Source organism: Paraglaciecola sp. MB-3u-78 (genome assembly GCF_002835935.1).
GTDB lineage: Bacteria > Pseudomonadota > Gammaproteobacteria > Enterobacterales > Alteromonadaceae > Paraglaciecola.
Window position 1 is genome coordinate 807,400 of record NZ_PJCF01000006.1, and the last position, 57,671, is coordinate 865,070.

Sequence of the window (57,671 nt, forward strand, 5' to 3'; positions counted from 1 at the left end):
TCCACCGATCCGTTACAAGAGCAAAACAATCAACAGCCCGGTATTTTACATAAGTATCAAAATCGTCTGCTGCTGCTGGTAAGGGGCGGTTGTGCGGTAAATTGTCGTTATTGTTTTAGAAGGCATTTTCCCTACAGTGACAATTATCTAAATAAACAACAGTGGAAACAAGCGTTAGATTATATTGCAGCCAATCCACAACTCGACGAAGTCATTTATTCCGGTGGCGATCCGCTGATGGCTAAGGATGAATTTTTAGCATGGTTAACCACCCAGATTGAGGCAATTCCACATATCAAACGATTGCGTATTCACACGCGTTTGCCTGTGGTGATCCCTTCTAGAATAACAACGGAGTTAATAACATGGTTCACTCAGTCTCGGTTAAAACCTGTAATGGTGCTGCACGTCAATCATGCTAATGAAATCGACAAGGGGCTGGCAGAGTCGATGAAAAAGTTAAAACAAGCAGGGGTAACATTACTTAATCAGGCGGTGTTGCTCAAAGGTATAAACGATACTGCAGACCAACAAATTGCATTAAATGAAGGTTTGTTCGAGATAGGTGTGATGCCTTACTACCTACATGTGTTAGATAAGGTAGAAGGGGCTGAACATTTTGACTTGCCTGACAGTAAAGCAAAAGAACTGATGAGGGAATTGATAAAGCGTCAGCCAGGTTACCTGGTACCTAAACTCGTTAGAGAAATAGGTGGCCAGCCCGGCAAAACGCCACTTGATTTACAGCTTCATCCCTAGGGCGTCCCCCACTTATAATCAAACAAAAGTGTCGATATTAGACCCAATTGTTGAGTGTGCAGACGAAGTTTTAGGGGCTGCAGATGCCTCTAATAGTTCTATTGTCGCTTGACCCTCTATTTTTTGCTGTGATTTAGCAAGTTGTAGAGACTTTATTTCAAGCGTCGAACTAACCGACGAGGAACTTGCTCCTGAAATATCCATACAGTGCTCCTTATTACTTGTAGCAAGGTACAAAAACGGGCAAGATCGCCCGCATCAAAACTATATCGACAACCTTGAGTAAAACTTTAACTATGCAAACAATTATTCAAACTTTGAGTGAGAACGTTCAAGTTATTTATCGAAAATCTATCGATGCCGACCAAGTTATTAGCCGTTTACAACATGATGGTAAGGGCAAGTTCAGTGCGGTTTTTGCTGATGATGCTGGTTTCACTACCAGTAGCCGATTATTTAAACCCTACGTAGAAGAACTAGCGAATGAAGTGCTAGCTTTGGAGCAAACAAACCAAGAATCTATAAAAAAACAACTGCCCAGCATAGTAATGAAAATAGAATTGATGCTAAAAACGTTAAATAAATTTCAAAAAACGGCTCGTTAGTTGTAAAGTTTTAGCCTTTTAGCGTGACCTATGTATGGGTAATTCAGCAATTCTTTGGTTGATACTTCCCACCATTTTTATGTATTCAGGGCTGTCAACTTCAGTAAATATGCGAGTAAAATTATTTTTGCTTAAGCCTTCAGGTAATCCCTCTATGTCAGGAAAAAAGGCGTTTTCGTCGGTATTACCAGCGAGTATGTTCTGAACTGAACCGGCGCTGGATGGATTGGTGGCAGCAATAGCAAACTCCACGCCAGCAAAATCGGCGGCCAAATCAACAAAACTATAGCCACTGCCGTCGTCACTTCTATCCATCAACTCTTTGAATTCGCCAATGGCTATACTCAGACCCTGCTCCGATAATATTTTGATAGCTGCTGAGAAAATAAAATGCTGATTAAGGTCGGCTCTAGATTTTAAGGTAGGCCTGACCCTCGGTAATGCTGCCTTGCCCTTTTTGGGTTGCACGTCACCCACCAAATTAGCAAACCTATGATGTCCTGCATATATCGCGAGGGCCAAAATTGCTGCTTCGTTTTCTTTAGGGGCCGTATCACAATTGGAGCGATTTTTTGCCCAACTAAAAACAGGCCCAATATACTTAGCCAAGGATTGTGGGGTTGGCTTTTTGCCTACATCTAATAAAGACAGTTGTTTCAAATAATACGCTGTTCTAAGCCGCATCTCCTCATCACTGCTTCCACCTAAACCTTGTTTGACATCGTTCAATTCTCTGAGAAATTTATCCAGTGGTAGTAAAGACAATTGCATGTGTTGCTCAGTCATAGAGACAGATTCTACCTGCTGTACAAATTGACTGGCGATATCACTGTTGGTATACCAATTAGCTAAATAGACAAGGGTATCCAAAGCTAAACTACCAGGCACGTTAATAGGTCCAAATTTCACATGACTGACCTTAAAGCCAGGACCAGGTAGCAATAAAATATCAATATTCAGATATTGACCAATAGGATTTTTTGGCAACTGGTAGCTAGCCAAAATACTGGTTGAGTGTGAACGGATTAGCACTTGACCATTAATTTTTCCATGGGCGCGCTGGGCAAAACCCACTAAACTATTGAGTTGATCTTGACTGATATTGATATTTTGTCTGTTGGTTCTATTTTTTATACTATCACTGAGTTGCGTCATCAGTTTTTTAACGGATTCTGCTTGGTTGACCTGCTCACCGCTATTATTGACAACTAGGGGCTGAGGCTCCATTGCAGTTATAAAAAGACCAGCAATAACAATGCCTATCAGCAGTAGTAAAAAACTAATATATATAAAAACTTTAGTCAAGATAGGTTCCTTTAAGCCTGATAATTGAGATATGTGTTGACTAAAAATAAACCACTAAACAATTGCCATATCTCCTTTTGACTCAAGCCACTCTTTTCTGTCTGGAGCACGTTTTTTAGAAAGCAACATATCCATCATTTCCAACATCTGGTCGGCATCGTCTACCATTAACTGAACTAACCTGCGGGTATTAGGATCCATGGTGGTTTCACGCAATTGCAAAGGGTTCATTTCACCCAACCCTTTGAAACGCTGCACATTCACTTTGCCACGTTTTTTCTCGGCGACAATGCGGTCTAGAATACCTTCTTTTTCACCTTCGTCTAAGGCGTAATACACCTCTTTACCTATATCAATTCTGAACAGCGGAGGCATCGCCACATATACATGCCCCCTATTTACTAAGGTTCTAAAATGTTTAACAAATAGTGCACAAAGTAATGTGGCGATATGTAAACCATCGGAGTCAGCATCAGCCAAAATACAAATTTTGTCATATCGTAGGCCACTTAAATCTTCTGAATCAGGGTCAATTCCTAAGGCTACAGAAATATCATGAATTTCTTGTGAAGCTAATACCTGAGATGAGTCTACTTCCCAACTGTTCAGGATTTTCCCGCGCAGTGGCATAATAGCCTGAAATTCGCGGTCTCTGGCTTGTTTTGCAGAACCTCCAGCAGAATCTCCTTCTACTAAAAATAATTCTGAGCGAGTGGTATCTTGAGTCGAACAATCAGTGAGTTTTCCGGGTAAAGCAGGACCTTGAGTAACCTTTTTACGGGCCACTTTTTTGCTTTGACGTAAACGGGTTTGGGCGTTGTTAATACACATGTCGGCCAATAATTCAGCTACATCGGTATGTTGGTTAAGCCATAGACTAAAAGCATCTTTCACCACACCGGATACAAAAGCCGCGGCTTGGCGTGAAGATAAACGTTCTTTTATTTGGCCTGCAAATTGTGGATCTTGCATTTTGGTGGACAACACATAACTGCAGCGATCCCAAATATCTTCTGGAGTGAGTTTGACTCCCCGTGGCATTAGGTTTCTAAATTCACAAAATTCACGCATCGACTCCAACAATCCCTGGCGTAAACCATTCACGTGGGTACCGCCTTGGAGCGTTGGGATAAGATTCACATAACTTTCAGTGATCATTTCACCACCTTCAGGTAGCCACATAACCGCCCAATCTGCAGCTTCGGTGTTTCCTGAAATTGCACCTATAAAGGGGCTATCTTCTGGCAAAGTCACATATTGTTTTACTGATTGATATAAATAGTCCCTTAAGCCATCTTCGAAGTACCATTCGGTGGTTTCATTGCTGATTTTATCATCAAATCGAATGCGCAAGCCCGGACATAACACCGCTTTAGCACGCAACACATGTAAAAGCTTAGTGACAGAGAATTTGCTTGAATCAAAGTATTTGGGGTCAGGCCAAAAATGGACTTTTGTGCCTGTGTTACGTTTACCACAAGTATCAACAATTTCTAACTCTTGCACCTTGTCGCCGTTTTCAAAGGCAATTTGATGCACGTTGCCATTACGACGGATATTCACTTCCACCCTTTTGGATAAGGCGTTGACCACAGAAATACCGACGCCATGTAAACCACCAGAAAATTGATAACTTTTATTCGAAAATTTACCGCCAGCGTGCAGCTTAGTCATGATCAACTCGACCCCTGAAATACCTTCTTCAGGGTGAATGTCTACAGGCATACCTCGACCATCATCTGTCACTTCTATGGATTGGTCTGGATGTAATACCACTCGAATTGAAGTGGCAAACCCACCTAAGGCTTCATCAACACTGTTATCAATGACTTCTTGGCTTAAATGATTGGGTCGCGTGGTATCGGTGTACATTCCAGGGCGGCGTTGAACTGGCTCTAGGCCGTTCAAGACTTCAATAGCGTCTGCGTTATATTCGTTTGACATAGTTCTTAATTAGAGCTCTTATTATTCGAATGGTGGTTGTGAGGTTATGCCTACAACCTAGTGTATGTGCCATAAAGAAACATGTTATACCAAGCTTCAATTAGTCTTGCAGTAGAAACCTAAAAATATCTGGCAAGAATCTCTGAAAATCTTGAAAACTATGATCCCCGCCTTGTTCTATGCTTAATTTATAATCTTGGTATTTGGTTTCGGCCTGACGATAGTCCAAGGTTTCATCTGCAGTTTGTAATAGTACCCAATAATCAGATGTCGGCTTCAAGGTTGGAGTATCCAAAAGACGAAGTTCGTCAATATGTTTGTTTTCCAGCAAAAAGGGTTGTTGGGTATTTGGATTAATATGTTCACCCAAAAAATGGACTAACAATTCAAAAGGGCGCACCGCGGGGTTAATCAATACCGCTTTGCCTGAATATTTTTCCACCATGAATGTGGATAAAAATCCGCCTAGTGAGCTACCAATAAAACGCAACTTTTTGCCTTTATGTTTAGCGACTAGCTGCTCAATAATAGCCAGCGCTTCATTAGGATAATTAGCAAGCTGTGGTATTTCTATGGCTAAATCAGGATAGTTAGCCCTTACATGCTCAAAAAATTGCGCCGCTTTTTGAGATTGCGGAGAACTTAGAAATCCATGAAGATAAATAACGACATATTGCAAAGTTAGACTTGCTCTTGTATTCGAAAAGTTGACGTGGTTATTTGACCATTTTTCAGCAGATTAATCACTCTATACCCTGGCATTAAATCGCTTATAGCAAAAGATTTTTGGTTTGCAAACTGCCAACAAGTAGAGGGACAAGCCATATATAAACACTGGTTTATTTGCTGTTCAATCGCCATATGGATATGCCCGTAAACTACTCCTTTTATTGACGGGTATTTTGCGACCACCTCATTAAAACGTTGACGGTTTGTCCATTCATGTTTATCCATCCAGCCCCCACAGGGAATAGGGTGATGATGGGCTGCTAATAAGTGATAACCCTGTGGGTATAGGCTTAAATATTCAACTAAAGAGGTCAAGCTACCTTCTGATATTTGACCCATAGCTTGTTGATATTGGGTGTCTAATAAATGAATATGCCATTGGTTAGGCAACACTATTCGTGGATTATTCAACCACAAATATTCTTCAAAAATATTTGCCTTTAGCTGTGTATGGTTGTCATGGTTACCTGGAATAATGCCAATTTTGCAATCCATTTTTGTTTCATGGAGCAAACTAGACAAATGTTGGTAACTTTGTTCAGAGCCATCACCGCTTATGTCCCCCGTTATTAACAATACATCTGCTTGATGTGTTTTAACCTCAGCCAATATGTGTTTTAGGCTGCGAAAAGGGTTGATGTTGTTGTAGCCAACCCTTTGGTTATCAGCAAATAAATGGCAATCCGAAATTTGTATGATTTTCATTTTAGGAATGAACTAGACTTCAGAAAAATTTAGTTGGTTGCTTTGAGTTAAACAAAACTGCACCCATTCAGCTAAAAACAAATTAACCATTTCTTTTTCGTTTTTCTGATACATCTTAGTATTTGGGTATTGGTAGCTAGGCTTTAGAGATCCGATATTCTGTGCGCTGATCACTTCTGCCATTTTTGCATCATGATATAACCTCACCTGTACCACAGGACGTAAAAACTCATATTCTATTTGTCCTATTTGGTTTTTTTGTGACATTTCTAAGGTGCTGGTATAACGGCTACAATCAATGATTTTAATGGTATACAACAAACTAGCATTCACTCGAAACTGATACTCTAAATCTTCTGTATCACAATCAGGAAGCAATCTTAATAAACGTCCATAGTTAACTTCACACACCTTATGCATGTTGGCTAGCTTAGGAACATATTTTCGACCTATCTCTTTAGTCATGTGACCAACTTTCCAATACTTGTTGTTTATTCATAGCAAACCATTGTAAAGCAATCAGCGTTGCAGCATTGTCAATTTTACCTGAGTTTATCCAATCAAATGCGATTGATGAGGGCACTCTGTGCACTAAAATATCTTCACTTTCATATTCTAACCCATGCACACCTTTAGCATCGCTGGCATCTACCAAACCTATGAAAATATGCAAGCGCTCAGTGGTGCCACCTGGACTAGATAAATAGCTCAAGGCTTTATGCAATTTTTTTAAATCAAGGCCTGCTTCTTCTTTGGCTTCTCGGAAACAGACGTCTTCAGGTGTTTCGCCTTCATCAATGATACCTGCAACCACTTCCAGTAGCCAAGGTGAAGAGGAGGTGGGGATTGCGCCAATACGCACTTGCTCAATCATTACAAATTCATCTAACACAGGATCGTATGGCAAAACAGCGATGGCGTGGCCTCGTTCAAAAACCTCTCGGATAACGACATCGCTCCATCCGCCTTTAAACAATTTATGTTTAAATGCGTACTTAACCATTTTAAAGAAACCTTGGTATAACGTTTCCTTGCTTAATATTTGTACATCTTCATCTGAAAACTGTTGAATTTTTTGTTGACTTTCTTGCACACTTTTCTCCGACTATTAGCGTACTAATCTTTGGGTTATATAAACTATGCCCAAAGGTTTAAAAAGTAAGACTAGCATAACGAAGTTTCATATGCTGTGCGCTTAGGGTCTGTTAATTCATAATATTCTGTTACACTTCAGGCCTTGGTGTTACCACAAAGCATTGTTACTTAACACTTGATTTGCTTAGACTTTACCCACACATATAATATTGATATCCGACAATGCGTACCTTTCACTGAGTACATGGCTAAGATCGGACAAAGAACCACATAGGACTACCAATGAAAAAAACATTTTTGTCGTCGATGATCTGCATGGGGATTAGCATGGGGCTCTCTACATCTGTTTTTGCAGATGATCTCTACCAAGTTTATCAAATGGCAGTTGAGAAAGACCCTACCACTAACCGCGCTAAAGCTGACAGAGATGCCGCTTTCGAGGGTATATCCATAAGCAGAGCAAATTTATTACCTCAAGTCTCCGGCTCTGTGAGTTATACCGATAGCACATCAGAACAATTTAATTTCCAAACCGATACAAATGGTCAACCTGTTGTTGGCATAATTGAAAATGATTCTAGGAACTTAGGGCTAGGTTTAAATCTGAGCTTGTCAATTTATGACAGACAAAATTGGGTGGCCTTGTCTCGTGCTGAGAAAGTGGCACATCAAAGTGACACAAATTACGCGCTGTCAAAACAAGATTTGATTGTTAGAACTACTGACGCTTATTTAGCAATTCTGCGAGCCAAGGATAGCCTTATTTTTGTGCAAGCCGAAAAACGCGCTATTGAACGACAATTAGAACAAACAAAACAACGTTTTAATGTGGGCTTAACTGCCATTACTGATGTCCATGAGGCCCAAGCTAACTTTGATAATACTGTGGCCCAAGAAATTATTACTGAAAATGTGGTTGAATTACGTTTGGAGCAGATGCGTGAAATCACGGGTAAATATCATGACAATATTTCGGTACTGAATACCGAAAATTTCAGTGCTTCACGCCCTTCTCCTGAAGGTGTTAATAAATGGTTGAAAATCGCAGAACAAAAAAATCTTGATCTCATGGTCAGAAATTTTTCAAAAGACATCGCAAAAGACGACATAGCATCGGCCAAAGCAGGACATTACCCAACACTTTCGTTGAGTGGCAGTTATGGTAGAAACGATACCGAAATAAACGGTAGCAGTGATTTTCCAGCCAGAGACAATAACTCAATAGGTTTGACTTTAAGTGTGCCTATATACTCTGGTGGCGCAGTCAGCGCCCAGACTGCCCAAGCTAGATATCGCTTTGTGGCTGCCAGTGAAGACTTAGAATTGGCTTACCGTTCCACAGTGCGCTCAGTGCGATCTGCCTATAATGACGTCATTGCTTCTACATCGACTATCCGTGCTCTACAACAAGCGGTTGTTTCAGCAGACAGTGCATTAAAGGCTACAGAAGCGGGCTTTGATGTAGGCACTAGAACAATTGTGGATGTGCTAAACAGTACCAGAAACCAGTTTGACGCTAGGCAGCGACTTGCCAGTGCTCGGTATGACTTTATCAGTGCTATATTAGATTTGAAACGCGCATCGGGAAATCTAACTGAACAAGATTTAGTCGACATCAATCGTGGACTGATGCCTGTTAAAGTTAGCTAATAACAATCAAAAAAATCTCAAGGGCGGCTTTTGCTGCCCTTTTTATTTTTTCAATTAAAACACCCCGTTATCAAAAGACAAATAATCGATAACCCATGACTATTTCTTTACTTACTGTCGGTACACCTGGCGGTATTAAGGCCTTACATACAAAAAGGAATATTCATAATTGATTGACAGCCAAGCTCAATTCAATAATCTATCGCCGATTTTACTATTTTCTGAGACCCACTTCCCAATATGAAAGCTTCGACCCTACAAGCCAAATTTATTCAAATACGTTCAAACAAATTATTCGAAATTTTTGTTGTGACCGTTATCGTTTTTTCTGCCTTATTGGTAGGGGTCAAAACCTATGAAATATCGGGACTCATGTACAGTATTGCTAAGTTTCTTGATTGGTTTATTAGTGCTTTTTTTCTAACTGAAATCACCATTCGGTTTTTGGCTGAACATCGTAAACGAGATTTTTTCAAAAGCTTCTGGAATATCTTTGATACTTTGATTGTTATCATTAGCTTGATCCCTGCGGATGATACTGAGTTGGCATTGGTGGCAAGATTAGTCAGAGTATTTAGAGTGCTCAGAATGATTTCTATTATTCCTGAACTCAGAATTTTATTAGTCTCTTTAATCAAAGCTATGCCACAACTTGGTTATGTGATGTTGTTGATGTTTATCATCTTTTATATTTACGCAGCGGTTGGTAGTACCTTATTTGCCACTATTAACCCTGATTTATGGGGTAATATCATTATCTCGCTGCTGACGTTATTCAGAGTCATGACCTTTGAAGATTGGACCGATGTGATGTACGAAACCATGGAAGTCTATCCGTTGAGCTGGATATTTTATCTGAGCTTTATTTTCTTCACCGCTTTTGCATTTTTAAACATGGTGATTGGTATAGTGGTGAATGTCATGGAGCAAGAAAATGCTAATGCGAGGGCTGAAGCATTGGAGGAAGAGGGTGAGCCAAGCCTTAAAGAAATATCCCAACAAATATCACAATTACAGCGGCAGATATTATCTATGAATGACAGGAAAGAGTCTTAAGTCTAAGGCACTCTAGTGTGTCTTTTTGTAATAGCGTCTCCACACATTCGGCTGTTACTTCCTGAGAGGCCAATTATCTATGGGCAATGGTATGACTCATTCACTGATTGTGAAAGCGACTAGTCCAAAATAAGCCATTTCGCGTATATTACTGTTATTGTAACAAGTTCTCATTTTTTCTTATTTAATGTCATTAAGAGTTGTTCATGAAATACCAAGGTAGTCCTGCTTTTACCCACAGCCAAAACGATAAAGTGGGCGTGTTAGTCACAAATTTGGGTACACCCGATGCGCCTAAAAAGTCTGAATTAAAACGTTATTTAAAAGAGTTTTTATCCGACCCGAGAGTGGTGGAAGTACCAAGGTTGCTGTGGTGGATGATTTTAAATTTGGTTATTTTAAATATTCGCCCTAAACGTTCAGCTAAAGCCTATGAGACTGTGTGGACAGAGCGCGGTTCACCGCTTATGTATCACACTCAAGATCAAGCCAATGCCTTGCGAGACCATCTGAAACAACAGTATGGTGAGAATATAGTGGTAGAATTTGCCATGCGTTATGGTTCACCTTCTGTAGATTCTGCGGTGGACAGCATGTTACAGCAGGGAGTAAGAAAGTTATTGGTGTTGCCTCTGTACCCACAATATTGTGCCTCAACTACTGGATCTACTTTTGATGCAATTGCCCAAAGTTTCCGTAAAAGACGTTGGATCCCTGAACTACGGTTTGTGACGCATTACCATGACAACGCAGATTATATAAAGGCGGTGGCAGATAAAATTAAAGTTCATTGGGAGCAACATGGTCGAGCCGACAAGTTGATCTTTAGTTATCACGGTATTCCCAAACGTTACTTATTAAATGGTGACCCTTATCATTGCGAATGTCATAAAACGTCCAGGCTCATCGCAGCAGAATTAGGGTTAACTGATAATGAACACTTTACTAGCTTTCAATCACGTTTTGGTCGAGAAGAATGGTTAAAACCTTATACCGATCATTCTCTTAAGGCATTTCCAGAGCAAGGCGTTAAGTCTGTACAAATCGTTTGTCCCGGATTTGCTGCAGACTGTTTAGAAACGATTGAGGAAATTGGTGAAGAAAATCGTGACTATTTTCTTGAAGCGGGGGGTGAACGTTATGAATATATTGCGGCACTAAATGCGGATGAAGCACATATTCAAGCCCTTTCGAAGTTACTTGAGTCTCACTTACAGGGCTGGGCAACAACACCAGAAAACACTGCACTGCGAAATGAACTGGCAAAAGCTAAGGGCGCCAAGAACTAAATAAATTAACCTATATTGCATAATGACCAAACAAGACCTGTTTAGTGGTGTGTGTTAACATAATGCTTACATTGTTATGTTGCTCACGTCGCTAGAAGTACATAATCTGATGAGTACTTATTAGATAATAATCAGAAAAGCCGCGCAAACCCTGTTATGGGTGAATAAGACGGATGCAGAACGGGAACCTCCATGTCTACACAAAACCTCACCGACCAAGCTTTGGTCCACACCCCATTTTTTACCAACGATGCTACTGTTATGGGCATCTTGGCGATTTTACTGGGTTTAGTATTTTATACTGCCAACAGCCAAGCTCCTTTTTGGCGCAAGCTTTATATGTTTGTGCCATCGGTTTTACTTTGTTATTTTTTGCCTTCGCTATTAAATACTTTTGGTTTGATTGATGGCGAAAACTCTCAGCTTTATTATGTGGCCTCTCGTTACCTGCTGCCCGCCTGTTTAGTATTATTAACCATTAGTGTCGATTTAAAAGCCATCGCTAAGTTAGGCAGCAAAGCGATCATTTTGTTTTTCACAGGTACTTTGGGTATTGTGATTGGCGGCCCAATTGCCCTGCTGCTGGTGGCTTCTTTTTTCCCCGAGTTGTTAGGTGTCGATGGTCCCAACGCAGTTTGGCGAGGCATGACAACCGTTGCAGGAAGTTGGATTGGTGGTAGTGCCAATCAAGTGGCTATGAAAGAAATTTATGGTGCAGGCGACCAGATGTTCTCTGCCATGGTGACGGTTGACATCATAGTGGCAAATTTATGGATGGCCGTATTGTTAATCATGGCGGCAAACGCAAAATCCATTGATGCTAAAACGGGTGCCGATACCTCAGCAATTGATGAGCTTAAAGCCAAGGTTAAGAGTTTTGAGTCTCAACATTCGCGCATTCCAAGCCTAACTGACATTATGTTGATTGTAGCGGTGGGACTGGGAGTCACAGGTTTTGCCCATATGTTTGCCGATACAATTGCGCCGTATTTTGTCGAAAACTTTCCTGAATCACGGAAATTTAGTTTCCATAGTAAATTTTTCTGGATGATAGTGTTTGCTAGTACTGTTGGTGTGGTGCTGTCTTTCACCAGAGTTCGTCAGCTAGAAGGAGCAGGTGCATCTAAAATTGGTTCGGCTTTTTTATATATATTAATTGCGACTATAGGCATGAAGATGGATGTCACTATGATTGCAGATCAGCCGCTATTTTTTGTGATTGGTGCAATTTGGATGTTAATCCATGCTTCACTTATGTTGATTGTCGCCAAGCTAATTAAAGCGCCTTTGTTTTATATGGCGGTAGGTAGCCAAGCAAATGTGGGCGGGGCAGCTTCGGCGCCTGTGGTCGCCTCTGCTTTTCATCCTTCACTGGCACCTGTAGCGGTAATGTTAGCTGTGTTTGGGTATACAGTTGGCACGTATATGGCTTGGTTCTGTGGGCAAATTTTGCAAGTGATTAATCAAACATAACAACTCTGGAAAAAAATGACTGCAACAGTTCAGGCACCCAAAGCACTTTTACAGGCACAGAAGTTGGCGAATCTAACCGACTCCAAGATACGTATTCCATTTTTAGGCTTTCGTCTAGGATTAGATTTTTTGGTGGGGCTGATCCCTTTTATAGGTGATCTCATTATGGTGGGGGTGTCGCTTAGCATTGTTGCTATGGCTAAAAGTATGCAGGTGCCAAGAGCACTACGAATAGCCATGGTAAAAAATATTGCGATTGATTTTTTTCTTGGTTTAATCCCGTTTGTGGGTGATGTGGTGGATTTATTTTATAAATCTAACCAAAAAAATGTACGCATTATAGAAAAGTGGTGGGTTAGTCAGAATCATCAACAAATCCAATCTAATAGTCAGCAAGCCCTTCAAGAATGGGAAAAGTCCCAAGACATATAGAAATATAGAAATATGGGTTTACTCACTGATGCTGCAAGACTTTAAATCTTCTAATTTTATAATGGTTAAACAAGCTTGGTTCGTTGCCGATAGCACTATCTTGGGTGCGCAGTTGGCATTAAATGCTTCTTGCCAACGGGCAGCGCACAAGCACCACTTATCTCCCGCCTGTAATCCTGCAAATTGATATTGTGGCATGGGTGTGGACAGATCATTACCTCTAGATTTTGAAAATTCGAGAAAATCCTCAGTCACAACTGCGCAAACACTATGATTCCCATGATCACTTGAAGGCACATAACAAAATCCTTCACGGGTAAAGCCGCTATTTCCACAGCAAAGTTTTAATGGTTGGCCTAATACATTTTTTTCATTTGGCATAGATACTCTTAGTTAATCCAATTGCGTTAGTGTTATGACAGATTATACCAGTCTTTAGGTTTAGTAACGGACTTGATGAAATTAGCTATGTAAATTGATTACACAGCAACATATTTCTGTTGCTGTGTTTCAGACTTGCCTAATAAACTGACAGGCGGGTTTGAGCGAATAGCCGCCGTTGGGCATATTCAATTTTTGATTGAGCTATAGCTCTAAAGGGGGCATTAACGCTTTGCGAAGGGGCAAATGCGAATGTTGTTGGGCTTTGCCCAGTGAGTATTTGTCCCAGCCGCGATTTTTGCGGCGAACTTAGGCAACTTGTTATATGCATTACGCAGCGATTAAAGGCTTAACATCAAGTTCTTTACGATGCATCTCTGCTTGCCATAAATCATATTGGCTTTGCTGATTCATCCAGCTTTCAGATGAAGTATTGAATGCAATAGAAAGTCGTACAGCCATTTCAGGGCTAATACCTGCTTTGCCATTGATTATGCTAGATAGTGTTTTTCTACTAACACCTAAAGCATTTGCTGCTGCCGTAATACTAAGTTCTAGAGGCTCAAGGCAAAGCTCTTTTATGATTTCACCCGGATGTGGTGGATTGTGCATAAGCATAATGTTATCTCAGTGATAGTCTTCATAATTGACTATTTCCGCATGCTCTCCGTTAAAGCGGAAAGTAACTCTCCAGTTACCACTAACCCGAACAGACCATATATCAGATCTGTTACCGGTTAAAGGGTGCAAAAATAATCCTGGTAAATTCATATCATTGGCAGAAGTAGAAGCGTTTAAGCGACCAACTATTAGTTTAAGTCGCTTAGAATGCTTTACTTGGACACCAGAAGTCTTTCCCGTTTTGAAAAACCTCTCAAGCCCTTTATGTATAAATGATAGAATCATAAAACATTGTAACCTGGTACGACTCAAGTGTCGATTTTATTTCGCATATAACGCTTCGCATAAACAGTGGAGCAAGTTGGACGCTTTTTTGCTCAGTTTGTTTTGCAAAAAAACGGCCTACTTGCAGAGTCTAGTTTTATGCGTTTGTTAGGCGCCTTTGATTAGTTTTGGGAAGTTTTCGTTTTGAACAATCTTGCCAATCAAGTTTTGGACTGCTGGCATCAAAGCTTGGGCTGTTTGATTACATGCAGTCTCTCCATAAAAGCTACTTGTAAAAGAGTAACTTTCTTTAACGGATATGGACTCTCCATTAGAGGAATTCAATGTCATAGCGATATCCCAGCTACCTGATGCAGAGGAGAAGTCGATAGAATCTAATATGCCAGTGAGGGTTATAGGAGCATCACCGTCGAAAGCCTCTGCCATTTTTAACTCATCAATAAATGCCTTACGAATGAATCCTTCAAACGATTGGCCATCTGGAGTTTTTATTGGCCCAACACCTCTACACATAATACTAGTTTGGCTTTCCCCGGCAGTACTGAACTCACCAACATTAATATTAGAATCAGCCATTTTCTTTAATAATGAAATATTGTCTACCGATACAGCATAGCGATTAACTGAGTAAGTGGAACACCCCGAAACTCCTAAAAGAACTAGAGAGACTAAACCTATTTTTTTTAACATTTTTACGTTTCCTTTTTATATTATAATATCCGATTTACTTCGAATTTGTGCCTAACGCCCAATTAACGGGCAAAAAATTGTGACGAAGGTGCAAAAGCCAACTGTTTTTTGTCCTTGTTTAATTTCTTGTTAGGTAACACTACTCATCCCACTCAGGGTACTGCTCTGGTTTTACACCGCTTTCGAGTACCACTCTAGGGTAAAATGTATCTGGCTTTTCACTAAAACACTTTTTACGGCTTTTATTTATTTGAAACAACCAGCTATCGCCATAATCAAACATATAAAAGAGCTTATTGCCTTTTGCTTTTGATAATATAGTTTCAATTGTTTCTTGAGTTACTTTGTCATCATCGCATGATATGCGCTGCGCACTTCTAGAATAATAAGAGCTAGCAATACAAAACTCATACATGTGGTCATTATCAAAACCTACAGCACACAAAATTGCCTGATGTAATTCTTCCAAGCTATGGTCAATAGGGATTTCTAAAGCACATTCCCATTCATTATGAGCGTGCATACCATCAAGTAATTTTATCTTTAAAGTTTCAATCATACTCAGACTTCACCGTGTTACCTAACGCTTCAAATATAGGGCGCGGCTTTTTCGCGTCCCAGCCATAATTTGTTTGTTATGTTCGTTTTTGCAATTTTTGAGTTTGTTTTTCGAATAAAAAGCCTAAAGTATCAGCCACGTGTCCTACAGCAATAATACCCCTAAGCGTCAATTCTTGATCCATACTAAAATAGCGACTCACATTATTGCCAAATGATTTAATTATCTTGTTAATTTCCCCGTTATTGAATATTTCAATAAACCGAGTACATGGTGCCGATTTCTGATTGCGTGAATCTGTACAATTTTTGGCATCTACTGCTAGCTCTTCGTAGTTGCTTACCAACAACTCTAGCTCTACTTTGTTATCCGCCGCACTAGCTAATGCACTTAAAAATACGGAAAGCCAAGCCAAAGCAATTATTAAAACTCGAATTCTCAAATTTTTCCTCCAAGAACATAACGATTATTATCGAGCATGTCGTATATGTAACTTCTCGATTTGATTTTTATTTCCGTCACCTTCAGTGCTTACCTTTTGATTTTATTTAATATTTTTCACTATCATGCCATCCAAACCGCAAAGAGTTGCAAAAGCAAAAGGAGCCTGACTTTAACGCGACTTTTTATGCTTCCTATTAAATACTATGCATAAAATATTTTCCATAATTAAATGAATGACTTAGCGTTTTTGAGAAAAAGAAAGTGAGACCAGTCAAAATTACATAATAGGAAGCGAAAAAGGCATTATTTACTAAATCTCATTATACCTGAGCTTATATACAGTTGATTTAGAGTCCGCTTTATGGAAAATTATTGCAATTACAAAATCAGTGGCGAATGACGGGTATTGGCACAAACCCGTCGGACAGCGGGTTTTATTTATTTGTGCGAGTTTCAAACATTAATTCCCAGTTTCAAACTTTAATATGCTCGTACATCAAGTGTCAGAACCAATAACTGAAGCTTCTTTTTATTTGGTGTGTAAGGTAAGTTATGCTTGCGCAATAAAATTACTGCCTAATGTTAAATTCGAGTCGAGCATGGATATCTTGACTATGAAAAACTGGTGTATAGAAGAAAAAGCGTTTCAACAAGGTTACCCAAGCACTTTTTGATGTTGAAAGAATTCAAGTCGGGGCAATATAATTATATGATTTTATCTGCGATCGAGGTGTCTGCTTATAAAGAGGAATTGAGTACCAGTATATATCGGACTGTTTTGACCATTCCTTTTTATCATTTTATACATAAAAAACACGCAAGTATGTTGGAAGATGTTAATCATGGATTAACAGATTTCAAACAAACACCCTCATATGAAGATTATCGTAACGTTACTGGCTAAATTAATTATTATTCACAACGAGCTTTCGCTTTTGGCGGCACTCAATATCAAAGAAGAACAACTATGAAAATATACGACACTAAAACCGCACCCTCTCCAAGACGGGTACGCATATTTTTAGCTGAAAAAAATATACCAATGGAATATGTGCAAGTTGATTTGCAAAAGGGTGAAAATATATCACCACAAATGCGCCAGAAAAATCCGGTAGGTAAAATACCTATTTTAGAGTTAGACGACGGCACCTGTATTAGTGAAGGTGCATCGATTTGCTTGTATTTTGAAGAGCTATATCCAGAAATTAACCTGTTGGGAAAAAACGCCCTAGAAAAAGCCAGCATAGATATGTGGCACCGTCAGGTTGAATTGTACTTTTTTGGTCAGGTAGGTATGTGCTTTCAACATACCACTGGATATTTTAAAGACCGTATGACACCCGTTAAAGAATATGGTGAAGTGGCTGGCAAAAACGCTGCAGATTTTCTTAAAGTACTAGAAAAACGTTTATCTGAGTCTGAATTTATTGCCGCTGACCGATTCACTATCGCCGATATTACTGCTATGTGTGCAGTTGACTTTGCCCGAGTTGTGAATATTAAAATTACTGATGAACAACCCAATCTCAGGCGATGGTATAACGCTGTGAGCAGTCGTCCAAGCGCCAAAGCTTAAGTTTAGGGATACAGATTAGGCTGCATAGATGTACCTGTTTTGCAGGTATCGGAGGCGAAACCCTTTGTCACTGCTATGTGATGATATTTATGCCTGACCTAGTGATAACCTTCCAGCGTATTGAGACCATTGAATCGGTAATAAAACGCCATCATTAACGGCGTTTTACATAAACTCTTAATCTCGCCACCTTTTGGTTAGTTCATCATAGGCATCGATTCTCCGGTCTCTAAAATACGGCCATATGCGTTTGATTTGTTCTGTGCGGTTAAGGTCGATGTCGACTATTAGGTTTTCTTCTTTATCGCTGCTGGCTTGGGCTAGCATTTCGCCTTGTGGACCAGCGACAAAACTTTGCCCCCAAAACTGAATGCCGGGATCGCCCGCCACTGGAGAAGCTTCAAAACCTGTGCGGTTTGCTACCACTACGGGTAACGAATTAGCCACGGCATGAGAGCGCTGTATGGTTTTCCAAGCATCGTGTTGACGGCCCTGTTCTGCTGCTGTGTCGTTTTTATCCCAGCCTATCGCAGTGGGGTAAAACAGCATATCGGCTCCCGCCATCGCCATTAACCTTGCCGCTTCTGGATACCATTGATCCCAACATACCAACACACCGAGTTTGCCGACGCTGGTTTGAATCGGTTCAAAGCCTAAATCGCCGGGAGTAAAGTAAAACTTCTCATAAAAACCAGGGTCATCGGGGATATGCATTTTTCGATATTTGCCGACCAAACCTTGTTGGCGATCAAACACCACAGCAGTATTGTGATACAAACCTGAGGCTCTTTTTTCAAATAATGAGGTAATAAGCACTATGTTTAATTTAGCTGCAAGGGCAGCAAAATAATCAGTGGCAGCACCGGGTATGGGCTCTGCCAAGTCAAAAAAATCGGTGTTTTCTTGCTGACAAAAATACAATGTGCTGTGCAATTCTTGCAACATCACCAGTTCACAACCTTGTTCAGCCAAAGTACTCACTTGTTCGGCACTGTGCGCCCAGTTAACATTTTTATCATTACTGGCAACCGCTTGTTGTACCACCCCGATTTTTAAACTGCTCTTATTCATATACACAAACTCCATTGGCAAAACAATGCAATACTTCAGGTTTAAGTATGCCACAAGGTATTTGCATACTAATACAATGCAAGCTACCAAATTGCTGAACTAAGGGCAGGCAATTTATCGGCACAATAGTAAATTCGGGGTAGGCGTTTTGCATAACCTGCAAAGCCAACGTATCTTCTGTTTGTTGATAAATGGGGCACAAAATATGTTGGTTAGAAATTAAGAAGTTGGCATAAGAAGCCGGAAGTCTGTCGCCCTGTGAATTGACAATGTGCGGCAGTGGCAATTCAAAAATTTTGTGAGTGGGCAAAATTTGCTGACATTCTTTAACTAAGGCAGCCAAGCCTTCAAAATGACTGTCGTCTGGGCGATTAAAAGCAGACTGGATAACCAGACCCTTATCTGGGGTAAAACGTACTAAGGTATCAATATGCCCATCTGTATCATCGCCCTCTAAATGCCCGTTTTGTAAAATAATACTGTGTTTAGCGCCTAAGTCTCTTTCAAAGTCTTGCTGGTAAGAAATAATAGGTTTATCGCCATTACGTTTAGGATTGGACAGGCAAAGTTCGGTAGATAAAAGGGTGCCATATTGGTCAATTTCCAATGCGCCACCTTCAACGACTAGATTAATTGATTTGATTGGCTGCTGACAAAGTTGACTCAGTACATCCTGATTTATTTTATTATCTTTAGTGGCATCAAACTTTTGTCCCCATCCATTAAATACAAACTCAATAGGTCGTAAACCTGATTTATTTCCACAGCTTAAAAATCCGTAGTCTCTTATCCATGTATCATTGTATTGTGCGCTGACGATCAATACTCTGCGGGATTTTTTTAACCTACTTAAACAATTTTTAATCTCGTCACTGCGCACTAACAACACAACATGAGTATTCGCTTGGTTAAGTGATTCAATGATATTTAGATAAACTCGTTGTACATTTTCAAGCCAAGGATGCCAATCGGTATTTTTATCTGGCCAAACAAGCATCATGGCTTCTTGTTGAGTCCATTCGGGTAACAGTTGGTAGTTGTTAGTCATGCATATTGTTCGTTTAAAATTTTTGTGGATTATAATACCTAGATTTCATGGTGTCTTGTTGTGCTTTTTCTCATATCATGAATAAAAAACGCTATCGGGATTTATTCTCTGTATTAACTGCTGCTGAAGTAGTCGTTCTAAGGGATAAATTGAGCCCTAAAAGTCTACACTTGATTCTGGCGTAATATCATCGATAGTGTCATATCAAGTTTTTGGGGTGCTTTTATGTGGCTTCAAATTCATTTTATGGCTTAAAAATTGTTATTAATTGTTAAAACAGTTTAACAAACAGACATTACACCGCTATTTTTTGTATACCTTTGCTCTTTTTTTAGATTGATTATTATCTTTAGCCGTTTTTAACGTTATTTTTGATATATGTGTTTTTTAAAAATCTATATTTTTCAATTAGTTATAGCTGTAATATAAGTTTAACTGTTTGTTTTACATCACTTTTACTAGTTGTATACAATAAAATCACAGAAGTTTATTGGTCGATCAGTCATAAATACTGTGCGGTTTGTAACCGTAATGATGAACTAACTGGAGAATACTGATGAAAAAACTAATCGCACTACCTGTAATATTTGCAATATCGATGGCTTTTTTTGCACTGAATGCCAGCGCAAAATTGGGTTCACCCGATAAGGTGCAATATGCCGGTGACTTAGGGTATAAAAATTTCTGTGAAGCTGTGGTCAAAGATGATGTCAACATGCTCAAGCGCAGTGTCAGAAAAAAAGTAGGTTTAGTCGCGAGCAGCTCACAAGCTGTGCTGAAAAAGTTAACCGCATCCAATGGAATGGAATGTAACGGGGTTGATTTAGTGTCATTTTCAGAGCAACGTAAAGCTTCGCAAGTATATCAATATCTTTCTAATGCAAAGTAAATTGTACTCGCAAGCTACCAATATCAGCCCATAGCTTGCATGGCTAGTTATGGGCTGGTTCTAGTTTTATTGGTAACTTTTTTGGCAGGCTGTTGCAACTAATAGGTTGTAAGTTACTGCGTATTGGTACAATTGTTTTCGTAAACTTAATTCCTTTTCTGACCTCAATGCATCACCACTGTTAGCCAATAATCGGTAACCACATTGTTGTTGAAGTGCGGATGACTCATTGTCGATGCCCGGAAAAGAGGTGGCTCTGCCAGCAAAGGCTAATAATCTGAAATCTTGCTTTTGAATCGCTAAATTCGCATCTGCTCTAGGATCTGCATAATAAAGCCATTTGAGATCAGCAGTTTGATTGTCACTGAGCTCCTCACTTTGATTCTCTTGAGTTGCCTCAGATGTTTGAGATAAAAAAGGTATGTTGGTTTGGCTGCAACCCAGTGTTAAAAAACCTGTCGCAGTGGCAAACATCAAAAGGGATAACCGATTATTCATAATTGCCCTTACAAAGTGATTGATTGACTAACTTTATAGAAAAACAAAGAAAAGACAAAAGACTTAGCAGCATCATACTTCCCCCACCAGAATCTTTAGAAGCCGCCGTTACTGAATTAACTTGAACGCTCAGTGTCCCTTCGTCCCTTAATGTGCCGTCTGACACCAGATAGAAGATGGATTCAGTACCGGAAAAATTCGTTGCTGGGGTATATATAAGTTGTTGATTGGTTACTGCCACTTGGCCTTGACCACTGTAGCTAAACGAGTCGATGCTCAACACATCCATATCTACGTCGTTGTCGTTGATTAATACGTCAATCGCCACAGAGACACTGTTTTGTTCAACAGAAATGCTATCGTTATTTGCCACTGGCGCATCATTGACCTCTGTAACCTGTACCTGTAGTGAAAATACATTACTGTCTTCTACGCCATCATTAACCACAACTGATACGCTCAGCATACCGTTGAAGTCCGTATTTGGTGTCAGAGTTTGTTGATTGATACTGTAGTTGTCCCCGTTTTGTAAACTCAGAGTGAAGTCTTGTGGATAGGCAGAGTCTGGATCAGATACATTTAAATCAGCAAAATCAATTTGTGTTGTTGCGTCTTCATTAAGGCTTATGCTCTTCTGACTATCTATTATGGGCGCCACTGGCTCAGCAGCCATAATCGAAAATGCTTCATGGCTGAGAGCATAAAAAACATTGTCGCTACATTTTAATACCAGTCGTGCGTCAATACTGGTGACATTAGGCACGGTGATGTTTTGTTGTCCATCATTGGGTGTTCCCATCAACACTGAGGTTTCAAACGGGTTTACTGCGTCAGCGATAAGCAAAATATCGACATTGGCACAATTGATGGGTGCCATTAGCGTATCGCCAATATCCCATGTCACTGTTTGTTCAGATAAACCTTGCCATTGTGTCGGTGTATCAATATTGAATGTTTGGTTAGCGGTCGTCACAGTAATCACTAAGTCTTGCTGGTTTACCCCGCCTTTGTTATCTCTGGCTGTTAACCTAAAACGCATATCCCTGTCGGTGGTGGCATACGTTTCACCAAGACGAGTTTGACCAGTAAGTACATCACTTAGCTGAGGAAAGTAACGTTGTGTTATTTCTATTGGGCTATAAGAACGAAACAGCGGGTTGTTGCCATTATCGCTATGCATTTCAGTAAGATTATTTGTTGCTCCTAACGTACCGCCATTATCAAACTGCTCCCACGTGTAAGTGAGCAAGTCGTTGTCTGTATCTGTGGCAGAGCCGCTTAGTACAAAAGGTGTGTCAGCGGGAATAGTATAAGCATTTTGTGTCAATTGAATTTGTGGGATGGCGTTATCAATTGCAGCTTCAACACCACAACGTTGCCCAGAGAAACCATCGACATAGTCACGAATATTCTGAATCGAGATTGAATGAAAATAAGGGTCGCTGTCATTTTGCAAGTTTTGTGATCCACAAATACCCGCATAAGACATAATGGTGGAGCCACTGCCGGGCTCATAAGCTGAGCTGGTGTTGCGTTGACCTTCTGCACAACTATCGGAGTTGGTGGCGTTAAAGCTATGACCAGCACCCAATTGATGACCTAATTCATGGGTAACCAAGTCAATATAAAAGCGTTCTCCTTGAGGGTTACTTAAACCTGTGTAACCTTGGGCTTTAAACTGGCTGTTACACACCACACCTACGTACGCTAATCCGCCTCCATTGGTACCAAGTAAGTGTCCGACATCATAGTTTTGACTACCAATGGCTTGGTCGACAACATCTTGATTTTTCTCGATATCAGTGGCGATATCTGAATTGGTGTATGGGTCGCTAGTGGCATCAAAGAAAATGATGTCTTGATTATCAATCAATTCAAACTGTAAGGCCAAGTCGATTAACAATACCTGATTGATGCGGTTCACCAAATTCATCAATTCGGCCAATACATTTTCGGTCGTTCCGCCTAATTTTTGGCCGTACTCTCCTGTGGTGCTAATAGCCAGCTTATAGGTGCGGACAGTGTTGCCAGTAGTGACTAACTTTTGTGCCAAGACAGGCTGTTCTTGTTGTCTATCTGCCAGCAAAAAATCAGCTGTGAGTGAGACTGCTTTAGGCTCGGTGGGTGCATCTTTGTACCAATAACTAGCATATTCTACTGCTTCACCTTGATACCGAGGCGACAACAACATCCATTGGTTGTTGTATCGAAAAAAACCAAATAAGCCTAGGTGGGAAATACTAAATCGGCCGATGTTTTTTGGTTGGTCAACTTGCTCAGCCTGATAAGTCATTAAGTGGGGATATTGTTCGGATAAATTTTCGCTTAAAATGGGCGAGGGGCTAAGTTTGACCGGTATACTTAAGCCGTTGGGCAAAGGCAAAGTGATTTCAGTTGCTAAGCCTAGATTGGAAAATGTGTTGTTTAACAAAGCTTGGTTTATCTGTATGAATCTTGCATTGTCAGCCATTGCACGAAGTGGTTTGACTTGTTCTGACTTAGCTTGACTGGATCCCTCTTGCCATAATGTTTTGGCTTGAATGGCAAAATTGATAAAGCTGAGGGTCAATAACAGAATAAATCGATGGCTAATGGCGCGCATAAATGGGGTCACTAAACTTTGCATAAGTACCTCTATGACTCATTAAAAACCATAAAGTGCGAGAACGTATTGATCTCGCCATTTGTTAGTTCTTAGATTCAAGTAATCTTTCAACCTGTTGAATGGCAAATTCTACATGGGCTATTTGTTCTGGATCCGATAGCGCAAAATCTAACCCTAAAATACTTTTGATGTGAAACTCGCTTTGCAGCAGGCTAAAAAAAGTCACAGCACATTTATGAGCGAACTCTTCTGTGATAGGTTGTTTAGCAAATGTTAAAAAACATTTAGCCAAATATTCCAAGCTATGTTTTGGGCCAGCTTGATAGAATAATTCAGCTACTCTGGGGTTACTGTTTACCTCACCTATTATGACGCGATAAATAGCAATCACTTGGTGGTCATGGAGTAACTTCACTATCTGTAAACCCCTTTCGCGCAGTACCTGAACCAAGTTGTAGTCTGCTACTTCTAGGTGTCTATCATCTAGTTGATATTCGGCACACTTTTCCTCAATCACGGCTAAAAATAAAGCCTCTTTATTATTGAAATGCGAATAAACAGTCTGTTTAGACACGCCTGATTGTTTGGCCACCATTTCCATAGAACAGCCACTAAAACCACTGATTAAAAATAACTCGCCTGCGGAAGTTAATACTTGCTTACGCTTTTCAGCACTTTTAGGCCTTCCAGCCTTACTGGTCTCTTTATTTGACAACGATAAACCTCTACTGATCCAAAAAAGTATTTGCAACGTTCACATTAAACATTACTATATATCAAACTAGACAGTCTAGTATTTAATTTATTTTGATTTTTATCAAATTCACCGAGAACTTTATGACAAATGCTAATCAGTTGCCACAACAGCTAAGCTACAAAAAATATTTGATTTGGCTGATCCCCTTTATTGCACTGATCGCTTTGGTGGTATTAATGAAAGCATCTGGCAATGGGCAGACTCAGCAAGCTCCCACTGAGGCTAAAAAACTATTAGTGAATGTTATGCCTATTGAATGGCATGAGCAATATGTGCAAAAACGTTTAGTTGTTGGGCGTGCAGAAGCCCCGCAAACGGCAGCTATAGGTTTTGATTTATCTGGCTCTGTGGTGGATATATTGGTGGATGAAGGGCAAGTGGTGGTCGCAGGAGAAATACTCGCTAAAATAGACGACCAAAGACTTAGGGCGCAAATGAGTGAGTTATCTGCCATTTTAAATCGCGCTGAATCTGAAGCTAATTTGGCGGAGCTTTCACTTAAGCGAGTGGTTGAACTGGTAGATAAAAAACTTGAGTCAGCTCAGCGATTAGACGAATCAAGAGAGTCAGTTAATGCCGCCAACGCTTTTGTCGATGAAATTGTTGCCCGTAAACAAACGTTATTAGTTGAAATAGGGAAAACCAAGTTGTTGGCACCTTTTGACGGCAGTGTTGTTAGCCGCTTAGTTGATAAGGGTACTGTAGTTGCTGCTGGGCAAACGTTGTTTAATTTTCAGCAAAACGGTCACTTGGAGGTAAGGTTTGCCCTTTCAGCCGATCATGTGAACAAGTTTACCCTAGATCAAGTGATGACTCTGTCCACTCAAACCAATCGAGTATTAGGTAAAATTAAATCTATTGCTCAGCAGCGCAGATTAGATACTCGCACAGTTGATGTCATCGTTAGTTTGACCGAGCAAAACGTGTCAATTTTACCAGGTGACTTGTTACATATTGATATCAGTAGTGACATCAATGCTCAAGGTTTTTGGGTGCCACGCAAAGCCTTAGTTAGTGGTGTTAGAGGGTTGTGGAGTCTGTTTACCGTTGAAGTCATTGATGGCGAGCACCAATTAGTGACTAAACTGGTTGAAATGGTGTATGCAGATGACAAAAAAAGTTTTGTGCGGGGTGCTCTGCAAGATGGGGTGCCAGTGGTGATTGAAGGTGTTCAACGCCTAGTACCCGGGCAAAAAGTGTTAATCAATGACAACACTCATACAATGACTAGCCCCATGTTAGGTTCATTGTAATGTCACCGCAAATACCGCATAACAATCAGCAGCAATACCCTTGGTATAGCCTGTTCTTTCGCAATGGGCATCTGTTAGTGTTAAGTATTATGGTGTTAGTGGTGGCAGGATTGTCTGCGATTAATAACATTCCGCGCTTAGAAGATCCCAGAATAGATACCCGCAATGTATTAGTCATTACGCCATATCTAGGCGCTTCAGCTGAGCGCGTTGAAGCATTAGTTACAGATGTGATTGAAGATGAACTTAGACAGCTACATGAAATAAATGAAATAAACTCTACTTCACGCTCTGGTACCTCTGTTGTTTCTATTGAATTGCAGGCATGGGTAGACAATAGCAGCAACGAACAAATTTTTTCGAAAATCCGTGATGGATTAGGTAACGCTAAACTCAAGTTTCCTCAAGGAGCAGGTGATCCCTTTCTTGATGAGCGCAGGGGAGCCACTGCTTTCACCTTATTAGTCGGTTTACAAGCTGCACCGGGCTATACAACACCTCTGTCTATTATCAGTCGCATGGCAGACCATTTATCCGACCAACTGCGGAATGTGCCGGGTACTGAGTTGGTCAGAATATACGGAGAGCTAGACGAGGAAATCCAAGTCACCATTAACCCACAACAATTAACCAGTTCAGGGTTAACTATTGCCCAGGCCAGTGCTCTGATTGCTGGAGCCGATCCTAAAGTTCCGGCTGGAATGATGTACTCAACTGAACAAAACATGCGCATGCAGGTTGCACAAGAGTTAGACAGTGTATCCACCATTAGAGACTTACCATTACGTGCGTCCGAACAAGGTGGGTATTTGCGCATAGGTGACATAGCAACAGTAGAAAAGGGGGCGCGTTTACCGGTTAATGACATCGGTTTGGTCAATGGACAACAGGTGATATTTGTTGCTTCAAGGATGCAAACCACTTTACGAGTGGATACCTGGACAAAAAATGCTAAAGAGATTGTTGATAAATTTAATAACCAATATGGTGGCAGTGTTCAGGCGAATATCGTGTTTGAACAAAATTCCTATACTGAAACTCGCTTATCTGAATTAACCATCAACTTGCTGCTTGGTAGTTTAGTGGTTATGGCAGTTGTGTTTATCTTTATGGGCATAAAGGCGTCATGGATAGTAGGTTTATCTCTACCATTGTGTGCCGCTTTCGCGATTTTTTCACTTAGCTTTTTTGATGAGCAAATTCATCAAATGTCGATATTTGGCATTATCATCGCTATTGGTTTATTAATTGATAACGCGATTGTGATTACCGATGAAATTAGAAGCAAATTAGTTAACCCTGATATCAGCCGTATCGATGCGTTAACACAAAGTATTCAACATTTATTTGTACCTCTATTAGCATCCACTTTGACCACCATTTTAGGCTTTATGCCGATTTTTTTGTTGCCGGGTAATATTGGTGACTTTATTGGATCTATTGCTATTAGCGTAGTGATGGCACTGATTGGCTCACTGTTTATTTCACTGACGATTATAGCGGCACTCGCCGCTCGATTTTTACCCAGAAAGTTAGATGTGTCATCGGCTTGGTATTCCATTGGTATTCAAGCTCCATCTATTAGTCTTGGCTACAGGAATGCACTTGAAAAAGCACTGAAAAGACCTTTGATAGGTGTATTGGCTTGTATTGCCATTTCGGTTTCTGGATTTATTTTGGCTGGGCAATTAGGCAATGTGTTTTTCCCTAGCGCTGACAGAGATCAATTTGAAATTTACTTGTGGATGCCAGAGGGTACAGCAATTAATGAGACTCAAATTGTAGTTAATAGTGTGGATGAACTGATCCGTAAAAAGCCACAAGTGGCACAACTTAGTTGGTTAGTGGGTGGGTCATTTCCATCTGTTTATTATAACCAAGTCATGAATAAAGATAATTCGTCCCACTACGCAAATGGCGTGGTTAAAGCAAAAAGTGTATCTGACGCCAAAGTACTGATAGGACAACTGCAAACTGAATTAGATCAGGCCTTTCCACAAAGTAAAATTGTAGTACGTGCATTTGGCCAAGGACCGCCCATATCGGCTCCGGTAGGATTAAAAATATTTGGGCCAGATATCAATACCTTAAACCTTCTAGGTGAACAAGTTAGGTTGGCAATGTCACAAGTGCCGGGGATATCCCATTCCATTGCTTCCGTTACTTTTGGTGAGCCTGAGTGGGTCCTTGAAGCAACACAAGATGCCAGTAAGATGGCAGGTATGTCGTTAGTTGAAATTGCCGAACAATTACAATATGCATTGGACGGAAAAGTAGGTGGCTCAATATTAGAAGGAACCGAAGAAATTCCTATAAGAATTCGTGTTGGAGACGATTTTAGGGGCGAACTCGCGAAGATCCAGAGCTTACCTTTGTTGAGTGAAAAACTCATTCGCCAAGGTGTGTGGATGCCAGTATCTGCCTTAGGTGATTTTCGATTAAAACCAACCGTGGCTGGTATTACCCGACAAAACGGTGAACGAGTCAATAATGTCGAGGCATTCTTACTACCCGGTGCCACAGCAATCGATGTGGGTGAGCAAGTATTAAAAAGCCTAGAAAATATGAATTTTATTATGCCCAAAGGGTATCGTTTCAAAATGGCTGGCGATGCTGACGAACAACAGGAGGCGTTAGGCCAATTAGCAACATACGCTCCTGTTTTGTTAGTTTTAATGATTACCACCCTGATATTATCATTTCGTAGTCTGAGATTAGCCTTAGTGATAGGGTCTGTAGCGGTTTTATCCGTAGGCTTAGGCATGTTTAGTCTTTGGCTTTCGGGGTTACCTATTGGTTTTAACCCGTTGTTAGGTTGTGCTGGGCTTATCGGTGTCGCTATTAATGGATCAATTGTGGTTATTGCTGCGATTAATGCCAATCCACAAGCAAAAGCTGGAAATATAAGTCAAATTGTTGAAGAAACTATGGGGTGTAGTCGACATATTTTGTCTACTACCTTCACGACTGTTGGTGGTTTCATCCCTTTGTTATTGTTTAGTGAGGGCACTTTCTGGCCACCACTAGCCGTAGTCTTGGCCGGAGGTGTAGGCTTTTCGATTATTTTATCCTTAGTTTTCACGCCTTTAGTTGTATCTAGATTAAATAGACCAGCACAAAGTACCTAGCGAATACATCAATGTGATTAGTCTTAGGGGAATATGTCAGGAGATAAATGAAGAGACTTCTGTTGCTTGATATCTCATTTGCAAGGTAGGATTAAAACCTAGAAAGTAGTGTTGAGTGATAAAATGAAATCCGTGTGGAAATCTCAGATTAGCTGGTGGCATACTGATTGTATAAAGTGCAAACGGATTCGCGCCTTGGTGATTTGGGCAATGTTCACTTGTATTATTTATCTTTGGCTTTGGGGATAAACAGATTCGATGCAAGACATAATTGAAATCAGGAGTCATGCCAAACGCAATGTGATTGTCAGTGTATTGATTGGCATTGTTGGCTTGTGTTTAGCTAGTATTGCCTTCTCAGTGCTCCCTAAATCGCTGTACTTGATTGGAATATTTTTGACCAGTGCGTCACTCGTGGCATTACTCATTGCTTGGGTTAAATATAGAGAGCCACAGTTCAGCTTTTTGCTTTCTAGGGAGTCTATTCTTTACAAACATCGACATGGTCAATGGCAGCTTGATTGGAGTAATATTCAGAGAGTGGATGTACCTAGAGTCTCTCATGGGGCAGACTACAAATCGCTGGAGATGGTGGCGATTAAGATAAAAGACTATTCAGTCTTTTTGGAAAAAGTATCCCCACGGTTAATGACTAATATTTTAATGGAACAACGTCCATTACTTTTTCATGAATTGTCCGCGTCTAAAGACTGCGCCACTGGAAATTGTCATAGTGACGATATGTTAGAGCACGATTATTTTAAGGATAGCAATGGAATAGAGTACAAAGGTATTCGAGCTATGTTTGCTAACCGTATGACAAAGTTAAGAGCACGTTTAGGTTATGATCTTTTTGTTGCTGGCTCTGAATTGGATCGTACCGAGCAGGAATTTGTCGATTTGTTGCGGCAATGTCAGCAACGAGTATTAACGGTTTCAAGTTAATATGCTGAGCATCATTCACTCTCAACACTGATATTAAATTATTTTCGCTTGTTCAACTGCCAATAATAGATTGAGAGATTCACTCTTTAATCTACTGACTCTCAATTTCGCAAGCTCAATTTGCTTAAGTTTTAATGCGCTTTCCATATCACTGCACAGTGTTAGCATAGCTGGCACACCTGTATAACAACATGCGCCGTGTAATTGATGTACCTTTGCCTGCATCTCAACATAATCTTCGACTTGGTTGGCTTGTTCTATTGACTCCACCCACTGTGGCAACTGTTGCACAAATTGTTGCAAAATGTCCTTAGCTGCATCCTCATTTTGATGAGCGCGCTTTAATGCGAGTGACCAGTCAAAGCTTAGTTGTTCTTCGCTAATCGGGTCCGCGATCAAACACCAGCGTTTAATCAAGTCTATTAAGTCCGATAAGTTGATAGGTTTAGGTAAGTAATCATCCATTCCAGAAGCAAGTAATTTATCTTGCTCTTCTTTAAATGCATGAGCGGTGACAGCAATAATCGGTGTGCCTAAATTTAAGTCTGTTTGGCGGATCTGTTTGGTGGCTTCTAAGCCGTCCATGTGTGGCATCTGCACGTCCATGAGGATCAAATCAAATTCATTATCTTTGCATTGTGAAACTGCATCTGCGCCACTAAAAGCCAAGGTAAGTTGTAAATTAGTGTTTTTTAGCCAAGTAGTGAGTAGCCGTAAATTGATTTCCAGATCATCAACAGCTAACACTTTGGCACTGGGTAATGTGGCTAAACGTTGTTGTAATTTGTCAGTGGGACTTTCTTCAGGGGCACGCAACAAACTGTTCAGTTTGCCTAAGGTCAATGGCAGGCGCATTTGGTGTGAAAAATATTGCGACAGATCGCTACGGTTTGATAATGACTCGATGCCAGAATACAACAATACGGCATTATCTGCATCTAGGTGTCGCGTAGCCTCTAAAATGTTGGGAAGAATATTTTCTTTGTTGTTAGGTACACAAATAAACACTAAATCATAATGCTGCTTTAATTCTCTTAGGTAAGCTAATGATTCGACGCCAGTTACACTTGCACCTAAGTATGTGAGTATCTTTACACCACAATAGCGAGACTGTGGAAAAGGGTCAAAATAAATGATTTTTTTATCAAGCCATTCACTGTCTGGACTGAGTGAAAGATTAGTATTAAGCAGGTTGGATCTGATTGTCACGGTAAAAATACTGCCAGAGTGAGGCGTACTTTGTAGCGTGAGTTCGCCGCGCATTAGCTTGACTAGTTCTTGACAGATTACCAAGCCTAAACCCGTGCCTTGGTATGATCGGCTCAAGGCGTCCTCAACTTGTGAGAAAGCTGCAAAAAGTTTTCTTTGGTCTTCGCGGCTGATGCCTATACCAGAATCTTCAATTTTAAGTACAAGTTCGTAAATGCCATGCTCTCGCTCTTTTCCATAGACCGAAAGACTCACAAAACCATGGTCAGTGAATTTGAGCGCGTTCCCTAAAAGGTTGTTCAAAACCTGCTTAATTCGGTAACTATCACCAATCAGTTTTTCAGGCAAAGGTTCTAAGTTGTATATAAATTCCAAATTTTTAAGGTGAGCAGACTTGGCCATGACACTAACCATATCTTCTAACATTTCGTTTGGTGAAAAAGGGTGGTTGTTGATTTTTAACTTACCGGCTTCGATTTTAGAAAAATCCAACACATCATTAACAATGCTTAACAAGTTATCTGCCGCAGCGTTGATAATACTGACCTGTTCTTGTTTTTCTGGGGGTAATGAATCTGAGTGTAACTCTCTACTGAAGCCTAATATGGCATTCAGGGGAGTGCGTATTTCATGACTCATGTTGGCTAAAAATTTTGACTTAACGTTGCTCGCTGCAATAGCGTCTTTGCGAGCAATATCTAAACGCACATTTTGCTCTTCAACTAGTTCAATATTATTTCTTAAGTCATCTGTAGTTTGTTCCACTTCATGCTCTAACTGGTAACGGCTTTTGTCCATAATGGCTAGGGAAAATAAACCTGCTTCAATGAAAACGCCAAATTGAAAACAATAAGCAGTAAAGAAATTTGAAGGTAAAAGAGTCATCAAACTCAATATGGCGATAAGTGCAAAACTGGCTAATATACTCCATGCAAAAATAAAATAACGAGCGGCATAAAACTGATTACCATAACTTTCAAAACCAGCGTAGGTGCAGCTTGCAATGGTTATTATGCTTGTTAGGTAAACTAAACTACCCACCCAAACTGGGGGTAATATGTACAATATCGACAATAGCCCCAAAGTCGTTAATAGGCCTATACAAATTTTAATATAAACCAACGAATTAGGTGCTGATTTAGACATTTCTAAAAAAGAAATAGTAAATAAGCCAGAAAAGATCCCAATGATTATGTAGATTAAATCTGTATGAGAACTGGCCCAAGTAGTTATAGCGCTGGGCATCAACAAGTGTAAATGGCCACCCCAAACAAACTGCCAGATAAGAATGGAACAAATATAACCCACGTATGCCAGCAAACAATTATCTCTTATTCCCACATACAAAATCAGGTTGTATAGGGCCAACATGATAAGCCCACCGTAAAACAGACCCCATATAAGGTTGTCATAAAAATTTATTCGTTCGTGGTGCGCTTCAGTTTGGATATCTACTGGGGCTAATAATGCAGTGCGTTGACTCTCTATGCGCACATATAAATCGATGGTTTGTGCATAGGGCAAATCTAGTTTTAAGGTTGGAAAACGATATCTAGGGTTTGAACGGATTTTACCGTGACTAGTTGTACCTAGCACTTCATCACCAAGCATTACGTAGATATCCACTTTTTCCAGCTGAGTAAACCCAACATCAATGACCCATTGTTTATTCTCGGTAACATTACTGATAGTGGTATGCAGCCAAATACCTTTATCGGAAAAGCCATAGTTTGGATTGTCACCGTGTTGCCAAACAAACTCACCAAGTCTTTGTTTGATGTCGAATAGCCCGAGTGGATTATCTGTTTCTCGAAAAACCTTTAATTGAGGTGATAATCTGATAACGTCATTAGTCGCAATTAACTGAACTTCCCCTTGTGCGATTGCCCATAAAGGTAGAGATATCAATGCTAAAAGTGAAAATCTGCAAACGCGAAGAAACATCTAATTCAGTCAGTGTGGGAGATAATGAACCACATTAAAGCATCCGACTAATACTTATGGCAAACGTTAGCTTTATTTTGATGGGCAAAGATAAACTTAGGTGATGTAATCAGTACCATTTATAGGGTAATCTATTAAACAGAGTAATGAAGTATTAAGGCATTATTCACTTTTAACCTGCAATTTAAAACAAGAATAAGTGGTGTAAACAGTCAAACATGAGTCAAGAAACCATTATCAATAAAGATGGCATCGAACAATTAACGATGCGTCGATTCACTGAAGAATCTTACTTAAATTATTCCATGTACGTCATTATGGACAGAGCATTGCCGCATATTGGTGATGGTTTGAAGCCGGTGCAAAGGCGTATTGTTTATGCTATGTCTGAGCTGGGTCTGAATAACGGAGCTAAGTATAAAAAATCGGCACGAACAGTCGGCGACGTACTTGGTAAATTTCACCCCCATGGTGACTCCGCCTGTTATGAAGCCATGGTGTTGATGGCTCAGCCGTTTTCTTATCGGTATCCATTGGTTGATGGACAAGGTAATTGGGGGGCGCCAGATGATCCTAAATCTTTCGCCGCGATGCGTTATACCGAATCTCGATTATCTAAATTCAGTGAGGTTCTGTTAACCGAGTTAGGTCAAGGCACGGTTGATTGGCAGCCGAATTTTGATGGTACTTTAGACGAACCTAAAGTACTTCCGGCCCGCTTACCGCATATATTATTAAATGGTATCACCGGTATCGCTGTGGGTATGGCCACTGATATTCCTCCTCATAATGTGCGTGAAGTCGCCAGTGCTTGTGCCCATTTATTAGATAACAGCAAAGCCGAATTACACGAGTTATTGGAATTTGTAAAAGGACCAGATTACCCAACAGACGCTGAAATCATCACACCAAAGGCTGACATTACTAAGATTTACGAAACTGGCCGTGGTTCAATCAGAATGCGCGCAGTATACGCTGAGGACCATGGCGATATTATTATCACCGCGCTGCCTCATCAAGCATCGGGTGGCAAAATTCTTGAACAAATTGCTGCACAAATGCAAGCCAAAAAGTTACCCATGGTCAGTGATTTACGTGACGAGTCAGATCACGAAAACCCAACTCGTTTGTTGATTACACCGCGGTCCAATCGTGTTGATGTAGAACAACTGATGCAACATTTGTTTGCCACTACAGATTTAGAAAAAAGCTATAGAGTTAATATCAATATGATTGGCTTAGATGGCCGTCCACAAGTCAAAGACTTGCGGATGATATTAACCGAGTGGTTGATCTTTAGAAAAGACACAGTGGTACGCAGGTTGCAGTTTAGATTAGATAAAGTTCTTGCCAGACTGCACATTCTTGAAGCTTTAATGATTGCATTTTTGAATATTGACGAAGTCATTCGCATTATTCGCTACGAAGAAAAGCCTAAACAGCAATTAATGGCTCAGTTTAATTTATCGGATATTCAAGCCGAAGCCATACTCGATTTAAAACTTCGTCACCTTGCTAAATTGGAAGAGGTAAAAATCCAAGCTGAGCAAGAAGAGCTTGCCAAAGAGCGAGATGCGCTGCAGTTATTGTTAGGCTCTGATAAACGTTTAAAGACGCTGATCAAAAAGGAAATATTAGAAGCAGCAGAATTATATGGTGATGATAGGCGCTCACCTATTGTTGCACGAGGTGAATCTAAAGCCTTGTCTGAAAAAGAGCTCATTCCTTCGGAAGCGGTCACAGTGGTCCTGTCTGAAAAAGGCTGGGCACGATGTGCTAAAGGCCATGATGTGGATGTTGAAGGTTTAAGTTACAAAGCCGGAGATGGCTATCAGGCCAGTGCTAAAGGGCGCAGTAATCAACAAGTTGTATTTTTCGATTCTTCAGGTAGGGCATTCTCCTGTGATGCTCATGGATTACCTTCAGCCCGAAGCCAAGGAGAACCCTTGACCGGCCGATTTAATATAGTCAGCGGCGAAAATGTTGAACATATGGTGATGGGCAATGACGAGCAGCAGTATTTAATGGCATCTGATGCCGGCTATGGTTTTGTCGGTAAATTCAGCGACATGGTGAGTAAAAACAAAGCAGGGAAAGCTTATTTATCCCTGTCTTCAGCGGCTAAAATTATTGGCCCCCAGCCTGTGTATGATCTGAAAACTGATTGGTGTCTGGCTATTTCGAACGAAGGTAGAATGTTAATGTTTCCGCTACGAGATTTACCGAGTTTAGGTAAAGGTAAAGGTAACAAACTGCTGAGTCTTCCGTCAGCAAAAGTAGCCTCCAGAGAAGAGTTTGTCAGCGTGTTAGCTGTGGTACCCCAAGGAGCTAACGTTAAAATTTTAGCAGGTAAAAGAGGTATGACTTTAACCGCGGCTGACCTTGCTCACTATCAAGGAGATCGGGGAAGACGAGGAAATAAACTCCCTCGGGGTCTACAACGGGTGGATGGAGTTGAAGTCGAAAAAACTGGAATAGCTCCTACCCACATAGAGGAAACCGATCCTGCAGATGGTAATGATTTAGACTTACCTACTTAATAACACAGCTGCTGCTAAATGGATGAAGGGTTTCATCCGCTTTCCTTTGCCACTCTATTTAGCCATCACACTTTTTTATTTTATTAAATTAGGTCCAAGATATTTGTTTCTGGATTAAACCTTCAGATTATTTAGGCTCAATTTCTCGTACATGTCGTTTAACCGATAACAAAGAGCCAGCCAAACCTAGAAAAACCGAGAGGCCTAACATCCACAGGAAGGTAGAGAAGTCAGCACCGGTTAAGTTGAAGCTCTTTTGATATAATTCGCTGACTGCACTCACACTGCTGCTCATCCACCATAAAAGTAATATCACTGCTATCCACGCTAGCAAACCACCTAAAAATCCATACCAAAACCCAGTGTACATAAAGGGTCTTTGGATAAAGGCATCGGTGGCACCCACTAATTTCATGACTAAAATTTCGTCTTTTTTACTAAGAATGTTGAGTCTTATTGTATTACCAATAATGAGTACCACTGCTAGAAATAGCAAAAGAGCAATCACTGTGACTAAATCTTTGACTACATTAAGCAAAGCATGTAGTCGCTCAAGCCATTCAATATCTAGCTTACCCACATCAACTTCTCTTTCGTCTCGCAGCTTATCTAACAGCAAGCGAGCGGCGACAGGACTAGCATGACGGCTGGTGGGTGTGACGAGTAACACATTAGGCAATGGATTTTTATCTAAGTAAGCAATAGCATCACCAAAGCCAGACAATTGCTTAAATTCATCCAGTGCTTGGTCAGCTGAAATATAGTTGATTGAATCAATTTCTGGCCAAAGCTGAATACGTTTTAGAAGTTGTTCAATGTCTCCCTGACTGACTTTTTCCTTTAAAAATAAAGAGATTTGAGATGCTTGCTCCCAACCAGAACTGACATTTTCGGCATTTTTTACCATAACGTAGAGCGTGCTAGGTAAAGTGATGCTTAAACCTAATACCCCAATTGTCATCAGTGATGCTGCTTTTGAGCGCCATAGTTCACCTAAGCTACCTAGTGCCTGTCTGAAATGACTGATAAAAAACATCAAAAAACGTTGATAGGCAGATATTTGCGAAATTTGTGCGCCTTGCACTCGACCTTTAAACAAGATGCTCATTTACTTAACCTCATTAGTGAGCGAGCCAATGCTGGGCTAAGCAAACAAAAAAATACATAGATTTACACATAAAGTTCGTCACTTTGAAATTCATCTGTTAGGCCATCGGTTATCATCTGGCCTTGTTTGAGTGTGAGTGTTCTATATTTCATACGTGCAATCAGTCCAAGGTCGTGGGTCGCAATAAATACGGATACACCCGCTTGGTTAAAATCCTCAAATAAACGAATAATCTCCATGGATAATTTGGGATCTAAATTACCTGTTGGTTCATCGGCTAATAATAAAGGGGGTTTGTTCACTACGGCTCGGGCAATACCCACTCTTTGTTGTTCACCACCTGACAACATGGCGGGTAGATTTTTGACTTTGTCACTTAGACCTACCATTTCTAAGGCAGCATGGACTCGTTTCGCGGTTTCTTTGTGAGAATAACCTTCAATAATCAAAGGTAACGCCACATTGTCAAACACACTTTTGTCCATTAATAACTGGTGGCTTTGAAAAATCATCCCTATGTCACGGCGGATGTAGGCAATTTGTTTACGTTGAATGTTGCTCAGGTCATGACCATTGATTAACACTTTACCCACAGTGGGCCGTTCCATAATGGATATGAGTTTCAGCAAGGTGCTTTTTCCGGCACCTGAGTGCCCGGTTAAAAATGCCATCTCACCTGGTTCAATATGGAAATCGACCTTTCTTAAGGCTTGTTGTCCGCCTGGATAGGTTTTACTGACTTGTTCAAACTTGATCATAAGTGGCTTATTTCGACTGTTCTTGCTGACTGCCAGACTCTGAAAATAACGCATTAACAAAATCTTGGCTATTAAATGGTCTCAAATCGTCAATGCCTTCGCCAATGCCGACATAACGAATAGGAATATCAAATTGATCAGCAATAGCAAATATAACCCCACCTTTTGCAGTACCGTCCAATTTAGTTAAACTAATACCGGTTAAGCCAACTGCTTGATTGAATAACTTGGTTTGGCTTACCGCATTTTGTCCGGTGCCTGCATCTAGGGTAAGCATTATTTCGTGAGGAGCTTCGGGTGCAATTTTTTTGATTACTCGTACTACTTTCTTCAATTCTTCCATTAAGTGTTCTTTGTTTTGCAAGCGCCCGGCTGTATCGGCAATTAATACATCGATATTTTTTGCCTTGGCTGACTGAAATGCATCAAAGATAACCGACGCACTGTCGGAACCTGTTTGTTGTGCAACCACTGGAATGTTATTACGTTCGCCCCAAATTTGTAGCTGTTCAACAGCCGCGGCTCTGAAGGTATCACCGGCTGCCAACATAACTTTCTTACCTTGTTGCTGGAATTGTTTAGCCATTTTTCCAATAGTGGTGGTTTTACCTACACCATTGACGCCGACCATTAAAATGACAAATGGGCCGGACTTAGTTTCGAGCGTTAAGGGGGATTCCACTTTCTTTAATATATCGGCCATTTGCTCTTTTAGTAATTGATATAGAGCATCGCCGTCTTTTAATTGTTTGCGATCTGAGCTTTCGGTTAGCTGCTTAATGATTTTGACTGTGGTGTCCATACCCACATCAGCCACTAACAATTGTGTTTCTAATTCTTCAAATAAGTCATCATCAATGGCTTTACCACGAAATAAACTAACAATACCGCTACCGATACTTTCTTTAGTCCGGGACAGGCCACGTTTTAATTTACCAAAAAAACCCGAGTTTTCAGTTTCTTGTGGTTCAGTAGAGGGTTTATCTGAAGCTATTATTGTTGGTTTATTGTTTGCCAATGATGTGTTTTCGATTAGTGGAGCATGTTCAATAACAGACTCAGTGACAAGAACATCGGTCTCTGATTTTAATTTGGGCTCAACAAACTCTTGGCCTTTATTTAGTAAATTATCGGAGTCATTTACTAAATAAGAATGATCGTTTTCTGGTGCTGTTGAATCCGCCTCTATCACCTTTGGAATTTGATCATGAGGCTCTAAAAGACTCGTAATGCTAGTGTGTTCCGGTTGCGTTTTTTCATCCGTTTTTGTCATTGACGCATTGAATTCAGAACTATTATTCTTTATTAATTCCGATTCTGTATTGACTTGTTCATCTGTCGTTTGAAGAGGGGGGTTATTATCGACAGGAGACTCTTCTTGTTGCTTATCTTTTTTGAGCCATTTGAAAAACTTTGACATACCGGTGAGAAATCCTAGGTAATTGGGTAAACTATTTAAATCATTTCTTAATAATAGCATTTCTATACCAAATGAAGCGAGGCGAAAAACGTTCATCAAAGAGCAGCGTAACAGTTAGCTCAAAACCTAGTGGCACAGTGCGAATTATCAGTGGGCGTTTTCGTGGACGTAAACTGCCAGTTCTCGATGTTCAGGGCTTACGTCCAACTACAGATAAAAATAGGGAAATGTTATTTAGTTGGCTGATGCCCTATACCTTAGATGCAAGGTGTTTAGACGCATTTGCTGGTAGTGGTGGATTGGGGTTTGAGGCTTTGTCTCGCTATGGGAAAAGTTGTACTTTTATTGAGTTACATAAAAACGCAGCAAAACAAGTGGCAGAAAATATTCAATTATTAGACTTATCTGCCCAGCAGGCACAAATTATACAAGGCGATACGTTGGAAACGTTAAATCACTTGAGTCAGGCATATGAGTTGATTTTCCTAGACCCACCTTTTAATCAAAACCTACTTCCTCAAACCATCCAACGTATAGATAAAAATGGTTTGTTATCTATCGATGGAGTTATATATATCGAATGTGAAGGCCAAGGCGTAAGTTATTCAGTACCTGGAAATTGGCAATTGATTAAAGAAAAGCGTAGTACACAGATTTTGGCCAGAGTGTATCAACGCAATAGCTGATCTTATTTAACCTGAACTCTGGTTAAAATTGCCGCTTCCCTTAAATTAATTACAATAATAACAGTATGTTAGAGAGTATGATTTATATTTCTAACCCTATGTTGCTCATCCCTTCTGCGGTGGCTAATTGCTTCAACTGCTTACAGCTTTCTGCATTTTTTGCACACTTCGATAATAAGAGTAATAATTCTTGTTGCGTTTCAATTTCCCACTGCATTAACGGATGTTGTTTAATATCTAAGTCGCTGACTTCCTCTTCAGTGCTCGCTTCGATAAACGCTTCTACCCCACCTTGAGATAGTTTGCTCACGACTACTGCCCCTTGAGGGTCTTCGCCTTGGATCAGCAAAATAGTCGCAGACAGTGACATCGCCATGTCGATTGCGGGATATACACCATAATTATCAAAGTCGCTGGCATCAGGGACTGCGTCTTCTACTTTCTCTAATTGGGCGGCAAAATTTATTTTGGCTTTGGGTACAGCTAACCATTCCCAAATTGCGTTTAGACTATTGCGATATTGCGCAGGATCAGCAAATTCTGTGGCCTCACAAAACAGCACATAGTTGGGTAACATTCGCTCTAAAAGTGTAGCTGAAAAGGCTACCGCATACCAACCTTCTAGTTCTCTAACTTGTTGGAATATATTTAGTTTTTTGTTCAAAATTAGTCTCATTAATATTTTTACGAAGCGCTCATCCCTTGATACAAGCTCAAAGCAAAAGTGTCTTCAACTACGTTACCCAAATGAATAATATTTACCTATCCCATCCAATAACATTTGGATCGAAATCATTATCAGGATCATACCCATCAGGCTCTCTATGGCAGTTAATCCTCTTTCACCTAATAGTTTATAACATCTCACCCTTATGCCCTAAAATTAGTTTTAATTTCAATAACTTGATCATTTAATAATAAAGTACGAAGATATATGTAATTTTTATCCATATTAATAGATGACAGTTTGTAAATAGCAATATGCACACTTTGCGCTTTACGAATACGTCATTAAATATCATTAGAAAATAAGAGGAGTAACCAATGAGTCTGATGACTGTCGAGCAAGTAGCTGAGTTTCTTGGTGTTCAAGATGTAAGAGTGGAAAGACTGGAAAGAGAAAGCCTTTTACCTGCTGCTGATAAAGATGCTGATGGAAATCCTCTTTTTGCAAAAGAGGCGGTAGAAAAATATAAGGTACTTGCTGAGCGTTTAGGAGGCTTGTAACTTGTTTTATAAATCGAAAAGGCGGGTGAGATCATTAACCGCCCCTTCGATGTCTTATTCTTCTAGTAACGCTCGAGCTATAGTTCTCACTCCTTGAGCCGTTGCACCTATAGGCATATATGTTGTGCCATTGGCGTTGTATGCAGCGGCTAGGTCAATATGTAACCAACCTTTCCCTTCTTCGTTAACAAACCTTGATAAAAACCCTGCAGCGTTGGATGCGCCACCGCCACCGCCACCTTTTTGTGATTTGCTATTTGCAGTATCAGCAAAGGCAGATGGGCATTTGTTTTGATGCCATTTTTCTAAAGGCAAACTCCATGAAGGCTCAAACTCTTGCGCTGAGTAGTCTAAAACTCTTTGCTGCAATGCTTTGTCTAAGGCGAAAAAAGCATTGTATTCTTCACCTAAAGCTACCATTGCCGCACCTGTAAGCGTAGCCGCATCTATAATCAGTTCAGAGCCTGTTTCAGTGGCTGCCATTAAGCCATCCGCCAATACTAATCTACCCTCGGCATCAGTATTGACTACCTCTACAGTTGTGCCATTTTTGTAGGTGATCACATCGCCTAATTTGTAAGCGTGACCGCTAATAAGGTTTTCAGCACAACATAAAAATAACTTAACCCTTTTATTTAAGCCTCGCAGAATAGCTAAGCCAAGGGCGCCGGTGACAGTTGCTGCACCACCCATATCACATTTCATACTCAGCATGCCTTCACTGCTTTTAATGCTATATCCACCGCTATCAAATGTAATGCCTTTACCCACTAGACAAGCTGAAATTGGCGCATTGCTATCTCCAGTTGGGTTATAGTCGATTTCAATCAACACTGGGGGACGGGTGCTGCCACGGCCCACATGGTAAATTCCCATCCAGCCTTGTTCTTTGAGTGCTTCGCCGACCCATCTTTTGCTGCTTATGTGTTTTTCATCTATCGATGAAAGCCAATCTTCGCAGGTATTAGCAAGTATTTCTGGTGATAAATCTTCTGGCGTCGCATTGGTGATATTGCGGGTAAAGATCATCGCTTGGTAGCGGTGGGATAATTCATTTGCATTCTCATCATCACACCACTTGATATGGTGCTGTTTATGAGTGGTGGTAAAGCTTTGAGCTAAAGCCCACTGCTGCTCAATTTCCCAGTTGCCAATCAACTCAACTTGCATTACACCTAAGCTATCAAGGCTGCGCGCGGCTCTTTTGATATGATTTAAATTGTTCTCAGGATCCACCAAGTGAATTTGCGCGGTTTGGCCATTAACAGACAAAACTGTTCCAGCTGAATAATAATCGGCAGGGGCTAGGTTGGTAATAGAAACAGATAAACGTGACATAACTTCTCCATCTAGTGAAAGGTAGTTAGAATAGCATGACGTCCTTAACCGAACATCATTTTAAGTAGCTACCATGCAGTTCTCTTCTACTCTTATTCAAGGCACATTGATCAAACGCTATAAGCGTTTTTTAGCTGATGTGCAATTAACTGACGGCTCCATAGTCATCGCACATTGCCCCAACACCGGGGCAATGACAGGCTGTGCAGAGCCAGGTTGGAAAGTCTGGCTATCACCTAGTAATAATCCAAAACGTAAGTTGTTATATACATGGGAAGTAGTGTTAACTGATCAACTTCATTGGATTGGGATAAATACTCACAAAGCCAATGCATTAGTGAAAGAAGCGATCCAAGATAATAAGATATCTGAATTAGTCGGCTATCAAAACTTGCGGGCTGAAGTAAAGTTTGGCGAAGAAAATAGTCGAATTGATTTTTTACTCACCGATCCAGAAGAAGCAGAATGTTATGTTGAGGTTAAGTCGGTAACTCTATTAGATAATAATGCAGGGTATTTCCCCGATGCTAAAACCCTACGCGGGCAAAAACACTTGCGAGAGTTAAGGCATATTGTTAGCCAAGGGAAACGGGCCATATTGTTTTTCTGCGTGCAACATTCAGGTATTCAATCAGTGCAAGTGGCAAAACATATTGACCCCGATTACGCTAAAGAGCTCAAACAAGCTATGCTAAGTGGAGTGCAAATTTTATGTTACGATTGCAAGATTAATTCAGAAAAAATCTATATAAATCAATCTTTGCCATTTTATTCATAAAATAGACGTTGATTTTTTCGACAAGACCTCCATATTCCGTTCCTAGAAAAATTGTTTTCATTATAACGGAAGATGTTAAGAGCAAGTGATTGCCTGTGTTACGGCTTTTTGATATACATAGCCGCTTGCACAAAACAGCTCATGCCGTAGTTTAGGAGAATTGGCATATGCCAACAGACAAAACGAATAAAACACTTGGATTATTAGCCCTAGCCGGTTTGACTCCTTACGAGGAGAAAAAAGGCGAAGAGTACATGAACGAAAAGCAAATGGAGCATTTTCGTTTATTATTGAAAGCCTGGCGCGATCAACTTCGTCAAGAAGTAGACCGTACTGTGCACCACATGCAAGATGAGGCGGCTAATTTCCCTGATCCTGTCGACCGTGCAGCTCAAGAAGAAGAGTTTAGTCTTGAGTTACGTACTCGCGACAGAGAACGCAAATTAATCAAAAAAATCGAAAAAACGCTTAAACGTATTGATGAAGACGATTTTGGTTTTTGTGATGAATGTGGAATCGAGATTGGCGTACGTCGTCTGGAAGCAAGACCTACAGCAGATATGTGTATCGATTGCAAAACTATGGCAGAAATCAAAGAAAAACAACTTCAGGGCTGATCTTGCCTTCTACCCCAAGTCGCTATTAATTCTTTAATCAGTTACTTGGGGTGATAATTTCGGTTTATGGCTACTGCACTCAAATCCCTTCATTTAAAAAACGTGACATCTAACGGTGGCTACGTTGGCCGATTTGCACCATCTCCATCTGGTCAAATGCATTTTGGTTCTTTGGTCACTGCGTTAGGCAGTTTTTTACAAGCAAAAAGTCAAAATGGACAATGGTTACTAAGAATAGAAGATATTGACCCCCCGCGGGAAGTTGCGGGTGCGAGTGAATCTATTCTGCGGTGTCTTGAAGCGCATCATTTATTTTGGGACCATGACGTTGTTTACCAAAGTGACAGAAGCGATTTATATAATGAAAAAATTCAGTACTTAACTGAGCAAGGTTTCACTTATCATTGTCAGTGTAGCCGTGCTCATTTGGTTAGCCTAAAGTTTGGCCAAGCATGTGTTTGCGCTGACCTAAAACTAAACATTAAAAGCCTTAACAATGAAAATAGTGCGATAAGATTCAGACATCATAATATTCATCAAGGGTTTTATGATGAGTTGTTAGGCCAAGTCAACTTTCCCAAGTTTGATATACCTGCACAGTTTGCTATCAAGCGTAAGGATAATCTGTTTGCATATCAGTTGGCTGTGGTGGTTGATGATATTCAGCAAGGGATAACGCAAGTGGCACGTGGTGCCGATTTATTAGGTGCAACATTGTTTCAACTTGCCCTATATCAAGCTTTTGATCGTCCAGCACCGACGTTTTTACATTTTCCTGTAGTGGTGACCGAACCAGGTAAAAAACTTAGCAAACAAAATCATGCACGTGAAATAAATACCAAGGATGCCCGTGCTAACCTGATAAATGCACTTGGATTTTTCGGTATTCTACCCACCAAAGAGTTGCAACGGGGATCAGTACAAAATATATTGAATTGGGCTATCTGTGAATGGGACTTGCGAAAGATACCTGCTAAAACAGAGTGTATTGACAATAGAATTGGGCACGCAGACAGTATATGATTAGCGCCGAAATTTTCCGCTTAAATCAGAATGATATAAAAGATAAAAGCACAACAGGTCCAAACAAGGAGCACAGCATATTATTTCTCGCGTAATTGACAAAGTCAGGAGCGCTCTGCGCACAAAAACCCCAGACAAGTCCGCTACACTCGTTGCGACTGTCATTCCCCGTGCAGAGCATTCAGTTTCTCGTGATTCAATGAGTGAAAATGCACTTAAAGTGCTTTATCGCCTGCACAATAGCGGTTATCAAGCATATTTAGTCGGCGGCTGTGTGCGGGATGCATTATTAGGCAAAGAGCCGAAAGATTTCGACGTGACTACTGATGCCACACCAGAACAAATTAAAGGGCTGTTTCGAAATTGCCGATTAATTGGACGTAGATTTAGGTTAGCGCATATTGTTTTTGGCCGAGAAGTTATCGAAGTCGCTACTTTTCGTGGTCATCATGAAAATAATGATGAAGGCGAGACTAAAGTCAGTAAACAAAGCGACCACGGTCAATTACTACGGGACAACGTATTTGGTAGCATTGAAGAAGACGCACAACGCAGAGATTTCACCATCAACGCTATGTATTACAATATCGCCGATTATTCGATCAGCGATTTTGCAGGCGGCATGCAAGCGATCAAAAATAAAGAAATTACACTCATAGGCGATCCTGAAACCCGTTATCGTGAAGATCCGGTTAGAATGCTACGAGCTGTGAGGTTTGCTGCCAAGCTTGATATGCATATCAGCCCTCAGAGTGGTGAACCGATTAAACGTTTGGCGCCATTAATGGCAAACATTCCACCTGCCAGATTATTTGAAGAAATACTTAAGTTATTGTTATCGGGGCAGGGTTTAGCTACCTATAAACTATTGTCAGAATTTCATTTATTTGAACCGCTGTTTCCGCAACTAGCACCTTTATTGTTGCAACCAGGAAGTCGCGAGAATCAATTTGTAGAGCAAGTGCTAACTAACACTGATAATCGTATTAATACAGGGCAAAGAGTGACGCCTGCGTTTATTTTTGCTGCATTTATGTGGTATCCATTAGAAGAGCGTTGTCAACAGTTAATGGTTGAAGGTGGATTGAATCATTTTGACGCATTTAATCTTGCGCTAAATGATGTTATGCATCGCCAAATTCAACGGATTATGATCCCAAAACGTTTTAGCACGCCTATCCGGGAAATTTGGCAGTTACAAAATCGTTTACCTAAGCGTTATGGTCGCAGAGCATATCAAATGCTTGAGCATCCAAAATTTAGAGCCGCCTATGACTTTTTATTACTGCGTGGTCAGATCGAAGGGGGCGATTTATTGGAACTTGCTGAATGGTGGACTGACTTCCAAGAGGCAGACGAAGAGCAACGTAAGACAATGTTAGAAGTTCTACGTGAAAAGGAAGGTGCCCCTGCCAGACGCCCAAGACGTAATCGTAAGAAACCTAAACCCAAAGTATGATTCAGGTTTATATTGGCTTAGGCAGTAATCTAGGGTTGCCTGAAAAGCAAATACAGGCCGCTTGCAGTCGCTTAGCAACATTAGCTGACACTGTGTTGATTAAGTGTTCAAGCCTGTATAAAAGCCAACCCATGGGTCCACAAGATCAACCCGATTATGTGAATGCTGTGGCACTGATTGAAACCGCACTTTCGCCAGACACCCTATTGCAGCAGACGCAATTGATAGAAAGTCAACAAGGTCGAATACGCAAGGCTAATCGTTGGGGGCCTAGAACCCTAGATTTGGATCTGCTGTTGTTTGGTCAACAGCAGATTGATAACGAACACCTAAGGGTTCCGCACGCTGGTATGCAACAAAGAGAGTTTGTACTTTACCCGCTGTTCGAAATCGCCCCCGATTTGATTTTACCCTGTGGTGAGAAATTAGCCGATCTTGTAATGGCATGTCCGATAAATGGGTTACAAAAAATGGCACACTCGGTACTCATTTAGAAATTCAGAAAAAAATCCGAATAGTGCGTTAACCTTTGGTACTGTACTTAAGTAGTAAATAGAATTAGCAGTAAATAGTTTTAGCAGCAAATAGAATTAGCAGTAAATAGTATTTTTGTATGACATCAAAAAATTGGAGCAAATCTAATGAAAAAAGTAACGACTTCAAGCTTGCTAAAAATGAAGCAAGAGAATACTAAAATCACTGCTTTGACCGCATACGATGCAAGTTTTGCAAAATTGTTTGATGAACAAGGCATCGATGTTTTGTTGATTGGCGACTCACTTGGCATGGTGCTAAAAGGTGATGACGATACATTAAGCGTTAGCCTTGAAGAAATTGCTTATCATACTCGCTCTGTAAAAAAGGGTGTTGCAAGAGCTTTTGTCGTGGCAGACATGCCTTTTATGTCCTATTCAACCCCAGAACAAACCTTTTTAAGTGCTGCCCATCTAATGCGTGCAGGGGCAAGTATGGTGAAGGTAGAAGGTGGTAGTTGGTTATTGGATACCATTAAAGGCTTGAACGAACGCAGTGTACCAGTGTGTGGTCATTTAGGTCTAACACCACAGTCAGTGCATGTATTTGGAGGATTTAAAGTGCAGGGTCGCGATGACCGACAAGCTGAAAATATCCTTGAGCAGGCCAAAGAATTAGAACAAGCAGGTATACAGTTATTAGTTCTGGAGTGCATTCCAACAGACTTAGCTGCCAAAATATCCCAAAACCTGAGTATTCCAGTTATTGGTATTGGGGCTGGGGCGCAAACAGATGGGCAAATCTTAGTGATGCACGATATGTTTGGTATCAGCGCAAACTATATGCCTAAATTTTCCAAGAATTATTTGCAGCAAACTAATAATATGCGTGAGGCTGTGAGCCAGTATATTCAAGAAGTGCGAGATGGGAGTTTCCCCTCAGATGAGCACAGTTTTAATTAGTGCCCGCTCATATTCTTTCAGTGTTTACTAACAACTCATTATTAAAGTAATTAAGTACTATGCAACTTATCAGTGACATTTTAGATCTACGTGAAATCAGACGTACTTGGCAAATCAGTGCCAAGGTGATTGCATTTGTTCCTACTATGGGAAACTTGCATCAAGGCCATTTAAACCTTGTACGTGAAGCCAAGAAACAAGCAGATATTGTGGTGGTGTCTATCTTTGTCAATCCAATGCAATTTGGTCCTGATGAAGATTTAGATGCTTACCCTAGAACGTTACAAAACGATAGCCGTTTATTGGAAGAATTAGGTGTCGATGTGCTATTTATGCCTAAAGCCACCGATATATATGCCAGAGGGTTAGAGCAACAAACTTTTGTTGAAGTACCTGGTTTATCTTATATGATTTGTGGTGCCAGTCGCCCAGGACATTTCCGTGGTGTGGCCACCATAGTGTGTAAGTTGTTTAATATGGTGCAACCTAATTTGGCCTTTTTTGGTGAAAAAGATTTTCAGCAATTACAGGTGATCAAGGCGATGGTAACCGACCTATCAATGAACCTAAAAGTGTTTGGCATGGCGACGACCAGAGATAATGACGGTTTGGCGATGAGTTCAAGGAATCAGTATTTAAGCGATATAGAGCGTAAGTTAGCGCCTACTCTCTATAAAAAAATGCAACAATTAGCCACTGAGATTCAATTGGGTCGTAGGGATTTTTCAAACCTAACCCAAGAATACAAATTACAATTAGCTGAGCTAGGGTTTAGTCCTGACTATCTTGAAATCCGTAATGTAGAAAACTTGTTGCAGCCGGGTCATGAAGACCATTATTTGGTGCTATTAGCCGCGGCATTTTTAGGAAAAACCCGTTTGATTGATAATTTGCAGATTAGGTTGTAAAAAAAATTGAAATTCATACCCATGCCACCTCAAAATGGTGGATGCAGCGGGACTTTAAGGGGTAAGGTAAGAGGGCTATGTGCAGACGCCCGGGGTTTAAAAGAAAGGGTTATAGGCAAGCTAACCTAGCTTGCTTTTTTATGTTTCATACAAAGTTTTTTCCAAACTTTAGTATTACTGGCAATGGCAATTTGTTCATCCAGTATATTTTGTAAGTCTGTTTCTGTGGTTAACGGATTAGCCAATACTACTCTGAATACTGTAATCGCTTGGCCTGGATATGTTTCAGTTGTTAACCTGGTGCGCGAGACAAATGACTTACCTGCCTCTCTTTGTTGTTTTTGTACACTTACGGTCAGATTATCCAATTCCATATTTAACGCATGACCAATTTTCGGTTGCATTTTCATTTTTGTTTGAACATCTTCAGGATTCACTCTGTAGGTCAACAGAGATAAAGTGGGAGCCGTGATAAGTTCAAAGTCTGGGTGTGACTGGATCATTCTGGCAAAGATTTTGGCTTTTTCTATACTTTGGTTAATGAGCAGTTCATAACCTTGGCGGCCAAATATATGCAAAGAGGCATATACCATCATAGCCATGCCATTGCGCGAACCTTCTAATGTGGTAGCACCTAAATCTTTGGATCCTGCACGAAGAATGTATTGGGCATGATGGCGTACTGCGTTACTGTCATTGGGGTTTTTGAATAGCACCATGCCAGCGCCCATTGGTACATACATCTGCTTATGGGCATCCATGGTCACAGAGTCTGCTTTCTCAATTCCTTTAAGCAAACCTCTATGGTCGTGAGAAAACAAGGTTGCTCCACCCCAAGCTGCATCCACATGAAAGTGGCAACCTAGTTCTTTTGCTACATCGGCTAGCTCGTCCAGGGGATCAATATGTCCTGTTTCAGTTGTTCCTGCGATACCCACTATAGCTAATATCTTGTTACCATCTTCTTGAAATTGTTTGCCCACAGCTAAAGCTTTTTCAGCAGATAAACGTTGTGAAGGGCAGTCGATGGTAATCATTTGTTGTCGGCCTAAACCTAATATATCAACTGTTTTAGATAACGAATAGTGGCCGCGTTTCGATGAAATAATGCCCATTTTTTTATAGCCATAATGCATCATTCCTGCTGCCATACCTTCCTGAGCCACACCTTTAAATTGAGTTGCGGCAGGTAGGGCTTTATTTCTTGCTACCCATAAAGCCGTGATGTTGGCAATTGTCCCACCAGAACAAAAGGCCCCTAAAGCATGGTTCGCGCTGTGTAAGTAGGTATGGTAAAAATCCCCAGACTGCTTATAAACCAATTCGTGCATCATGCCGAGCATTTGACGCTCAAGTGGAGTGAAGGCTTTAGATGTCTCGATTTTCACTAAGTTTTGGTTTAATCCCACCAATAGTTTTGCCAAAGGTAGATGAAAATACGGCAGTGCTGAGGTCATATGACCAATAAAACTGGGGGAATAGGTATTAACAGAGTTAGCGACTAACTTATCTAAGAGGTCTTCAGCATGTTTCGACACGAACTCAGGAGACTCAGGTACCGAATACTCAGCGAAACTTTTTTCAATTTGTGCCAGAGAGTTCACCTTAGTCACAACATGTTGTGACAGAAAATCTGACAAATTATCAGACAGGTGTTGTTCAATCTGTGCAAGTTTAGAATCTTTGCCTTCAGGCATAGTAAATACCTTGTACAAATGTTCTAAACTAACCTCAGCTCCGCCCACTATTGTAACCCTATCTGAAAACGTTCGACTGGCGCATTTTACCTTAATTTTTGCTATACACAATAGGTGCTTACATCTCCCAACTAAAGAGTAAATAAAATCAGTAATGGGTAATAATCTGGTAATTGCTAAATTGTTGTTATATTGTCCAAATACACGACATAAGAAGTATGCCTTTGTATGCAAGTTACTGAAGTAACCGATAGTTTTAACTTAGATAACGTAGTGCCCTTTTTTCAACCCATCATGGATTTAAAGAATAACGCAGTTTGGAGTTATGAATGTCTAGCGCGACTTTTAACCTTTGATCAAAATAGTTTTTTACCTAAAGAATTTTTGTTTTTGGTTGAAAGGCAGCAATCAGTAGCTCAGTTGACCCAAACCGTGTTTAGTCGTAGTGCCCGATATTTTAGAGATATCAACATGGCTTGGAACATCAATTTGAGTTTATCGGATATGACTGACTCAAACACCCTCAAATTTCTTCAATCTCAACTTGAGGATTATCCCAATCCCAAACGGATTTCTATTGAAATAACGGCACAAAACGCACTAGTTGATAGTGTCAAATTCAGTCAGTTTTCCAAAATTTGTGGTGCCTTGGGTATCAATATTGTAATAGACAATTTCGATACCCAAGAGTGGGATTTGCAGGCAATACTCGCATTACCCATATCTGCAATAAAGGTATCCGCTACTTTATTTGATAAGGCAACAAGTGATGCAGCAACCCAAGATTTTGTAAAAGGCCTCATCAGTGCTGCTGCTAACAATAAGGTCGTGGTAATAGCTGAACGAATTGAAAACCAAGAAACATTAAAGGTTGTCAAGCAACTGGGTATTAAATACGCTCAGGGCTTTTATTTTAGCCAACCTAAGGCAAAAGCAGAGTAAATTTTTCTTATTTATCTTGTTATAACTTTGCCAACAGTTGCCAGCTATTTTGTCCGCTTTGCCAGTACTTCCGTTCGAAAGGGGTGATTGCTGTATCACTCGCAAATACACCAATTTGGTTACTGACATTGGCAATAGCTAAAGCCGCAGAAAACTCTTGTATATATAACTGCCAATTACTTCTGACTTCAAGTACTCCACCCAATTTCAACATGTCCTTTAATGCCGATGAGGCATACCACCGGCGCTGCAGATGTGCCGATTTTGGGTAGGGGTTGGGATACAGTAAATAGTGTTTAGTTAATTTTTTATCAGATAGAACGAGTAATCTTAAAAAATCACTGAGATCTGCCCGTAACACTAGGTAGTTTTCTAAAGTGCTTGCGTAAGCTTGGTGTTTGTCTGTGCGTAAAGCGGATTTATCAATACCTATTACTCGAGCATTTGGATGCGCCTGGGCAATATTCACGGTGCTTTCACCTACACCACAACAAGAGTCTAATATAAGATCTCCCTGCCAACCTCCGAGCCAAGTAATGGCATCTTGAAAGGCTTGTTGAGTGTGGACTGATAGTGGCTTTTGACTTGCACAGGCGAGTTGGCGAGTCACAACCTTGTGCAAATTCTGATGAATACCCGTTTGATTGGTACTGATAGTGCGTGATTGTTGTTGCATTAACTACGAATGCCCACACCGCGATTGATCAGAGAATAAGCCCAACCAAGTAACACCACGTTAAAGCCTATTAATATGGCCAAGGACACATAGAAATTAATATCTGACTCGCCTAGAAAACCGAACCTGAAGCCACTTACCATATACACTATAGGGTTGATTTTACTCACCCACTGCCAAAATTCAGGTAATAAGCTTAATGAGTAAAACACGCCGCCTAAGTAAGTTAATGGTGTGAGAATGAAGGTGGGTACAATGCTCACATCATCAAATGAATTGGCAAAGATGCCGTTAATCAGTCCCGCAGTAGAGAATAATACTGTGGTTAACAATAAAGTAATAAAAATAATCAGCAAATTGTGAATATGTATATCTACAAAAAAGAGCGATACTATGGTGACGATAATGCCAACCAACATTCCTCGGGCGACACCCCCCCCTACGTAGCCAGCAATAATTATCCAATTTGAAACGGGGGCAACCAATAACTCCTCAATATTTCGCTGATATTTGGCGCTGTAAAAAGAAGAGGATACATTCGAGTAAGCATTGGTGATAACCGCCATCATGATTAAGCCGGGTACTATAAACTCCATATAACTAAAGCCGCCCATGTTGCCAATTCTACTGCCTATTAAATTACCAAAAATCACAAAATATAGTGACATGGTAATGGCAGGTGGAAGCAGAGTTTGGATCCAAATTCTTAAAAAACGTAAACACTCTTTGCGCCACATTGTCCTAAGGGCCACCATATTGAGGCTATTCATTGGCGTCTCCTGCCACTTGTGTTGTGGTTGAACTAGCGTCTTTTGAGGATCTACCAGATTCGACCATTCTTACAAATAGCTCTTCTAATCTATTTGATTTATTTCGCATACTTAATACTTGTATCTCTTTTTGAGTTAACTGTTCAAAAACTGAATTGAGACCGGCCTCTTTAGGCACATCGACTTCTAAAGTATGCTCGTCAACTAACCGGCTTTCAAAGCCATCTAAAGTTAAAGAACGTAAGTTCTTAGATAAATCCAGCACAAAGGTTTCAATATTCAAGGTAGCAAGTATGGCCTTCATACTGCTATTCCTGACAATGATACCTTTATCAATAATGGCAATATTGCGACATAACATTTCAGCTTCTTCGAGATAGTGTGTGGTAAGAATAATCGTCACACCTTGTCGATTAATGTCTTGTAAAAAAGACCACATGGAGCGACGTATTTCAATATCTACGCCAGCTGTCGGTTCGTCAAGAATGAGCATTCTAGGTTCATGCATTAGCGCTCTGGCGATCATTAATCGTCTTTTCATGCCCCCAGAAAGTTGTCTGGCAGGTGAATCGCGCTTGTCCCATAGGTCGAGTTGTTTGAGGTACTTTTCAGCTCTGGGCTTAGCAATGTTTTTAGGTACGCCATAATAGCCTGCTTGATTTAGCATGATCTGTATTAAGGGTTCGAATTGATTAAAATTAAATTCTTGTGGCACTAGACCAATACAAGACTTTGCCTCTATGGGCTGAGTCGCTAACGAATACTCAAATACATCAACGTCTCCTTGGGTTTTATTTACCAGCGAGCTGATGATCCCAATGGCAGTTGATTTACCGGCACCATTAGGCCCAAGTAAAGCAAAAAAATCCCCTTGCTTTACCGTTAAATCAATGCCTTTTAAGGCTTCGGTACCGCCTTTATAGGTTTTGGTTAATCCTTTGATACTCAGTGCGTTCATGTTGACTGCCAGATAAAGTGTGAATCGAAACTGCGATATACCTATGCATATAGCTAGCAGGTGTCCGCGTAACGAATTCTATCGATTAAAGTTTGTAAAGTGTGCTTTATTTTTTAGAGCAGAATTGAATCACTTTGGGATTATAATATTGTGTCTACTGTGGTTAATTCAAGCTTATGAGTGAATTGTTTTAGGTTTGTTTAGTAAGTAACCTGAACTCGGGATAATCCATACCGTCCAGCACCGCTATTATTGCGCCTATCTTCGTTGAACTTGCTCACAATAGCTGGCTATTCCTTCACAAGCTCGCCTTGATAAACATAATACTATCAGCACTGGATGCATTAAATAAGCTGCTAAATAAATAGTAACATTCTAACCTATTGTTTTTATTAAGATTACTTTGAAGGAAGCGGCACGTCTTAACCCGTGTTCAGGTTAAGTAAGCTATTGTTGGCAGGCTAATTATTTTGTCAGTACTGATTTTTACTGCTTGAAGTGGCAAATATAATATTAGATATGCCAATAATTCAGTTTAGATGTGGGTAAGAGATAATTGAAATGAGTTCACTTTTTGACTAGCCAAAAAAACAAAAGGGCAGAACGCCCTTTTGTCGCTAATTACAGACTACTTAATTAACAGTCTTCAGGATCTTGACCTAATTTTTTCTTAGTTGCGATACATGCTTTTTTTAGTTTTTCAGCTGCGTCAGTTTTTAACTCTGCTGATTTGTCCATAGTAGCGTCCATAACATCAGAAGCTTTTTCGGCTGTAGCATCGTATGCGTCACTGGCCTCATCTTTGGCTTCGTCATAAGCCTCGGATGTGCTCTCTTTTACATCACCAGCCATATCTGCTGCGCTGTCGGCAAGCTTAGATACACCTTCTTTGGTTTTGTCATATAACTCTGATGATTTTTCTTTTGCTTTAGTCACCATTTCTTTGGCTTCTGTTTCTGCTTCCTGTGCTGATTCCTTTTGATTATCAGTGCAAGCGCTTAGCCCAATACTGAGTGCGGCTAATGTTATTGCTAGGGTAGTTTTTGATAAAGTCATTATTATTCCTTGTTGAGTTATTAATGAATCGTGTTTCGCTTAATGCGCTCTTAGAAAAATCCTTTAGCGAATTCCGTTCCATATTTTTAAGACTTTGAAAAGTAAACTGTTTATAAATCTTACGTTATATTTTTCAGGTGAAATTGGTATTTATGTCTTTAATTGACGACATAATCATATTATATCGGGATTGCTCGCACAATATATCTATGCGTTGGGTTAGGTACCACACTGTCAAAGGGATAACAGGTGACCAAGGTTATGCTGGGTTGGTCAACATCGAATGAATCGTTGTTGTTGTTATTTAGCACATACTCCAACTGTGAATGTAGAGCAATACGCAGCATAGTCACTTTGAATTGCTGACGTTTGTGTGTGGTTTTTACTTCGATAATATCGCCCTTTTGTAATCTTTTCAGGCTGTTAAATTGCGTATCACGATGGCCTACAATTACGCTGTTTCCTTTTTCTCCCGGTTCAGGTGTTGAGCTAAGGTGGCTAGGTGCAAAGGCCAAGTTCCTGCCACTTGCCCCAGCCAACACATACCAGCTTTTGTCCTTAATGATTAGTTCAGAAATAGGATGTGTGTCTGCCCAAGGCCAAGGTTTGTGTGGTTTATCAGATTTGAGATTTTTATGCCAAGCATCCGCTATTAAGTATTGCGCCAACTCTGCTTTAGCATAGATATAAATTCCGCCCGAAAAATGGTAAACACCTAGCAATAAACTCAAGGTTACCCATTTATGTTTGCTGACTAGGAAGAGAAACTTTGAAATATTGTTTTTCTTTTTGTAAGTAAGTGCATACATATTGCTAATCCAATTAAAATTAAGCCTATTATTATTTTGAGTGACGCTAAAGTCGCTGTCTGAGGAATACTACCTTGTGAATGAATTCGCTGATTTGAAATACCTTGAGGTAAAGGAACCGCTACTTTTCGATTTGTAGATGGTATTTTCAAGGGACGAGTTGGGGTTACATCTACTGCGACTAAACTGGTGTACTGACTAACCAAATGATGGGTAATAGCGGTTTCTATGATGCGGGACTTGTATTCGTCTTGCTCGGCTACTGAGCTATTTGTTCCCATACTTGCACGGCGCTTGTCCCTAGTCAGTTGACTAATTTTATCTCTGGCCCATAAAACATTAAGGCCTGATTGTCTGGTTTGAGCGTTAAGTTCTAGCTCGTTTTCCCAAGGTTTGCCTTGATAATGTGCGCTGAGATGGACTTTTGATGAGTAGTTGCTAAAGCTGCTAGATTCAATGATGCCATCTGTCAGCCGGTAGCTCAGCACCAACGGTTCGCCTTTATATAAGTCGCTTATAACGTTTGGGTAAAACTCTAACTGTTGATTGGATTGCAATGTGCCGGTATTTAGCTGCAACTCGATATCGGTTATGGCGGGGTGTTGTAGCTTAGTTAATAAGGTCAGCATTTTTTGTTGTACCTGATCAACCGATCCAATATAGGTAAAAGTGCCTCTGCCCATCTTGGCCGCTTCACTCATAAAATAACTATTAGGTGCACTACCTATACCCACGGTAAATAGCCGTGAGTTTTCGAGTTTGAGATGGATCAACTGCATTAATGATTCTTCGTTACTGACACTGCCATCAGTAATAAATACTATTTGACGCAAACTAGTTGCTGCATCAATCTTAGGCTGTGAAAAGGCCAGTTTTAAGGCACTTTCCATCTCTGTCCCACCATTGGCAGATAAACTATTTACAAAGTGTTTGGCGTCGTATTTATTGTTTGAGTTTGCGGGTTTTGGCAATTTCCATAAGTTTTGAGCATAACTATTAAATTCAATAATATTAAAATTATCTATTGCTTGTAATTGTTCTATAGCTAAAAGCAGTGCTTTTTTTGCCTGTTTAATGGCGTCACCCTCCATAGAGCCTGACGTATCAAGCACAAATATCATCTCCCGCAGGGGTGTCTTTATTAGTGGCTCTGTTTTGATGGGAGGTAGCAACATGATCAAACCGTATTCATCACCGTTAACCTGCTGAGTAAAGTGGGCAGACTGTGGCGCTGCACCTAATTTTGGCCGCCAGTTTAGAACAAAATCTTGGTTAGCAATGCTACCTTTTGATATCTGAATATTATGGCTACCATCTGATAGTTGCTTAAAGGTGATTGGATGGAATTCACTTTTAATATCTTGTATTTCAAAACCAGCATGCAAATTTATCTGTAACTCAATATCGGTATGGGTTTGACTATTATTGCTTGGAGAGGATTCTGGTTGTATTGGCGATGCTTCAGCTTTGTCACTGGGGATGTATCTAGGTGTAATGGTCATGGGGAAACGCAGACTGTATTGTTGCTGGTCAAAGTTTAGCTTTTGCTGATATTCAATCGTCACTTCAATCGTTTCACCAGGGCCGATATTAGCGATAGTATTAGAAAACATATTTGGGCGTTGCTGTGCCACTAAACTGGCTTTTTTACCCTGAGCTTTGGCCTGAAGATAAATCTGTTTTGCTGCGGATTTTTCCTTGATTTGCCCTTCTATTTTGCGCTCACCCACTCGCATCAGCAAATGGTCAACCGCGGCATTTTCTGGCAAGGGAAATACGTACAAGGCATTAACCCAATTTTCACCGGCATTTTTGAAGGTTTGGGTCAGTTTAGTGCGAGCGACAATACCTGTTACCTTGATATTAACTTTGGTTTGAAGTGCTGGGCTTAGCAAGTGTTGTTGTAGTGTTTCGCCTTGATCAGATTGCTCATGGATAAAATACAAAGTCCCACTTTGGGCATTTTGATAATCGCTTATGGGGTGATTCATTCGATCACTATTTGGTTGTTTACTTAGTGATCCTATTGCCTGTGAAATGGGAGGTGTGGTTTGTTTACTGGTAAAAGCGGGCACCGCAAATTGCAGTGCCCCTAACGCAATAACCACCAAACTAACAACGGCAAGTTTAGGTAGTGATGACATAGATGTTTCCTTATTGATTGGCCGCTGTCATTTCTGTTTGGTCATCAGATACCTTTAACATTACGCGGCGATCAAAAAAGTCATCTTCAAAATTCGTACCTGCACTCACTAATGAAGATTCACCAAATGAGTTAGTGATTACTTGCTCTTCTTTAACGTTTTTATCCAAAAGGTAGTTCTTTACTGTTAGCGCACGTTGCTCGGAAAGAGCTTGGTTAAAAGTGCTGTCGCCACGTTTATCAGCGAAGCCTGATAAAGTAATACTCACATTTGGGTTTTTTTGCAGGGTTTTGGCTATCAAGTCTAACTGCGACTTGTAGTGTTCTTCCAAAACATAAGACGCTGTTTTAAATTGAATATTACTTTCAATTTCTGG

56 protein-coding genes and 1 pseudogene (2 of these 57 only partly in view) are annotated in these 57,671 nt (G+C 40.4%); 24 read left to right on the forward strand and 33 right to left on the reverse strand.

The window, feature by feature from the left end; all coding sequences use genetic code 11:
• Nucleotides 1-759: the 3' portion of an EF-P beta-lysylation protein EpmB gene (epmB, locus tag CXF95_RS18055; RefSeq protein WP_101199959.1), read on the forward strand. Its footprint begins 267 nt before the window's first position; the window shows 759 of its 1,026 coding nt (coding positions 268-1,026); the start codon falls outside the window, past its left edge; its stop codon occupies nucleotides 757-759.
• Nucleotides 760-777: 18 nt separating this feature from the next.
• On the opposite strand, the gene CXF95_RS18060 is transcribed toward epmB, so the two are convergent.
• Entirely contained in the window at nucleotides 778-963 is a 186-nt protein-coding gene (locus CXF95_RS18060) for a hypothetical protein (protein WP_101199960.1), read from the reverse strand.
• A 92-nt stretch (nucleotides 964-1,055) separates the two neighbouring features.
• Here CXF95_RS18060 and CXF95_RS18065 point away from each other — a divergent pair, with 92 nt between their 5' ends.
• Entirely contained in the window at nucleotides 1,056-1,364 is a 309-nt protein-coding gene (locus CXF95_RS18065) for a hypothetical protein (RefSeq protein ID WP_101199961.1), read from the forward strand.
• 18 nt (nucleotides 1,365-1,382) lie between these two features.
• On the opposite strand, the gene CXF95_RS18070 is transcribed toward CXF95_RS18065, so the two are convergent.
• The 6 genes from CXF95_RS18070 to nudF all read right to left on the reverse strand — a co-directional run bounded on the left by CXF95_RS18070 (nucleotide 1,383) and on the right by nudF (nucleotide 7,140).
• Complete coding sequence (locus CXF95_RS18070; RefSeq protein WP_101199962.1) at nucleotides 1,383-2,669, reverse strand: hypothetical protein; 1,287 nt, start codon at nucleotides 2,667-2,669, stop codon at nucleotides 1,383-1,385.
• A gap of 54 nt (nucleotides 2,670-2,723) precedes the next feature.
• Nucleotides 2,724-4,613, reverse strand: a complete 1,890-nt coding sequence (parE, locus tag CXF95_RS18075) for a DNA topoisomerase IV subunit B (RefSeq protein WP_101199963.1) — start codon at nucleotides 4,611-4,613, stop codon at nucleotides 2,724-2,726.
• Between the two features lie 100 nt (nucleotides 4,614-4,713).
• Nucleotides 4,714-5,292: a YqiA/YcfP family alpha/beta fold hydrolase gene (locus CXF95_RS18080; protein ID WP_101199964.1), complete on the reverse strand. Its 579-nt coding sequence runs from the start codon at nucleotides 5,290-5,292 to the stop codon at nucleotides 4,714-4,716.
• A 2-nt stretch (nucleotides 5,293-5,294) separates the two neighbouring features.
• Nucleotides 5,295-6,047, reverse strand: coding sequence for a metallophosphoesterase (locus CXF95_RS18085; RefSeq protein ID WP_101199965.1), 753 nt, complete (start codon nucleotides 6,045-6,047; stop codon nucleotides 5,295-5,297).
• 12 nt (nucleotides 6,048-6,059) lie between these two features.
• The gene (locus CXF95_RS18090; protein WP_101199966.1) at nucleotides 6,060-6,512 is read right to left on the reverse strand and encodes a DUF1249 domain-containing protein; all 453 of its coding nucleotides are present in this window, start codon (nucleotides 6,510-6,512) and stop codon (nucleotides 6,060-6,062) included.
• Entirely contained in the window at nucleotides 6,505-7,140 is a 636-nt protein-coding gene (gene nudF / locus CXF95_RS18095; RefSeq protein ID WP_101199967.1) for an ADP-ribose diphosphatase, read from the reverse strand. Before nudF ends, CXF95_RS18090 begins: the two co-directional genes overlap by 8 nt.
• Before the next feature lie 284 nt (nucleotides 7,141-7,424).
• On the opposite strand from nudF, the gene tolC reads away from it, so the two are divergent.
• From tolC to CXF95_RS18120, 5 genes are all read left to right on the forward strand, one after another.
• Nucleotides 7,425-8,792 (forward strand): outer membrane channel protein TolC, encoded by a 1,368-nt coding sequence (gene tolC, locus CXF95_RS18100; RefSeq protein WP_101199968.1) that lies wholly within the window; start codon nucleotides 7,425-7,427, stop codon nucleotides 8,790-8,792.
• A gap of 240 nt (nucleotides 8,793-9,032) precedes the next feature.
• Nucleotides 9,033-9,848: an ion transporter gene (locus CXF95_RS18105; protein WP_101199969.1), complete on the forward strand. Its 816-nt coding sequence runs from the start codon at nucleotides 9,033-9,035 to the stop codon at nucleotides 9,846-9,848.
• A 206-nt stretch (nucleotides 9,849-10,054) separates the two neighbouring features.
• Nucleotides 10,055-11,137, forward strand: coding sequence for a ferrochelatase (hemH, locus tag CXF95_RS18110; protein ID WP_101199970.1), 1,083 nt, complete (start codon nucleotides 10,055-10,057; stop codon nucleotides 11,135-11,137).
• Nucleotides 11,138-11,329: 192 nt separating this feature from the next.
• Complete coding sequence (locus CXF95_RS18115) at nucleotides 11,330-12,610, forward strand: DUF819 domain-containing protein (RefSeq protein ID WP_101199971.1); 1,281 nt, start codon at nucleotides 11,330-11,332, stop codon at nucleotides 12,608-12,610.
• Nucleotides 12,611-12,625: 15 nt separating this feature from the next.
• Complete coding sequence (locus CXF95_RS18120) at nucleotides 12,626-13,042, forward strand: DUF4112 domain-containing protein (protein ID WP_101199972.1); 417 nt, start codon at nucleotides 12,626-12,628, stop codon at nucleotides 13,040-13,042.
• 18 nt (nucleotides 13,043-13,060) lie between these two features.
• Here CXF95_RS18120 and CXF95_RS18125 read toward each other — a convergent pair whose 3' ends face one another.
• From CXF95_RS18125 to CXF95_RS18150, 6 genes are all read right to left on the reverse strand, one after another.
• Nucleotides 13,061-13,423: a DUF2237 family protein gene (locus CXF95_RS18125; protein ID WP_101199973.1), complete on the reverse strand. Its 363-nt coding sequence runs from the start codon at nucleotides 13,421-13,423 to the stop codon at nucleotides 13,061-13,063.
• Between the two features lie 330 nt (nucleotides 13,424-13,753).
• Nucleotides 13,754-14,041, reverse strand: a complete 288-nt coding sequence (locus CXF95_RS18130) for a HigA family addiction module antitoxin (protein ID WP_101199974.1) — start codon at nucleotides 14,039-14,041, stop codon at nucleotides 13,754-13,756.
• 9 nt (nucleotides 14,042-14,050) lie between these two features.
• A complete protein-coding gene (locus CXF95_RS18135) occupies nucleotides 14,051-14,329 on the reverse strand; it encodes a type II toxin-antitoxin system RelE/ParE family toxin (RefSeq protein ID WP_101199975.1) in 279 nt (92 codons plus the stop codon).
• A 147-nt stretch (nucleotides 14,330-14,476) separates the two neighbouring features.
• A complete protein-coding gene (locus CXF95_RS18140; RefSeq protein WP_101199976.1) occupies nucleotides 14,477-15,019 on the reverse strand; it encodes a hypothetical protein in 543 nt (180 codons plus the stop codon).
• Between the two features lie 139 nt (nucleotides 15,020-15,158).
• Nucleotides 15,159-15,578: a hypothetical protein gene (locus CXF95_RS18145; RefSeq protein ID WP_101199977.1), complete on the reverse strand. Its 420-nt coding sequence runs from the start codon at nucleotides 15,576-15,578 to the stop codon at nucleotides 15,159-15,161.
• A 76-nt stretch (nucleotides 15,579-15,654) separates the two neighbouring features.
• Entirely contained in the window at nucleotides 15,655-16,020 is a 366-nt protein-coding gene (locus tag CXF95_RS18150; protein WP_101199978.1) for a hypothetical protein, read from the reverse strand.
• Between the two features lie 711 nt (nucleotides 16,021-16,731).
• Between CXF95_RS18150 and CXF95_RS18155 the strand changes: the two genes are divergently transcribed.
• Together CXF95_RS18155 and CXF95_RS18160 are read left to right on the forward strand one after the other, a co-directional pair.
• Complete coding sequence (locus tag CXF95_RS18155) at nucleotides 16,732-16,926, forward strand: hypothetical protein (RefSeq protein ID WP_232787907.1); 195 nt, start codon at nucleotides 16,732-16,734, stop codon at nucleotides 16,924-16,926.
• Between the two features lie 63 nt (nucleotides 16,927-16,989).
• On the forward strand, nucleotides 16,990-17,598 hold the full coding sequence (locus CXF95_RS18160) for a glutathione S-transferase family protein (RefSeq protein WP_101199979.1): 609 nt from the start codon (nucleotides 16,990-16,992) through the stop codon (nucleotides 17,596-17,598).
• A 177-nt stretch (nucleotides 17,599-17,775) separates the two neighbouring features.
• On the opposite strand, the gene CXF95_RS18165 is transcribed toward CXF95_RS18160, so the two are convergent.
• Nucleotides 17,776-18,669, reverse strand: a complete 894-nt coding sequence (locus tag CXF95_RS18165) for a carbon-nitrogen hydrolase (RefSeq protein WP_101199980.1) — start codon at nucleotides 18,667-18,669, stop codon at nucleotides 17,776-17,778.
• On the reverse strand, nucleotides 18,662-19,717 hold the full coding sequence (locus CXF95_RS18170) for an agmatine deiminase family protein (protein WP_101199981.1): 1,056 nt from the start codon (nucleotides 19,715-19,717) through the stop codon (nucleotides 18,662-18,664). Before CXF95_RS18170 ends, CXF95_RS18165 begins: the two co-directional genes overlap by 8 nt.
• Before the next feature lie 556 nt (nucleotides 19,718-20,273).
• On the opposite strand from CXF95_RS18170, the gene CXF95_RS18175 reads away from it, so the two are divergent.
• Nucleotides 20,274-20,606 carry a DUF3718 domain-containing protein gene (locus CXF95_RS18175; protein ID WP_101199982.1) on the forward strand — a complete coding sequence of 111 codons (333 nt, stop codon included), beginning with the start codon at nucleotides 20,274-20,276 and terminating at the stop codon, nucleotides 20,604-20,606.
• A gap of 66 nt (nucleotides 20,607-20,672) precedes the next feature.
• On the opposite strand, the gene CXF95_RS18180 is transcribed toward CXF95_RS18175, so the two are convergent.
• The 3 genes from CXF95_RS18180 to CXF95_RS18190 all read right to left on the reverse strand — a co-directional run bounded on the left by CXF95_RS18180 (nucleotide 20,673) and on the right by CXF95_RS18190 (nucleotide 24,424).
• On the reverse strand, nucleotides 20,673-21,104 hold the full coding sequence (locus CXF95_RS18180) for a hypothetical protein (RefSeq protein WP_232787908.1): 432 nt from the start codon (nucleotides 21,102-21,104) through the stop codon (nucleotides 20,673-20,675).
• The gene (locus CXF95_RS18185) at nucleotides 21,097-23,730 is read right to left on the reverse strand and encodes a reprolysin-like metallopeptidase (protein WP_101199983.1); all 2,634 of its coding nucleotides are present in this window, start codon (nucleotides 23,728-23,730) and stop codon (nucleotides 21,097-21,099) included. Before CXF95_RS18185 ends, CXF95_RS18180 begins: the two co-directional genes overlap by 8 nt.
• A 61-nt stretch (nucleotides 23,731-23,791) precedes the next feature.
• A complete protein-coding gene (locus CXF95_RS18190) occupies nucleotides 23,792-24,424 on the reverse strand; it encodes a TetR/AcrR family transcriptional regulator (RefSeq protein ID WP_101199984.1) in 633 nt (210 codons plus the stop codon).
• 122 nt (nucleotides 24,425-24,546) lie between these two features.
• Here CXF95_RS18190 and CXF95_RS18195 point away from each other — a divergent pair, with 122 nt between their 5' ends.
• The 3 genes from CXF95_RS18195 (at nucleotide 24,547) to CXF95_RS18205 (ending at nucleotide 29,792) form a co-directional block, all read left to right on the forward strand.
• Nucleotides 24,547-25,719: an efflux RND transporter periplasmic adaptor subunit gene (locus tag CXF95_RS18195; RefSeq protein WP_101199985.1), complete on the forward strand. Its 1,173-nt coding sequence runs from the start codon at nucleotides 24,547-24,549 to the stop codon at nucleotides 25,717-25,719.
• Entirely contained in the window at nucleotides 25,719-28,847 is a 3,129-nt protein-coding gene (locus tag CXF95_RS18200) for an efflux RND transporter permease subunit (RefSeq protein WP_101199986.1), read from the forward strand. Before CXF95_RS18195 ends, CXF95_RS18200 begins: the two co-directional genes overlap by 1 nt.
• 258 nt (nucleotides 28,848-29,105) lie before the next feature.
• Nucleotides 29,106-29,792, forward strand: coding sequence for a DUF2982 domain-containing protein (locus CXF95_RS18205; protein WP_101199987.1), 687 nt, complete (start codon nucleotides 29,106-29,108; stop codon nucleotides 29,790-29,792).
• Nucleotides 29,793-29,825: 33 nt separating this feature from the next.
• Here CXF95_RS18205 and CXF95_RS18210 read toward each other — a convergent pair whose 3' ends face one another.
• Nucleotides 29,826-32,945 carry a hybrid sensor histidine kinase/response regulator gene (locus CXF95_RS18210; RefSeq protein ID WP_232787909.1) on the reverse strand — a complete coding sequence of 1,040 codons (3,120 nt, stop codon included), beginning with the start codon at nucleotides 32,943-32,945 and terminating at the stop codon, nucleotides 29,826-29,828.
• 218 nt (nucleotides 32,946-33,163) lie between these two features.
• On the opposite strand from CXF95_RS18210, the gene parC reads away from it, so the two are divergent.
• Nucleotides 33,164-35,485 carry a DNA topoisomerase IV subunit A gene (gene parC, locus CXF95_RS18215; protein WP_101199988.1) on the forward strand — a complete coding sequence of 774 codons (2,322 nt, stop codon included), beginning with the start codon at nucleotides 33,164-33,166 and terminating at the stop codon, nucleotides 35,483-35,485.
• 127 nt (nucleotides 35,486-35,612) lie between these two features.
• Here parC and ftsX read toward each other — a convergent pair whose 3' ends face one another.
• The 3 genes from ftsX to ftsY form a co-directional block, all read right to left on the reverse strand.
• Complete coding sequence (ftsX, locus tag CXF95_RS18220) at nucleotides 35,613-36,593, reverse strand: permease-like cell division protein FtsX (protein ID WP_101199989.1); 981 nt, start codon at nucleotides 36,591-36,593, stop codon at nucleotides 35,613-35,615.
• Nucleotides 36,594-36,655: 62 nt separating this feature from the next.
• Nucleotides 36,656-37,351 (reverse strand): cell division ATP-binding protein FtsE, encoded by a 696-nt coding sequence (gene ftsE / locus CXF95_RS18225; RefSeq protein ID WP_101199990.1) that lies wholly within the window; start codon nucleotides 37,349-37,351, stop codon nucleotides 36,656-36,658.
• A gap of 7 nt (nucleotides 37,352-37,358) precedes the next feature.
• A complete protein-coding gene (gene ftsY, locus CXF95_RS18230) occupies nucleotides 37,359-38,771 on the reverse strand; it encodes a signal recognition particle-docking protein FtsY (RefSeq protein ID WP_101200115.1) in 1,413 nt (470 codons plus the stop codon).
• Nucleotides 38,772-38,842: 71 nt separating this feature from the next.
• Between ftsY and rsmD the strand changes: the two genes are divergently transcribed.
• On the forward strand, nucleotides 38,843-39,457 hold the full coding sequence (gene rsmD, locus CXF95_RS18235) for a 16S rRNA (guanine(966)-N(2))-methyltransferase RsmD (RefSeq protein ID WP_101199991.1): 615 nt from the start codon (nucleotides 38,843-38,845) through the stop codon (nucleotides 39,455-39,457).
• An 82-nt stretch (nucleotides 39,458-39,539) separates the two neighbouring features.
• Here the strand turns inward: rsmD and CXF95_RS18240 are convergent, their stop codons facing one another.
• Both CXF95_RS18240 and CXF95_RS18245 read right to left on the reverse strand, forming a co-directional pair.
• Nucleotides 39,540-40,133, reverse strand: a complete 594-nt coding sequence (locus CXF95_RS18240) for a YjaG family protein (protein WP_101199992.1) — start codon at nucleotides 40,131-40,133, stop codon at nucleotides 39,540-39,542.
• Between the two features lie 63 nt (nucleotides 40,134-40,196).
• Nucleotides 40,197-40,316 (reverse strand): annotated as a pseudogene (locus CXF95_RS18245) (MarC family protein); the annotation flags it as partial.
• Between the two features lie 185 nt (nucleotides 40,317-40,501).
• Between CXF95_RS18245 and CXF95_RS18250 the strand changes: the two are divergent.
• The gene (locus CXF95_RS18250) at nucleotides 40,502-40,684 is read left to right on the forward strand and encodes a helix-turn-helix domain-containing protein (protein ID WP_101199993.1); all 183 of its coding nucleotides are present in this window, start codon (nucleotides 40,502-40,504) and stop codon (nucleotides 40,682-40,684) included.
• A 54-nt stretch (nucleotides 40,685-40,738) separates the two neighbouring features.
• On the opposite strand, the gene pepB is transcribed toward CXF95_RS18250, so the two are convergent.
• Complete coding sequence (gene pepB, locus CXF95_RS18255) at nucleotides 40,739-42,022, reverse strand: aminopeptidase PepB (protein WP_101199994.1); 1,284 nt, start codon at nucleotides 42,020-42,022, stop codon at nucleotides 40,739-40,741.
• Nucleotides 42,023-42,095: 73 nt separating this feature from the next.
• Between pepB and sfsA the strand changes: the two genes are divergently transcribed.
• From sfsA to panC, 7 genes are all read left to right on the forward strand, one after another.
• Nucleotides 42,096-42,800, forward strand: a complete 705-nt coding sequence (sfsA, locus tag CXF95_RS18260; protein WP_101199995.1) for a DNA/RNA nuclease SfsA — start codon at nucleotides 42,096-42,098, stop codon at nucleotides 42,798-42,800.
• A 167-nt stretch (nucleotides 42,801-42,967) separates the two neighbouring features.
• A complete protein-coding gene (gene dksA, locus CXF95_RS18265; RefSeq protein WP_101199996.1) occupies nucleotides 42,968-43,417 on the forward strand; it encodes an RNA polymerase-binding protein DksA in 450 nt (149 codons plus the stop codon).
• A 66-nt stretch (nucleotides 43,418-43,483) separates the two neighbouring features.
• On the forward strand, nucleotides 43,484-44,440 hold the full coding sequence (gene gluQRS / locus CXF95_RS18270; RefSeq protein ID WP_101199997.1) for a tRNA glutamyl-Q(34) synthetase GluQRS: 957 nt from the start codon (nucleotides 43,484-43,486) through the stop codon (nucleotides 44,438-44,440).
• A gap of 163 nt (nucleotides 44,441-44,603) precedes the next feature.
• Nucleotides 44,604-45,899, forward strand: a complete 1,296-nt coding sequence (pcnB, locus tag CXF95_RS18275) for a polynucleotide adenylyltransferase PcnB (RefSeq protein ID WP_101199998.1) — start codon at nucleotides 44,604-44,606, stop codon at nucleotides 45,897-45,899.
• Nucleotides 45,896-46,393 carry a 2-amino-4-hydroxy-6-hydroxymethyldihydropteridine diphosphokinase gene (gene folK, locus CXF95_RS18280; protein WP_101199999.1) on the forward strand — a complete coding sequence of 166 codons (498 nt, stop codon included), beginning with the start codon at nucleotides 45,896-45,898 and terminating at the stop codon, nucleotides 46,391-46,393. The genes pcnB and folK overlap by 4 nt, the downstream gene beginning before the upstream one ends.
• 147 nt (nucleotides 46,394-46,540) lie before the next feature.
• On the forward strand, nucleotides 46,541-47,335 hold the full coding sequence (panB, locus tag CXF95_RS18285) for a 3-methyl-2-oxobutanoate hydroxymethyltransferase (protein ID WP_101200000.1): 795 nt from the start codon (nucleotides 46,541-46,543) through the stop codon (nucleotides 47,333-47,335).
• 59 nt (nucleotides 47,336-47,394) lie between these two features.
• Nucleotides 47,395-48,243 carry a pantoate--beta-alanine ligase gene (panC, locus tag CXF95_RS18290; protein WP_101200001.1) on the forward strand — a complete coding sequence of 283 codons (849 nt, stop codon included), beginning with the start codon at nucleotides 47,395-47,397 and terminating at the stop codon, nucleotides 48,241-48,243.
• A 125-nt stretch (nucleotides 48,244-48,368) separates the two neighbouring features.
• Here the strand turns inward: panC and panP are convergent, their stop codons facing one another.
• Nucleotides 48,369-49,988 (reverse strand): pyridoxal-dependent aspartate 1-decarboxylase PanP, encoded by a 1,620-nt coding sequence (panP, locus tag CXF95_RS18295; protein ID WP_101200002.1) that lies wholly within the window; start codon nucleotides 49,986-49,988, stop codon nucleotides 48,369-48,371.
• Nucleotides 49,989-50,168: 180 nt separating this feature from the next.
• Between panP and CXF95_RS18300 the strand changes: the two genes are divergently transcribed.
• Nucleotides 50,169-50,882, forward strand: coding sequence for an EAL domain-containing protein (locus CXF95_RS18300; RefSeq protein WP_101200003.1), 714 nt, complete (start codon nucleotides 50,169-50,171; stop codon nucleotides 50,880-50,882).
• A 19-nt stretch (nucleotides 50,883-50,901) separates the two neighbouring features.
• On the opposite strand, the gene CXF95_RS18305 is transcribed toward CXF95_RS18300, so the two are convergent.
• The 7 genes from CXF95_RS18305 to pdsO all read right to left on the reverse strand — a co-directional run.
• Complete coding sequence (locus CXF95_RS18305; protein ID WP_101200004.1) at nucleotides 50,902-51,558, reverse strand: tRNA (guanosine(46)-N(7))-methyltransferase TrmB; 657 nt, start codon at nucleotides 51,556-51,558, stop codon at nucleotides 50,902-50,904.
• Nucleotides 51,558-52,328 (reverse strand): ABC transporter permease, encoded by a 771-nt coding sequence (locus CXF95_RS18310; RefSeq protein WP_101200005.1) that lies wholly within the window; start codon nucleotides 52,326-52,328, stop codon nucleotides 51,558-51,560. The genes CXF95_RS18305 and CXF95_RS18310 overlap by 1 nt, the downstream gene beginning before the upstream one ends.
• Nucleotides 52,321-53,286: an ABC transporter ATP-binding protein gene (locus CXF95_RS18315; protein ID WP_101200006.1), complete on the reverse strand. Its 966-nt coding sequence runs from the start codon at nucleotides 53,284-53,286 to the stop codon at nucleotides 52,321-52,323. Before CXF95_RS18315 ends, CXF95_RS18310 begins: the two co-directional genes overlap by 8 nt.
• Before the next feature lie 636 nt (nucleotides 53,287-53,922).
• Nucleotides 53,923-54,342 (reverse strand): hypothetical protein, encoded by a 420-nt coding sequence (locus tag CXF95_RS18320; RefSeq protein WP_101200007.1) that lies wholly within the window; start codon nucleotides 54,340-54,342, stop codon nucleotides 53,923-53,925.
• A gap of 179 nt (nucleotides 54,343-54,521) precedes the next feature.
• A complete protein-coding gene (locus tag CXF95_RS18325; RefSeq protein ID WP_101200116.1) occupies nucleotides 54,522-55,073 on the reverse strand; it encodes a class GN sortase in 552 nt (183 codons plus the stop codon).
• Nucleotides 55,074-55,096: 23 nt separating this feature from the next.
• Nucleotides 55,097-57,295, reverse strand: coding sequence for a marine proteobacterial sortase target protein (locus tag CXF95_RS18330; protein WP_101200008.1), 2,199 nt, complete (start codon nucleotides 57,293-57,295; stop codon nucleotides 55,097-55,099).
• A gap of 10 nt (nucleotides 57,296-57,305) precedes the next feature.
• Nucleotides 57,306-57,671 carry the end of a sortase-associated OmpA-like protein PdsO gene (gene pdsO, locus CXF95_RS18335; protein WP_101200009.1) on the reverse strand. It continues 369 nt past the right edge of the window, so the window shows 366 of its 735 coding nt (coding positions 370-735); its start codon lies off the right edge, out of view; the stop codon is at nucleotides 57,306-57,308.

Excerpts from the sequence above, each read along its gene's own strand:
- CXF95_RS18060 (WP_101199960.1), bottom strand. The coding sequence starts at position 963 with ATGGATATTTCAGGAGCAAGTTCCTCGTCGGTTAGTTCGACGCTTGAA.
- CXF95_RS18065 (WP_101199961.1), top strand. The coding sequence starts at position 1,056 with ATGCAAACAATTATTCAAACTTTGAGTGAGAACGTTCAAGTTATTTAT.
- parE (WP_101199963.1), bottom strand. The coding sequence starts at position 4,613 with ATGTCAAACGAATATAACGCAGACGCTATTGAAGTCTTGAACGGCCTA.
- CXF95_RS18085 (WP_101199965.1), bottom strand. The coding sequence starts at position 6,047 with ATGAAAATCATACAAATTTCGGATTGCCATTTATTTGCTGATAACCAA.
- CXF95_RS18090 (WP_101199966.1), bottom strand. The coding sequence starts at position 6,512 with ATGACTAAAGAGATAGGTCGAAAATATGTTCCTAAGCTAGCCAACATG.
- tolC (WP_101199968.1), top strand. The coding sequence starts at position 7,425 with ATGAAAAAAACATTTTTGTCGTCGATGATCTGCATGGGGATTAGCATG.
- CXF95_RS18105 (WP_101199969.1), top strand. The coding sequence starts at position 9,033 with ATGAAAGCTTCGACCCTACAAGCCAAATTTATTCAAATACGTTCAAAC.
- hemH (WP_101199970.1), top strand. The coding sequence starts at position 10,055 with ATGAAATACCAAGGTAGTCCTGCTTTTACCCACAGCCAAAACGATAAA.
- CXF95_RS18115 (WP_101199971.1), top strand. The coding sequence starts at position 11,330 with ATGTCTACACAAAACCTCACCGACCAAGCTTTGGTCCACACCCCATTT.
- CXF95_RS18120 (WP_101199972.1), top strand. The coding sequence starts at position 12,626 with ATGACTGCAACAGTTCAGGCACCCAAAGCACTTTTACAGGCACAGAAG.
- CXF95_RS18125 (WP_101199973.1), bottom strand. The coding sequence starts at position 13,423 with ATGCCAAATGAAAAAAATGTATTAGGCCAACCATTAAAACTTTGCTGT.
- CXF95_RS18130 (WP_101199974.1), bottom strand. The coding sequence starts at position 14,041 with ATGCTTATGCACAATCCACCACATCCGGGTGAAATCATAAAAGAGCTT.
- CXF95_RS18135 (WP_101199975.1), bottom strand. The coding sequence starts at position 14,329 with ATGATTCTATCATTTATACATAAAGGGCTTGAGAGGTTTTTCAAAACG.
- CXF95_RS18140 (WP_101199976.1), bottom strand. The coding sequence starts at position 15,019 with ATGTTAAAAAAAATAGGTTTAGTCTCTCTAGTTCTTTTAGGAGTTTCG.
- CXF95_RS18145 (WP_101199977.1), bottom strand. The coding sequence starts at position 15,578 with ATGATTGAAACTTTAAAGATAAAATTACTTGATGGTATGCACGCTCAT.
- CXF95_RS18155 (WP_232787907.1), top strand. The coding sequence starts at position 16,732 with ATGATTTTATCTGCGATCGAGGTGTCTGCTTATAAAGAGGAATTGAGT.
- CXF95_RS18160 (WP_101199979.1), top strand. The coding sequence starts at position 16,990 with ATGAAAATATACGACACTAAAACCGCACCCTCTCCAAGACGGGTACGC.
- CXF95_RS18165 (WP_101199980.1), bottom strand. The coding sequence starts at position 18,669 with ATGAATAAGAGCAGTTTAAAAATCGGGGTGGTACAACAAGCGGTTGCC.
- CXF95_RS18170 (WP_101199981.1), bottom strand. The coding sequence starts at position 19,717 with ATGACTAACAACTACCAACTGTTACCCGAATGGACTCAACAAGAAGCC.
- CXF95_RS18175 (WP_101199982.1), top strand. The coding sequence starts at position 20,274 with ATGAAAAAACTAATCGCACTACCTGTAATATTTGCAATATCGATGGCT.
- CXF95_RS18180 (WP_232787908.1), bottom strand. The coding sequence starts at position 21,104 with ATGAATAATCGGTTATCCCTTTTGATGTTTGCCACTGCGACAGGTTTT.
- CXF95_RS18185 (WP_101199983.1), bottom strand. The coding sequence starts at position 23,730 with ATGCAAAGTTTAGTGACCCCATTTATGCGCGCCATTAGCCATCGATTT.
- CXF95_RS18195 (WP_101199985.1), top strand. The coding sequence starts at position 24,547 with ATGACAAATGCTAATCAGTTGCCACAACAGCTAAGCTACAAAAAATAT.
- CXF95_RS18200 (WP_101199986.1), top strand. The coding sequence starts at position 25,719 with ATGTCACCGCAAATACCGCATAACAATCAGCAGCAATACCCTTGGTAT.
- CXF95_RS18205 (WP_101199987.1), top strand. The coding sequence starts at position 29,106 with ATGCAAGACATAATTGAAATCAGGAGTCATGCCAAACGCAATGTGATT.
- CXF95_RS18210 (WP_232787909.1), bottom strand. The coding sequence starts at position 32,945 with ATGTTTCTTCGCGTTTGCAGATTTTCACTTTTAGCATTGATATCTCTA.
- parC (WP_101199988.1), top strand. The coding sequence starts at position 33,164 with ATGAGTCAAGAAACCATTATCAATAAAGATGGCATCGAACAATTAACG.
- ftsX (WP_101199989.1), bottom strand. The coding sequence starts at position 36,593 with ATGAGCATCTTGTTTAAAGGTCGAGTGCAAGGCGCACAAATTTCGCAA.
- ftsE (WP_101199990.1), bottom strand. The coding sequence starts at position 37,351 with ATGATCAAGTTTGAACAAGTCAGTAAAACCTATCCAGGCGGACAACAA.
- ftsY (WP_101200115.1), bottom strand. The coding sequence starts at position 38,771 with ATGTCAAAGTTTTTCAAATGGCTCAAAAAAGATAAGCAACAAGAAGAG.
- rsmD (WP_101199991.1), top strand. The coding sequence starts at position 38,843 with ATGAAGCGAGGCGAAAAACGTTCATCAAAGAGCAGCGTAACAGTTAGC.
- CXF95_RS18240 (WP_101199992.1), bottom strand. The coding sequence starts at position 40,133 with ATGAGACTAATTTTGAACAAAAAACTAAATATATTCCAACAAGTTAGA.
- CXF95_RS18250 (WP_101199993.1), top strand. The coding sequence starts at position 40,502 with ATGAGTCTGATGACTGTCGAGCAAGTAGCTGAGTTTCTTGGTGTTCAA.
- pepB (WP_101199994.1), bottom strand. The coding sequence starts at position 42,022 with ATGTCACGTTTATCTGTTTCTATTACCAACCTAGCCCCTGCCGATTAT.
- sfsA (WP_101199995.1), top strand. The coding sequence starts at position 42,096 with ATGCAGTTCTCTTCTACTCTTATTCAAGGCACATTGATCAAACGCTAT.
- dksA (WP_101199996.1), top strand. The coding sequence starts at position 42,968 with ATGCCAACAGACAAAACGAATAAAACACTTGGATTATTAGCCCTAGCC.
- gluQRS (WP_101199997.1), top strand. The coding sequence starts at position 43,484 with ATGGCTACTGCACTCAAATCCCTTCATTTAAAAAACGTGACATCTAAC.
- folK (WP_101199999.1), top strand. The coding sequence starts at position 45,896 with ATGATTCAGGTTTATATTGGCTTAGGCAGTAATCTAGGGTTGCCTGAA.
- panB (WP_101200000.1), top strand. The coding sequence starts at position 46,541 with ATGAAAAAAGTAACGACTTCAAGCTTGCTAAAAATGAAGCAAGAGAAT.
- panC (WP_101200001.1), top strand. The coding sequence starts at position 47,395 with ATGCAACTTATCAGTGACATTTTAGATCTACGTGAAATCAGACGTACT.
- CXF95_RS18300 (WP_101200003.1), top strand. The coding sequence starts at position 50,169 with ATGCAAGTTACTGAAGTAACCGATAGTTTTAACTTAGATAACGTAGTG.
- CXF95_RS18305 (WP_101200004.1), bottom strand. The coding sequence starts at position 51,558 with ATGCAACAACAATCACGCACTATCAGTACCAATCAAACGGGTATTCAT.
- CXF95_RS18310 (WP_101200005.1), bottom strand. The coding sequence starts at position 52,328 with ATGAATAGCCTCAATATGGTGGCCCTTAGGACAATGTGGCGCAAAGAG.
- CXF95_RS18315 (WP_101200006.1), bottom strand. The coding sequence starts at position 53,286 with ATGAACGCACTGAGTATCAAAGGATTAACCAAAACCTATAAAGGCGGT.
- CXF95_RS18320 (WP_101200007.1), bottom strand. The coding sequence starts at position 54,342 with ATGACTTTATCAAAAACTACCCTAGCAATAACATTAGCCGCACTCAGT.
- CXF95_RS18330 (WP_101200008.1), bottom strand. The coding sequence starts at position 57,295 with ATGTCATCACTACCTAAACTTGCCGTTGTTAGTTTGGTGGTTATTGCG.